Source organism: Streptococcus sp. HMSC065H07 (genome assembly GCF_001837325.1).
In the GTDB taxonomy this organism is placed as follows: domain Bacteria; phylum Bacillota; class Bacilli; order Lactobacillales; family Streptococcaceae; genus Streptococcus; species Streptococcus salivarius_H.
The window spans coordinates 11,898-66,194 of sequence record NZ_KV832029.1; the positions used below are offsets into that span (position 1 = coordinate 11,898).

The following is a 54,297-nucleotide window of genomic DNA, read 5'->3' on the forward strand; positions in this document are numbered from 1 at the left end:
CCTTTTTCTATATACTCATCTAGCAACTCAGTCATAACATACAAAAGACTTGGACAAGAAATCCAAGTCTTTTTGTGTTAGTCATATAAAAATTTTATTCTTCAACCAAAGCAAGACCTGACTGTGCGTCTTCTTCGTTTGCCAATTTATAGCGATTCTTTTGACCTAAGTAGATACTCGCTGAATCCAATGAACTTTCTAAAGTAGGGTAATTCACATCCTCATTCGCTGTTTGGGAAGGTACAGGTCCTGAGATTAATAGTTCATCATCATTCTTGACATAAATCTGATATTCTCCAACCTCGCTAGTTTGAGCTAAAATCTCATTCAACAAGTCTGGGTCAAGCGTTTGAGCTACTCCATCAACCACTTGATTAGAGTCCTGCTTATGCTCCGACGAATCCACTACCTCGGTGATAACGATGTAGTCAGGAGTTTCCTCATCTGTAGTCTTAGATTCTTCAGTTTCTGGCTGTTTTTGTCCAGGTGTTTCTTGCTTCTTCGTATCCTGAGCTTGTCCATCATGATTCTTCAAGTCCTCATCACTAACGGTTTGAACCTTAGTCATATTGGCATCTAAATCAAGTTTAGGAGTTTCTTTGACGTCAGCCGAGGCCCCACTGGTACCCATAAACAGAGCCAGAGTCCCCAAAGTAGCAATCAAGCTGATTATTGCTTTGCCGATAAAACCATTATCTTTGTTCTTAATCATAAATCCCTCACTATTTATTTGGTTAGCTCTAACTGGCTAACAAGGCGTCCTATTTACTGCTGTAGGAGCAAAAGGTTGGTTGGCTGTTTGACCAACCTTTCACCCAGATAACAATCTTAGCATGCAACCCCCTTGATTTCAAGTGTTTCTTTAATTTTTAAGCATTTTAAATAAATGACAACTTCATGTCTTAAAATTGATGCTAATCTATTATCAGATTAGCTTTTTTACGTTATGCAAATGGTAATTTCTTTAAGTAGTACTTAGGGAAATAATAGTTGTTTTTTAGAAGGATTCTTCAGAAAGCACTTTTGCTGACTTATCTCCAAAAAAATTTTATCGGATAAGAAAATTTTGTCAAAACACTTTAAATGTAACTATAAAAAAGAATTCTTGAGACAGGAAGTCGAATTCTAAACATCCTAAAATAAGATTAGGAACTAGAATTCCTCTATTAGTCAAAAGAATGCCACAGCAAAAGGGTTTAAGGGTAATTTTATGGAATACCCCATAATAAATAACTAATCCTAAAGATGTACATCTCTCATTTAGATATCTATTTTTAAGGTGTTTACAACTTCTTTAAAAATAACTAACACACAAAAAATCATTACGAAAAGCCCTCTATTTCCCCATAAATAACTTTCCCCATATAGAAAATCTATCCTCCAAATTAAAAAAAATGTCCGTATTCTGGATACGTCATTGCTAGAAACTATGAAAAAACTCTTTATCTATCATCAACTTTGACGGAAAACTAGATCCCCTTTGGCACCCCTATGATGAAGTATTTACCGACCTAAACTCTCCGATAATTATGGAAATTGAAAAAAATAGTATATCCACTCCGTAAAAGACTAAAAATAACCTAACTTTATAACTATTTCACCAAATCTTCACCTTACTCAAAGCTCATTTGAAATAGTATTTTCTCATATGTAAGCGCTTCGTCCACATTTCTGTCACATGTAAGAAGAACTTCTCCACTTTTAAACCTTTTTTCCCTCAAAACCTAGATATTCCAAGGAAAATCCGTTACAATAGAGTACGGAAAGATAGGTAATTGTCAGCATCATTATTTTCGTATGAAAGGGAAATTCATGGCTTATATTCAAATGAAGCATAGCTATAAACGCTATAAAACCGGTGATCTGGAAATTATCGCAAACAACGACGTAAGCTTTGATATCGAAAAAGGGGAGCTTGTCGTTATTCTTGGTGCCTCTGGCGCTGGGAAATCAACTGTTCTTAACATCTTGGGTGGTATGGACACCAATGACGAAGGCCGCGTCATTATTGATGGTAAGGATATCTCTGAATACACAGCCAAAGAACTTACAACCTATCGTCGTGAGGACGTTGGCTTTGTGTTCCAATTTTACAACTTAGTTTCTAACCTTACGGCCAGGGAAAACGTCGAACTAGCATCTGAAATCGTTCCAAACGCTAAAGATGCTACTCAAACACTGGTCGAAGTCGGTTTGGGAGACCGCTTAGACAACTTCCCATCACAACTATCTGGTGGGGAGCAACAACGTGTCGCTATTGCACGCGCCGTTGCCAAAAATCCAAAGATTCTTCTTTGTGATGAACCAACAGGGGCTCTGGATTATCAAACAGGGAAACAAATCCTGACCCTCCTTCAAGAAATGGCTCGCAAACAGGGAACAACTGTTATTATCGTGACCCATAATGCTTCTCTAGCTCCAATTGCCGATCGTGTCATTCGAATGCACGATGCCAAGATTAAGAGTGTGGAACTTAATCTTAATCCACAAAAAATCGAGGACTTGGAATACTAGAAAGGAGCAACGTCATGAAAAAAACAACTTATTGGAAAGATGTTTGGCGAACCTTTATAGCTTCTAAAGGGCGTATGCTCTCTATTGCCTTACTTATGGCACTGGGATCCTTTGCCTTGATTGGTCTTAAAGTAACTTCTCCTAATATGAAGAAAACTGGGGAACACTTCTTCAAGACGCATCAAACAGCTGACTTGAGCTTAATCAGTACTTACAATATCAACCAAACCGATCAGGACCTTCTCAATACAATAAAAAAGAAGAATGTAGACATTGAGTATGGTTATTTCAAAGATGCTGTCGTCAAGGGAACGAATACGGCATTTCGTATCTTCTCTAAACCTAAGAAAATCTCCACTTACGACCTTATTGAAGGGAAACTTCCTACTAAGGACGGGGAAATCGCTCTTTCCTCAACTTATAAAGAAGAATATAGCGTCGGAGATAAGATTAACTTTTCTGAGCCAGTAGATAGCTCTGGGCAAAAACAGTTAAAGGAACAAACATATACCATTACGGGTTTTGTTAATTCCTCTGAACTTCTCTCTAGGAACCGTCTTGGTAATGCCAGTGCTGGTACGGGGAAACTAGATGGCTACGCCATTGTTCCAGAGACGGACTTCACCTCTAACGATTACATGATTGCCCGCATCCGCTACAAGGATTTGGAAAATGTTAGTCCTTTTAGTGAGGAATACGCAAATAAGATTTCTGAACGAAAGGCTGAACTTAAGAAACTCTTTAAAGATGAACCTGAGAAACGCCTAACTGAGATCAAGTCTCAGTCTCAAGCTCAAATTACTCAAGTTAAACAAGAACTTGAAACAGCCCTCGCACAGACCCAGCAAATGGCTACAAGCAACGCTGCTGAAGCTGCTAGTGTCAAAGAAGCTACTACCAAGATTGAAGCCAAGCAAAAAGAACTCGAAGAAAGTCAAGCAATGGTTGATAATTTACCAGCGCCTAGCTATCAATTCTACTCACGTCGAGAGATTCCGGGTTCCGAGGGATATGTTGCTTATGAAAGTAATATTAACATCATTCACGATGTGAGTAACATCTTCCCTGTCGCTCTCTACTTTATGGCAGCTTTGGTTACCTTTGTAACCATGGGACGCTTTGTTGAAGAAGAGCGTGGTAAGGCTGGGATTTTCAACGCCCTAGGCTACAGTAATTCGCGAATTATCCATAAATTCGTCATTTATGGTTTGATAACGAGTATTACTGGTACAACCGCAGGTGTTATTACCGGTCATACACTACTTCCGATTCTAATTCACAACACTTATAAGAGCGATTTGCAGCTTCCTGCTTTTGAATTGCACTTCTACTTAGGACTTACCCTTGTGGCCTTCCTCTTAGGTCTCTTATCTGCTGTGCTACCTGCCTTTGTGGTTGCCAAGAAAGAGCTCTGGGAAAAACCTTCCCAACTCCTCCTTCCAAAACCACCTCGAGCAGGAGCTAAGATTGTCCTAGAGCGCATCACACCGCTTTGGAAACGTCTCAGCTTTACGGAAAAAGTTACCATGCGTAATATTTTCCACTATAAGCAACGGATGTTTATGACCCTCTTTGGTGTCGCAGGTTCTATTGCACTTCTCTTCGCAGGTTTAGGAATTCGATCTTCTGTATCTAACCTTAACCAGCAACAGTTTGAAGACATCATTCACTATGATATGATTGTTGCCAAGCAACCAAATGCGTCAAGTGCTCTGGATGAGGAACTCACTAAACTCCTCGATAGCAAAGACGTCAAAGAATACTTGAGTGTCCATTTTGAAACCTTGCAAAAAATTGCCGGTACCAATAAGGACACCCAAGAAATCTCAACTCTTGTCTTTAACGACCGTGACGAAAAACTCATTGACAGTTACGTTAGCTTACATGACCGAGACCGTAATAAAACTCTCAGGCTATCTAATGACGGAGCAATTATCTCTGAAAAAATGGCAAAACTTCTAAACCTCAAGGTCGGAGATACCATTACTGTGCAAAACAGTCAGGATGAATCTGTCAAGATTAAGATAGCTGGTATCACTGAAATGTACATGGGGCATTTCCTCTTTATGAATGCTAGCTACTACCAAAAAGCTTTTGGTACACCTTCAGTGAACAATGCCAACCTTGTTACTCTCGCTGAACCAACTAAGCAAAATGTTGAAAATATGGCAGCCAAATTCATCAACTTGCCAAATGTTTACGGTGTTGTTCAAAACAACAACCTTAAACTGCAAATCAGCACTATGGTCAATTCATTGACACAGGTTATTGGTATTTTGATTACGGTTTCCATTCTCCTTGCTGTGGTTGTTCTCTATAACCTAACTAACATCAACGTTTCAGAACGTATCCACGAACTTTCAACCGTTAAGGTTCTTGGTTTCTACAATAATGAAGTATCCCTCTACATCTATCGTGAAACTATTTACCTGTCTATCATCGGTATCTTCGTAGGGTTTGGTCTTGGACAAGCACTCCACCAATATATGGTAAGCATCATTCCGCCAGATCGTATCATGTTTGATCCATCTATCGGTTTGGCTACCTACCTTCTACCAGCTGTTCTTATCGGCTTCATTCTTATTATCCTTGGCTTCGTTGTTAATAACCGCTTAGCCAAGCTTAATATGCTCGAAGCTCTAAGTTCAGTTGAATAAGCTAAAAACGCCTGAGAAGTAATTCTCAAGCGTTTTTTATATTCGATAAATTTATTTCGTTTTAGTCTTAGCCAACTCCAGACAGTAGGTCTTCACATGACAATGAGGACAAGTCAGTTTACGAGTCCTAGGAGTATGCCCTGCAAGAGCAAACTCTTTAAAACTAGGGTCAAAAGCCTTATGACAATTAGGACAGAGGTATTCGAACTGCTTTCTATAGTGAAACACCACTAAATTTGTGGCTATGATAAATGTGGGGCAGACAATAAACAAACCTCTCGGATCCTTAAAATAATAAATAACTATCAGTAGACCTATCAGATAAAGAAGGGAGATTAGAACGACACTCCCATACATTCTCAACTGCAAATTTCGCCATGATTTTTGATTTTCCATAAGACGTGAAATGTCTGACAAATCTTCTAGTGAAAGTTGACGCCACTTAGCAGTTTCTTTTTACAAGTGACGGGCACGTTTTAGTTTGACCTCTATTTCCTTCGAAGACTTTTCCAAGCTCTCGATTTGATCTGTCAACAAAAGCTCTAAAACCTGTTCCCTATTCTCCTCTTGCAAGAGTTTCTTGATTTGATTAATTGAGAAATCCAAATCTCTTAAGAAACAAATGACTTGCAGGCGTTCCAAGTCTGAGTCGTGATAGATTCTCCGACCACCTTCTGTGACTTCAGATGGCGTCAAAATACCACGTTGATCATAGTACTGGATAGTCCTAACAGACACCTCTGCTGCTTTAGCCAACTCTCCTGTTGAAAACTGCGACATCTCAGTCACCTCCTTTTAAGATTTTCTATCAAAGGAGGACCTTGGCCACCCTTGATACCTAGATTCTACCTTATAACGCTAGGTAATATGCAAGCCCTAACCCTAGAGGATTTTCTTTTCTTACAGAAAAAGTTAGCTATCACTCTTTACAACCTTTACAGCTTCTGTAAATCCCTAGTCGAAAAGGCCACCCAAACCTAAGGCAGCAAAAGGATTGTTACTGACTTCTTCCTGTTGCTCCAAAAGTTTAGCATTCTCATCTAATTCGAGAAACTTCTCGTAAATCTGTGCGGTCATACGAGCATCCTCCAAGCTGTTATGACCGTGTCCCTTGATTCCAAAGAAATCTGCCACACTTGTCAACTTGAGGTTAACAATACCGTTCAAATCAGAAGCACGACGGTCAAAGGCCTCATCGAAAACATCTAAAGCATATTGCTCTTCCAAGTCTAAACCATTTTCAGCTAGAATAGGCAAATCTGATTTAAGAGCATTGTAGCCAATAAGTGGAGTGTCACCAACAAATGATTTAAAATCCGCTAAAACAGACTCTAGCTTTGGTGCCTTGGCAATCTTATCCGCTGTAATTCCAGTCAAACCATTGATAAAGGATTGCAAAGGAACATCCGAATAGACGAAAGAATCAAACTGGTCCACTTCCTCATGCTGGTTCAGCTTAACAGCCGATACTTGGATAATATGGCTAACACCATCCACTGTGTTAAACTCCAAATCAAAGGCAATATAAGTTTCTAAATTTTCCATTTTAATCTCCTACAATAGTTAAAGCTGAGACTGAGTCCCAGCTTCTTTTTTATTTTCCAAATAGACGTCCAAAGAAACCTTTTTTAGAAGCTTCTTCTTGTTTGGTCTGGATTTCTTCCACTTGGGCCTTGGCTTCATCAACCTCAACCTTAGCCTCATCAAGTTCCAGCTTAAGCTCTTCCTTGTCCTTCATAGCAGTCAAGGTCAATTGCTGCTGTTGATCAATTTGCTTGTCCTTTTCGGCGATTTGAACGTCTTTGACACGCAATTGATCATCCATATTAGACAACTGCTCGTCCTTAGCCTTCAACTGAGCATAGAGACGGGCAATCTCAGAGTTTTTCTCGTCTACAAGAATCTCCAACAACTCACGTTGTTTTGTTTCTTCATCGATTGGCTCATCGTCAAAGATGGTTTTCTTGTAAATTTCCTCCAACTTAATTAAGCCACTGCGTTTAACGACAGTAACCCCTTTAGCATTTTTTTCTAGATCTTCTTCTGGAAGTTGTTTGACACGATTATTGACTGCTTGACGACTAACACCAAGGATTTCAGCAATCTCGCTGACTGTCTTTTCAATACTCATAATAGCCTCATTTTCTCTTGAAATGTCTTACTATGAGAATATCACAATCACTCCTTTCTGTCAATTTGACTAGTTATTCTGGATATCTGAAGGACTTTTTTCCTTTCACTCTTCAAACAATTTACTTGATAGGAAGCTAAGCTTTTGGTAAACTAGGTGTGGGTATAAATGTATATAGAGGGAAAGTCCTTGACTTAAACAATCGGTACTTCCAAATTGGGTTTGGTCGGTATCAGATCTGTTGTATCTAGGAATGGTGGGAACAATTCCACAAGGTTTGGGATTTTCATTCTTGCTCCAATTTTTGATGGTATTCGAGCAACCTTGGTTGCAAAACGACTTGATATTGAAGCATAAATCACATTATCTTCAACGGTTTGACTGTTGGAGTTTTTTTATTGTTACTTTACTCGCTTACTAAAGCCTCATATTGCCATCCGAGATTGAAAAAAGCCTTAAATTATGCCATAATAAACAAAAGCAAAATAGAAAGAATGAGTCCTATGAAAAACTTCCGTGATGATATTAAGGTCAATGATTTGGCCCAGCCCTTCTTAGAGCCAATCGTCGAACAAATGACCACTGTATTCGATTCTGAGATTGAGCTAGACATTTACAACCTTGGTTTGATTTATGAAATCACTGTCGATGAAAATGGCCACTGCTACTTCCTTATGACCTTTACTGATACTGGTTGTGGCTGTGAAGAGACTATGCCTTATGAAATCGCTGAAAAGCTAAAATCCATTGACGGTATTAACTCTGTCAAGGTGGAAACCACTTATTCACCGGTCTGGAAGATGACACGCATCAGTCGTTATGGACGTATCGCTCTTGGTATCTCACCTCGAGGCGGAAAATAAAAGGAAAACCGGTTGGACATTTCCAACCGGTTTTTTACTAGAGTAACAACAGACAAACCATTACTTGTCATCACACTGCCAACAACTGTCTTAGAAATTAATATCAAAAAATCACATCGAACAAATGTCCGGTGTGATTTTGTTTTATATCATATCATTAGGCTTTACCTGATTTATCCATGTTCCAGAAGTCGGTAACGGCACCACGTGACGCTGAAGAAACGATGTGAGCATATTTACCGAGGACACCACGGCTATAAAGTGGTGGCAACTCAGTTTCCGCTTTACGTTTCGCCAACTCTTCGTCTGAAACGTGCATCGTAATTTCTTTGGTATCTTGGTCAACTGTAACCATATCACCTGTACGGAGGTAGGCAATAGGTCCACCAACCTGAGCTTCAGGAGCAATGTGACCAACAACGAGTCCGTAAGTACCACCTGAGAAACGTCCATCTGTCAAGAGGGCAACCTTGTCCCCTTGACCTTTACCAACAATCATTGAAGACAATGACAACATTTCTGGCATACCAGGACCACCCTTAGGACCTACAAAACGTACAACAACTACGTCGCCATCAACGATTTCATCAGAAAGAACTGCTTCGATGGCATCTTCTTCTGAGTCAAATACTTTAGCGGGACCAGTGATGTTACGAACTTTAACCCCTGATACTTTGGCAACCGCACCTTCTGGAGCCAAGTTACCTTTCAAGATAATCAATGGACCATCAGCACGTTTAGGATTTTCAAGCGGCATGATGACTTTTTGACCTGGTGTCAAATCATCGAAGGCCTCCAAGTTTTCTGCAACAGTCTTACCAGTACATGTGATACGATCACCGTGAAGGAAACCATTCTTAAGAAGGTACTTCATAACGGCTGGTACACCACCAACATTGTAAAGATCTTGGAAGACATATTGACCTGAAGGTTTCAAGTCAGCCAAGTGAGGCACACGCTCTTGGAAATCGTTGAAATCTTCAAGTGTCAAATCAACGTTAGCTGCATGAGCAATAGCGAGCAAGTGAAGTGTCGCATTTGTTGAACCACCAAGTGCCATTGTGACAGTGATGGCATCTTCAAAGGCTTCACGTGTCAAGATATCTGATGGCTTAAGACCTAGTTCAAGCATCTTAACAACTGCACGACCTGCTTCTTCGATATCTGCTTTCTTCTCAGCTGATTCTGCAGGGTGAGATGATGATCCTGGAAGGCTCATCCCCATTACTTCAATCGCTGTCGCCATTGTGTTGGCAGTATACATACCACCACAACCACCAGGGCCAGGGCAGGCATTACATTCAAGATCTTTAACCTCTTCTGCGGTCATATCACCGTGGTTCCATTTACCGATACCTTCGAAAACAGAAACCAAGTCGATATCCTTACCGTTAAGGTTACCTGGTGCAATGGTACCACCATAAGCAAAAATCGCTGGAATATCCATGTTAGCAATGGCAATCATAGAACCAGGCATGTTCTTATCACAACCACCAATAGCAACAAAGGCATCGACGTTGTGACCACCCATAGCTGCTTCGATTGAGTCGGCAATGATATCACGAGATGTCAATGAGAAACGCATCCCTGGTGTCCCCATGGCAATACCATCTGCAACAGTAATCGTACCAAATTGAACTGGCCAAGCACCCGCGTCTTTAACACCTTCTTTGGCAATTTGACCAAAACCGTGCAAGTGGATATTACATGGTGTGTTCTCAGCCCAAGTTGAGATAACGCCAACAATAGGCTTTTCAAAACTATCATCCGTCATCCCAGTCGCACGAAGCATGGCACGGTTAGGCGATTTAACCATGCTATCGTAGACAGATGAACGGTGTTTCATGTTATTTTCAGACACGATATTTTCCTCCATAGTTAATAACTATTCTAATTTAAACTTCTACTCCTATTCTAACATAAATTGTCTAAAAAAACTGACCATTTACCAACTATTCTCCCTTTTTAAATTATGCTAAAATAAGGTCATGAAACATTTTGATACTATCGTTATTGGTGGGGGGCCTGCTGGCATGATGGCGACCATTGCCTCAGCCTTCTATGGCCAACAAACCCTCCTAATTGAAAAAAATAAACGTCTCGGAAAGAAGCTGGCTGGTACTGGCGGTGGACGTTGTAATGTTACTAACAACGGGACTTTAGACGATCTTCTAGCAGGCATTCCTGGTAATGGACGTTTCCTCTATAGCGTCTTTTCACAATTTGATAACCACGATATCATTGCTTTTTTCGAGGACAATGGTGTCAAACTCAAGGTTGAGGATCACGGGCGTGTCTTCCCTAAGACAGATAAATCACGGACCATCATCCAAGCTCTGGAAAATAAAATTCAGGAACTGGGTGCTAGTATCCTTACCAATACAGAAGTTGTCTCCGTCAAAAAAGTTGATGAGCAATTCCAAGTTAAGTCTTCAGACCAGACTTTTACCAGTGATAAACTCATCGTCACAACTGGAGGAAAATCCTACCCATCGACTGGTTCAACTGGTTTTGGACATGATATTGCCCGCCATTTTAAGCTCCATGTCACTGAACTTGAAGCTGCGGAAAGTCCACTCCTAACCGACTTTCCTCACAAGGCTTTGCAGGGAATTTCTCTTGACGATGTCACTCTGTCCTATGGAAAACACAAGATTACCCATGACCTTCTTTTCACCCATTTTGGCCTATCTGGACCAGCTGCTCTACGTCTTTCCAGCTTTGTCAAGGGTGGTGAAATCGCTCACCTGGACTTTCTTCCCAACCAAAGCCAAGAAAATCTCAAGACTTACTTTGAGAAAAACCGTGAGAAATCTGTCAAAAACACCCTCAAAGCGCTTGTGCCTGAGCGTGTCGCTGAATTCCTAGCAGAAGATAAGGCTGACAGCAAGGTTAAACAACTGCACCCCAAAGACTTGGAAAGCATTATTAGTCAGCTTAAGGATATGGAAATCCCAATCACAGGTAAAATGTCACTTGCCAAATCCTTTGTGACTAAAGGTGGCGTTGACCTTAAGGAAATTAATCCCAAGACCCTAGAAAGTAAAAAAATCCCTCACCTACACTTTGCAGGAGAGGTCCTTAATATCAATGCCCATACCGGTGGTTTTAACATCACTAGCGCCCTCTGTACTGGTTGGGTAGCAGGTATTCAAAGCCCTTGGGACTAAGGAGATTTTTCGAATAACTATACCTAAAAAGTGTCCCTTCTACAACAGAAGGGACACTTTGTCTATTTCTCAAAGGAGAGGAGGGGATTCGAACCCCCGAGCCCCGTTAAGGACTACACGCTTTCCAAGCGTGCGCACTCGGCCTCTATGCGACCTCTCCACAACAAACGATTAGCCTATTAATGGCTAATCGTTATTTTTAATCAAGTTTTCAAGAGTTAATCTTTAAACTGAGCCTCTACTCGATAGATGACCTGACCTTTTTCTGAGAACTTACGCTCGTATTCAGTCATGACGTTGCCTTCATAATCACTGGCATGAAGGTCCAACCAAACTTTGTTGAGAACCATTCCATACTGTGAAAAGCTCGCCAAACTGTATTCAAAAAGTCCACGATTGTCTGTCTTAAAGTGAATCTCTCCATTTTCAGGCAAAATTTGCTTATAAGTATCTAGGAAAGTCTTGTATGTCAAACGACGTTTCTCGTGGCGACTCTTAGGCCATGGATCTGAGAAATTCAGATACATCATATCCACTTCGCCATTTTCAAAATAATTGGTCAAGGCTGAACCATCCACGCGCAAGAGTTTGACATTTTCAGCACCCGAAGCCAAAACCTTATCCAAGGCATAGCTCAATACAGACAGCTGAATATCAATACCAATGTAGTTGATGTCAGGGTTTTGTTGGGCCATACCAGTAATGAAGGCCCCTTTACCAGATCCTACCTCGATATGGATAGGATTGTCATTACCAAAAAGCTCATGCCACTTACCTTTAGCAGCCTCCGGCTCAAGGATAACGTACTGAGGATGGTTAGCTAGGTGTTCCTCTGCACCTTTACGTTTTCTAACTCGCATGTCTACTTTCTAATATCTGTGCAAGGTCTCTCTGAATTTACGAAGTTCATAAATTTCTCGGTTGGCATGTTCCATATCACGACTATCAAAGAATTTTGAAATCTGTGTCAAATATGAAAACTGCCCATACCAATAAATCTTGTCCATCACAAGGTCGTTGTTCTTATAGCCATAGTATGACAACCACTGTGGCCAATGTGCCAATGGAATGTAATGGCTGAGGATCTGCGCCACATCATACATACGATCTGTTAGACGTACAGAATCCCAATCAACCAAATAAATCAATCCTGAGGTTGTGATGACAAAGTTACTATGACGAGCATCTCCGTGAACAATTGTTGCAATTTCCGCACGAAACTCTGGAAGATGACGTTTCAAATCTCTAACAACGTCTTGAAGGAAGCCATTTTCACGCAATTGGTAAGCGGCATTTTCCTCCCACTCGTGTAGAAGATCGAAAGGATTTTCAATATGATAATCCAACTGCAAGAGTTGATTAACCAAGTGTTTAGAGCGGTGCAAATTACCAAGAATTTGGATAATCTGTTTACTGTTCATGTCATGTTTGGTCAAAATACGACCATCAAGCCACTCCTGTGCACTCATCATGTCACCATTTCCCAGACGCTTAGCCCACAAGAGCTGTGGTGCAATCTGTTCCTTGGCAAGAGCTGCCAAGATTGGTGTTGTATTCATCTTCACAAAGACGCGATCTCCGTTTGGGTAAGTTCCCATATAGGCCTTACCACTATTTCCTTTGAGAGGAGTCAGGCTCAAATCTTTATCTGTTGATGTCACCTAGGCATCTCCTTTTTCTTTAGTCATTCGTTTCTATTTTAACTTATTTAATAGGTGTTAGTCAATCATCTTCTTAAGCTTGGCTGGTAGGTAAACAAGGCTCAGAACTAGCATCATTCCAACCAAAATCAGGCTAAACTTAAGGTCGAAGAGACAAATAGCCTGGACCAGAGTCAGCACAAGTACAATCTGAGTAATCAAGCGCTTAAGATTGCTCACCTGCATGTCTTTTCCAACTGGCATAAGGTTAGCCATTCTCTGATAAGCAAAGTGCGATTTAAGCGCCGTGAGCTGGAAGAGCAAAAGGTAGTCAAAAACAACCACAAGAACCATAGCCAGCCATTTTTCAGGAACCAAAAAGATAACTAAAAGCGTTAGGGCAAAAAGGCGTAGGCTAAGGGCAAAGTAATCTCCAGAACGCAAGAAGGCTCTTAGGTAAAGATTATACCAGGTATTTTCCTTGTCTTTCTTTGTACGTTTGAGAACACCATCCAAATAGGCACGACGTTTAACACTCGACGTAATCCCTTTAACATTGGTAAAGAGTGAAAAGAACTTCAAGATCGATTGTTGACGCTTATTTTCTCCTGCAATAGCTTCAGTCCAATTCAGTCCAGACTGCTTATAAAAAGGTTGAGCCTTTTTCTGGAAAATAACATACTTAAGAATAGCCATAGCCACAGCTACAAGGATAACTCCCCAAACTGGAAGTCTCAAGGCTAAAAAGAGAGGAATAACCAAAATAAAAATCAGGGTTTGTACTATTACCCAAAATCTAAAAGCACGTCCTGTTGCCTTCTTAACATGGTCTAGCACCTCTTCTTCCTTAACCAAAAGGTAGTGCTTGTCCGCAGGTTCTAGATAAGTCGCAATATTCCCCCAGAAAGGTAATAACAGACAAAGCATAAGCAAGCCAAGAATAATTGCCCACGGATTCTTTGGAAAATGTCGAAGCAACTGGCTATACTGAACCAAGACAAAACCTAGCAGAAAGAGAAGAACCAAGATAAAATGATCATTAAACACGTAGCGACTATACTTAGCACAGCGGGCATTGAATCGCTTGCTACGCTCCTTAAATAGCTTAGCTATCATGACAATTCTCCCTTAGTTAACTGCATGTAAATATCGTTAAGACTGGCACTATCGTCGCCAAAAGTCTGACGGAGCTCCTCGAGAGTTCCCTGTGCCAAGACCTGTCCATGATGCAAAATCACGAAGCGGTCACACATCTTCTCAGCTGAATCCAAAACGTGTGTAGACATGAGAATTGCCTTACCCTTAGCTTTTTCTTCAGCCAAAAGCTCAATTAAGTCTGAGATTGCCAAGGGGTCCAAGCCCAAGAAGGGTTCATCAACAATGAATAGACTTGGGTTCACAATAAAGGCACAGATAATCATGACCTTCTGCTTCATTCCCTTTGAAAACTGAGTCGGGAACCAATCTAATTTTTCATCTAAACGAAAGAGCTTGAGGTACTTGTCTGCACGTGCCATCCCCTCAGTCACATCAAGACCATAGGCCATCAACACCGTTTCCAAATGTTCACGAAGCGTCAACTCTTCATAGAGGCTTGGCGTTTCAGGGATGTAACCAATCCTCTGACGATAGCTGGCTGAATCTTGCTGAATGGTTAACCCATCGATGGCAATCTGTCCCCCATAGGGTGTTAAGAGACCAATAATCTCGTTAATTGTTGTTGATTTTCCAGCACCATTAAGACCGATGAGACCAACCAATTCACCATCAGCCACCTCAAAGGTCACATCTTTTAGGACGGGAATATTAGCGTAACCACCCGTCACCTTTTCTAATTTAAGCATTATCTTTTCTCTCTTTGGTATGATATAATCTATTATAACAAAAACTCATGGAAAGGTCGTTATTATGGATAATTGTATTTTCTGTAAAATTATATCTGGGGAAATCCCATCATCAAAAGTCTACGAGGACGACAAGGTCTTAGCCTTCCTCGATATCTCACAAGCTACAAAAGGACATACCTTGGTCATTCCTAAAGAACACGTTCGCAACATTTTGGAAATGTCTGCTGAGACTGCTGAGACTGTCTTTAGCCGTGTTCCAAAAATTGCCCGTGCCGTGCAAAAAGCGACTGGAGCTATCGGCATGAATATCCTTAATAACAACGAAGAAGTTGCTGGACAAACCGTCTTCCACGCCCACATCCACCTCGTTCCTCGTTACGGTGCAGATGACGGTATCCACATGAGCTTTGATGAACATGAACCTGACTTTGCTGCCCTTGCCAACCTTGCTGACAGCATTGCTAAAGAGGTAACAGAATGAAAATCGGACGCTATCTAGCTCTTGGAGCCCTCGCCTATGGTGCCTACTACGCTTACACACGACGTGAAGACATCAAGGAAGAACTCCTAGACCTTAACCAATCTCGAGAAAATATCTCTCACGATCTGGACAATATCAAACGCAACCTTGACATCATCAAGGAACAAAACCTTGTTCTCGCTGACATCAAACAAGACCTCAACTATAAAAAACGCGTCTTCAAAAAAGACCTCGAACCCCGACTCAACATCATCCAAGAACGCTTGAAAAAATATCAGGGTGAGGATAAAGAATAAAGGTAAGTAGCATAAGCTACTTACCTTTTTTGCTGATTAAAAATCGACAACTACTTGTACTCTGTAAAAATTAATTTAGCATCGTCAGCCTTTGTTGACTCGTCAACTCCACTATAATTAATACTTAGGACTTGATTTTTCTTTAATTTAACAACAACATCTGTATTGCCTGGATTATATTCTTGGCTTTTTGAAGTATTTGAATCTAAATCTTCAATAGTGATACTCCAACCAAGATTACTAAATTCTGGATTAAGATTAACGTTAGTACTTAATTTGTAGGTTCCTTCCTTAATATCTCTACCTACAATAAATTCTCCCTGACCAAGTTCATTACTCGGCTCAACTTCCTCAGGTACTGCATTAAATTTTACTTTAGAAATATTTTGTAATTGAAGAGTGTCTCCATCAAATAAAATAAGTCTAATCTTTGAAGCATCATTTGTAATATTCCCAACTGCACCTGCAACAAAGTTTATAAAAAGACCATCTTCAGACTTTCTTGTTCCTAAAATATTCCCTGAACCACCCGTAACTTCAATATCATAGATTCCCGGCTCAACATCACCTTTTTTGCCTACAGTAATATCATCAGTAACATAAATTTCATCTGTAGATTTAGAGCTATCAATAAGTTTTTGGAAAGGATCTGATTTAGCAGTATGAACCTTTGATTGTTTTACTTTTGGATTTCCCTCTGACTTTTTACTATCATTTTGGCATCCCACTAATCCGATACCAACGAACATCAAAAGAACAAATGTGATTAACTTTTTCATAATATTTTCTCCTAAAATTTATTTTTTACTTTGAACTGTTACTGTTGCTTCAGAATCGATTGATTTGATCAGCGAAGTATAATATTTTTCTGCTGACTCCTCTATTATACTTCTGTGCTCGTTTAAATAAGATTCCTGTTCCTTATTAGAAAATCCTTCTGCTACTGCCTTACCAGTATCAATATTAGGGGTTGAAGCACTCAATATACCCCCACTAGTGTCATATAATTGATATGGATTATCTTTATCTAGTCCTACACCAATGGATTCAAACTTAGACAAAGTCACGAGATAATGGTGTTCACCTTCTTTACTAATAGAAACACCTTTTTTGATACCGAATTTTGCAGTATAGTTGAGAATAATAATCGCTCTCTTTTCAGAACCAGGAATTACAAATTTTGTACCAAATAACTTTGTATTATCTTTAATTGTCTTAACTTTCTGTATACCAACATTTAACAAAACCACTTCTTGAACTTTTTCAATTTTTTTTATTGTCGAGTATGTATTTGTAGTTTGGTTCGATTCACTATTGGCTTTAGAAAAACTAATATATAATCCTAAAACTAAACCCAGTAAAGCAATAAGTCCAATACCGACTACTTTCCAAAGTAAAATCTTTGTTTTAAAAAACTTTTTAACTAATTTCATTCACATTCTCCTACTTCTTCAAAAACAACTGGACCAACAGTGCTAAAATTACAATCCCAGCTGCAATTAGGGGGTTCAACATTGCTACTCCTACAAGAAGTAGAATAGCCAAAATCCATAAAACTACTTTTAACATTATTTCTCCTTATCAAATAACAAAAGATTGTAATATTAAACCCAAGAAATCACTAACTAAAATTTAATTTTACACAAAAATTATATAGCGATATGAATGCGTTGTCAACGCTTTCTTGAAAATAGAATATATTTTTAACTATTTATCATATTATCATAATTTAAACAATTTTATCTCATTTTATATTTAAGAATAAATATAAAAGTCACAACTATACACAAAGCAAGACTTTCCCCTGTGCTAAAACAATATTGCTTCTATCACTCGGAAGATTTGAGACTCAGGCTCAAATCTTAGGAATGGAATTCCGCTAGGAAGTCGCTTCCGTCCGTAGCACCCAAGGAAAGTCTAAAAAATTTATAAAAAAGAAAAGCAGAGATATCTAATATCTCTGCTTCATAAATAGGATTAGGAGGTTTTATGCTTCTTATTCAGCATCTTTTTCTTTGATAACCAAGACACCGTCTTCCATATCAGCTTCTAGGTGTTTAGCATCAAGGTTATCCAAGTGGAAGTCTGTGACTTTGTCACGGATTTGTTGTTCAACCACACGACGGAGTGGACGAACACCCATGACTTCATCGTAGCCTTCTTCAGTCATGTATTCTTTAGCAGCTTCGCTAACTGCCAAGTCAATCATTAAACATAAACTGTTAGCATACTATATCAATATAAATCAATATAAACTCACTACAATAAATCTACTCTCCTATTTACAGATGATAATACTACAAAATTTAAAATTCTAGCAACCCAATTTAAAAACATAGGGTTCAACTTTTCGAACAACTCATCAAAAGTACAATTATTAAAATTCATAGAATCACTATGGTTTATCTTATAATGACAAGTTTTATTTCTCAACTCAACAAATAAATCATGAACATCTAATACATTAATTTTTAAAATATCTTCTTTACTCGAAATATTATAGGATTTATCTACGGTTTTAGATAGTAAATTCTCAATAAGTTTCTGATTTTTCTTCTTTTGATTATTAACAAATTTATTCCAAAAAATAGAAAATTCTTTATCTAAATCTTCCCCTAATTGAATCTCATAACAATAAGCTTCTAAATCTTCTAGCCCGTCACAACTTAAACTCTGATCTCTCTTTAAATAAACCTTCGATATAAACGACTTAAAGAAGCTCAATTCCGCACCAACGTTATCATCAAAAATAGCTTTCAATTGTTTATAAGTTTCAGAATAATCATCAGAATAATGTGTAAATACTAAAGGTAGAATAAATGATATGAATTCGTACATCCTATACAAAAATACAAAGGCCGCAAAATGTGACTCCCGGTAGGACTGGTAGTAATAATTAACCAAATTAATAAGCATGTTTGAATAAAAAACTTTATTCGTATCGTATTCAGCCCCTAACAAATCCTGATTATTTTTATAAAATTCCTCAACAAAGTCAGATAAATCCTCGTATATTTTTTCTAAATCTTCTTCGGTATTTTCTAACTCATATTCATAATGTACAGAATTATCGACTAAAAATAGCTTTGATAATGAATTGGAAGTTTTGATTATTATCTCATCTTCTGGGTTCCTTATATATTTTATACTTAAATTTCCACTCAAAATCCTCATAATAACTAGTAGCAAATTATTAGCTTTATCATTAACCGGATAATCTTCATCATAAGTAAAGAAGAATTTATTTCGAATTTCTTCTTTAGAAAACTCTTCTTTCAAGAAATCAAGATTTTCTATCTTATGATATAAACTGGGATTTTCAATAAAATAAAACATATTCGTCTTCTCTAATTTTTTAAATCTTCAATTAAATAGTCATTAATTTGGTCTTCCGCTTCTTTCGAATATATTTCAAAATCCTTAGAAAAATCTGAAACTATACTTCGACGAAATTTTCCTAACTTAATTTTTGAGATATTCAAATACGAAATAGCTGTCTCAATATTATCCCTTAACCTGAGAAATTCTTCAATTCCCATGTCAATAATTGCATTATTCTTTGAAACCCCAACAAATAAACCTATCAAATTATTTTCATTATTAAACCATTTAACTAACTTCTCTTTTTCAACATCCGTGGGAGCCTTTTCTAACATACCGATTAACCACTTTAACAGTTTCTCAAAATCAACATTAGAATCTTTTAAATTTGAAGAAACTACTTTCCTAGAAATAATTTCATTCAATTTATCTTCTATTATTTTTTGATTATCGATTTCAATAGAAGAAGAAGAATATGCTAATAAAGCTTTAGAAAGCACATCTTGCTTGATTTTTCTAATTCCATCATTCCTAACAGATGCTTTTTCAGTAAATATATAATCCTTATAGTCATCGTCTAACTTTAACTTTCCAACAGTATTATTTAGTAAAATCTCAATCTGATGACGAACTGACATTGGTTTTTGACCATTATTCAAAATAATCATACGATATAACAATTTATTCATAGAATCAGATAAGATTATTGAAGCATACAATACACCCTCTTCATCGAATTTCTGGTCAGAAGATGCATCTTTCAGTGTGTTCAATCTCTGTATACCATCTAAAATAAAACCATTTGCTATTTTTTCTGACAAAAGTTCAACAATTTTCTCCTTATTATCCTTACAATCATTGTAATTGTCTAAAATCGAGATGTCATCAAATGCGATGGTTATAGGCGGCATCACACAACCAACAATGATATCATCTCTTAATCTCTCGTATTGAGTCTTTTTCAATGTATTTCGTTGAAACTCTAGTCTATCAATTAATGGAAATAAATGATCCAAAGCCTCTTTGTATGTTGTTTTTATTGTTATATAAGGACTATCAATAACCTTATCAATGCTTGTATCTAAGTATTCAAACTTCATCTTGATACCTCCATGTTATTAATATAATATTTTTATATTGATTGTCAAGACTTTTCCAATACCTTCAATAATTTTCTAACAGTTTCTTTAAGATAAAACATTTGTTTAAAAAATAGTTATTTTTTGATAATTCAATTAACATAAAAAAAGCAGAGACGTCTAACATCTCTGCTTCATAAATAGGATTAGGAGGTTTTATGCTTCTTATTCAGCATCTTTTTCTTTGATAACCAAGACACCGTCTTCCATATCAGCTTCTAGGTGTTTAGCATCAAGGTTATCCAAGTGGAAGTCTGTGACTTTGTCACGGATTTGTTGTTCAACCACACGACGGAGTGGACGAACACCCATGACTTCATCGTAGCCTTCTTCAGTCATGTATTCTTTAGCAGCTTCGCTAACTGCCAAGTCAATGTCTTTCTTAGAAAGAGTCTTGTTAACTTCAACCAACATAAGGTCTACAATCTTAGAAAGATCTTCTTTGCTCAAGTGTGAGAATTCGATGACAGCATTGAAACGGTTAAGGAATTCTGGACGGAAGTAAGGTTTCAAACGATCCATAAGTTCTGGTTTATCAGCATCTTCTGTCAAGTTAGCTTCATAGCCAAAGCCAGCGTTTGAAGTTGCGATAATCACAGTATTCTTGAAGTTTACAGTGTTACCTTGACCATCTGTCAAACGACCATCATCCAAAACTTGGAGAAGGAGAGTGATAACTTGAGGGTCAGCCTTTTCAATTTCGTCAAGAAGGACGATTGAGTAAGGGTTACGGCGAACACGTTCTGTCAAAGTATTGCTATTGTCATCATAACCAACATAACCAGCTGTTGTACCAATCAATTTAGAAACGGCTGTGCGGTCGCTGTATTCTGACATGTCCAAACGGATGATAGCATCTTTAGTTCCGAACATATCAAGAGCCAATTGTTTAGCCAACTCAGTTTTACCAACACCAGTAGGTCCTACAAAGAGGAAGCTACCGATTGGACGGTTACCTTCGTCAAATCCTGCACGGTTACGACGGATGGCACGTGCCACTGCTTCAACGGCTTTATCTTGACCGATAACCTTAGTTTGCAAACGGTGACCCATATCTTTCAAACGTTCGATATCAGTTGCACCCATTTGTGACACTGGAATACCAGTCATACGTTCTACAGATTCAGCCACATCGTTAACAGTTGCTGTGACTTTAAGGTCTTCTGTATGGTTAGCAATTTTCTTTTCAAGTTCTTCAATACGAACTTTAGCGTTTAGAGCTGCTTCGTAGTCTTCTTTGGCAGCTGCAGCTTCTTGTTTAGCTTTTTCTTCTTCGATTTCATGTTCAACAGCATTCACATCAGTCACTGGGTGTTGAGCAGCCAAGTGAGCAGCTGTTACATCGACAAGGTCGATAGCCTTATCTGGCAAGCTACGTTGTGGAATGTATTGGACAGAGAAATCTACTGCTGCTTTCAAGACATCATCTGGCAAGATAACATTATGGTGTTTTTCATAAAGATCACGGATACCTTGGAGAATCTTGAAGGTATCTTCAGCAGATGGAGCATTAACCTTAACTTCGTTGAAACGACGCGCAAGAGCAGCGTTCTTCAAGATAGTGTTACGGTATTCATCCTGAGTTGTTGCACCAATCACTGTCAATTCACCACGTGAAAGAGCAGGTTTCAAGATATCAGCAAGACCTTTAGATCCTTGACCATCGCCAGTGCTTCCGGCACCAAGAATTTGGTGGATTTCATCGAAGAAGAGAATGATATTTCCAGCTTCTTTGACTTCATTTACCAAGTTTTGAATGTTTTCTTCAAAGCTACCACGGTATTGAGTACCAGCTTCAAGTCCAGAAATATCAATTGAGATGATTTCTTTGTTCTTGATAGCAGCTGGGACATCACCATTAACGATAGCTTGAGCCAAACCTTCAACTACAGCTGTTTTACCAACACCAGCGTCCCCGACAAGGACTGGGTTATTCTTGGTACGACGAGCCAAGATTTCGCAAGCTTCTTGGATTTCTTTGTTACGTCCGATAACAGGATCCAATTTACCTTCGCGAGCTTCTTCAGTCAAGTTACGACCAAGTTTAGCAAGAATACCATCTTGTTTAGGTCCTTTACCTTGATGTTGAGTTGGGTTCACTGCTTCACCTTCATTACTAGGCAATTGACCTGTTTGACGGTAGATAGCAAATTCTTCAGGTGTCACTTCACGACCGTTAATCATGTAGCGACGGTTTTCTGAACGGTAACCACCCATGTTCCCCATCAATTGATTGAAAAGATCGTCCATATTGTTAAAGTTGTTGTTCATATAATTACCTCGTTTTGTGTTTTCTTGTGAAATTTTTTAAATGTTATTTTTTATGTTAATGTGTAAGTTTTGACTTTTACTGACCAAAACCCTAAAAATTTTTAGTAGCTTCAACTACTCTTCTAATAATTTCAGGTTTTGCTCTTGGTAGGAGACTGAGAACTTTCTCAGTCTTAAACAAATTGTCATTTAGCATAAGAGCCACCTTCTTTCTGTGAATCTCTCAATATAGCTAACTTCCAAGCCCCTTTCGAAACTATAAATAGTTTTTTCAGAAAGAAACTTGAATATCAAGGAATCCTTTTTCCTTATAGTTTTATCATATACCTTTCATTTGATCAGGTCAAGAATTTGGTTTTGACTTTTACTGACCTTTCAGATGAAAATTTTTGCAGACTAGCTGCAAGACTTTTTTATTGGTATATGGGCTATTTACACAGCCTTCATAAGGATTTCATTTCCTTATGTTTATATTGTACAACATTGGTCAGTAATAGTCAATAGTTTTTTTGACTTTTTTTGACCTTTGTTATCATTTTTTTGTAGCCAAGCTATAATTACCTTTTTACAAGGAACTAACCCACGCCACAAGATTTATAAGGAAGATAAATCCTTATGTAACTATCATACACTATTAGTCAGTAAAGGTCAATAGTTTTATTTGATCTTTTTTGACCTTTTTAAGAATATTTTCCGAAAAGTAAAAAAGCCTACTAGAGGTAGACCTAATAATGATCTTTAAAAGATAGAAAAGCGACGCTCTTACCATCAATCATATAAATCAAACGATTTTCAGCATCAATTCGTCGAGACCAAGCTCCTTGAAAGTCATACTTTAAGGGTTCTGGCTTCCCAATACCTGAAAAAGGATCCCGTTGAATGTCTTTAATTAATTTATTGATTCGCTTGAGGGTCTTCCTATCTTGATTTTGCCAATAACAATAATCTGTCCATGCATCTTCAGTAAAAGTGAGTAACATTTCCTACTCCTTTATTGCATGTTCTTGAGTCTCTCCAGCACGTACCTGAGCCATTCCTCTTAAAACCTTGTCTGATAGTTCTTTATTTTGAACAATACGCAATGTTTCTTGAATGCTATCCCATTCACTCTTTGAGACCACTACAATATCTTCATCAGGATTTTTATTGACTACAGCTAGAGGTTCAAACTCATCATTAACCTTCTTCATATAATCCTTTAAATGATTTCGAAACGTTGAATAGACGACTGCTTCCATCAGCATACCTCATTTTCCTCTTTTCTTTTATTATATACCAAAAGGATAAAATTGTCAGGAACTTGTACAAGTTTATCCTTTCTATTACATTTATTCGAAAAAGAAGCAAAAAAGCCTACCAGAGGTAGACCTTCTATAAAGCTATTTTACTCTATGCGGTATGCGTCCGAAGTTTTGTTCGGAAAGCTCGGGATTACCTAATTGATAAACATTATCCGCTTGTTGTGTAAGAATATCCCAAGGCTCCCTTCCAATCCGAGCCACTATATCCACAGACTTTTTCACAGATTTGAGATGAGCCTGCCCTTTTTGAGAAAATCCAAGAACATGAACAGCCTGGGGTAAAGGATTATCTACAGCTCCAACCAGAATATAGGTCAAAATACGACGTACCCGTGCCTTTGTATATCGTTTGGTCGCCACCTTATCCACGAGTTCCTCCACAGAAGAAACCTCACGGATAGCAGCCTTTAGACGACTAGCAATCTCTTCATTCACCTGGAAAACACTAGTCAAATCAGGATTTGTAAAAATCTGATAAATCAGCAATTGGAAATAATTATCCCAAGAGACCTGTGGAGAAGTCTGAAAAAGTTTGCTGTTGGGCATGAACTTATCCACAAAATCACTATCTTGCTTGTGGAGACGTAGACTGGTCGCTGAGGCGAAAGATACTTCCTTGTCTGAGGAATGATAGCCAGCTCCTTGTCTCTGGATAGGAGTCAACTTAATACCCTTACCAACACAAGCTTTGGCATAGGCTAATCCTAGAATATGGTTGGGGGTATTGCCAGTAAAGTCCACACCAGCAAACTTTTCCCACATTTTTTGCGTCTTCTGTGGATAAGACAAATCACTAGGCAAACTTTCCACAAAGTCTTCCATTTCCTCTGACTTTTCAGCATAGACATCTGCTATCGCCTGGTAGTCTAGGACTTCTTCCGTGCCAAAAGTAAGGCTATCAATTCCCAGTCGGGACAAGATTTCGACGGCTCCAGCAGCAAAATAATCAGCAGACTGAACTGACGTAAAGAAAGGCAACTCAACCACGAGGTCTGCCCCATTTTCCAAAGCCATCTGAGCCCTAGTCCACTTATCCACAATAGCTGGCTCACCTCGCTGAACAAAGTTCCCAGACATAGCAACAATTTTTACACCTTCAGCCTGATCCAAGAGATACTTGTGACCGTTATGAAAAGGATTGAACTCAGCAATAATACCTGTAACTCTCATAGGTTCTTACTTTTGCGCCACAAAGAACCAACGTGCACTAGTTTCAGTCGGCTCCTTATCCTCGAAATCAGCGTAAAGTTTGAAAGATTTGAAGCCAGCTTGCTCCAACAAGATATCATAAGTCAAGACCTCATAGGTACGCTCCTCATGGACCTCATCATGTCGGCTAAAGCTTCCATCTTCCTCTTGGACAAAGAAGGTCAATTCATGGACAATAGAATGTGGTGCCGCATCCTCATAGGTATCCCAAAGCATAGCAAAGTCTTCTGCATTTTCATGGTAGGAATAGCCAGGGAAAACCTCATCCGTCTGATAGGTTGAGTGCACATCAAAGATGAAGACGCCATCCTCATTGAGGGCATTGTAAACCTCTTTGAAGACGTCTCCGACTTCTACTTCGTCCTGCATATAGCAGATTGAATCTGAGTAGCAGGTCACAAAGTCATACTTGCCCGCTTGCGATAAATCCAACATGTTGCCTTCAATAAAGTCAATTTTCTGTTTGGCAGAAGCTGCTCGCTTCTCAGCAATCTTCAACATATCAGCACTCAAATCGAGTCCAGTTACATCGAAACCAGCTTGAGAAAAGCGTACAGACTGAATTCCAGTTCCACAAGCCAATTCAAGCAATTTCTTTTTATCCTTAGTCTTTGGCAAATGACGGAGTGAAAAATCCGTCCACAAATCGTAAAGACTATCATCCATAACAGCGTCGTATACCGCCGCAAAAGTTTCATAAGTAGCCATAAATCAAGATACAAAGAGCGTCAAAAGCACAGAGAAAATAGGAAACTTTCTGCCGTATCACCTGACACAAAGAAAGTTTATCTTTTTCTCACTGCCTTTAGCTCGTGTTCAGTTAACAAACCAACTAAACACAAGGCTCTATCCTTCCTATTAAATCTTTAGTTTAAGCAACAAAACCCAGTTGTCGCCAACTGAGTTCAATTTTTATGCCAAATAAGCTGACACATCCACCATTGGTGCTTCATGCCAGAGTTTTTCAAGGTTATAGTGAGCACGTTCATCTTCTGTAAAGATGTGGACAACGACGTCGTTAAGATCCAAAAGAATCCAACCACCCTTGTTGTCACCTTCCATGTGGCTAGCATCAAGGCCAGCTTCTTTCACTTTTTCACGAATGTTGTCAGCAATAGCTTCCAACTGACGGCTATTCATTGCACTCAAAATAACAAAGTAATCTGTTAGGCTTGTAAGGCCGTACAAATCAAGGGCAACAATGTCTTCAGCTCGCTTTTCATCAGCAGCTTTGACAACCAATTCAAGTAATTCTTCTTTAGTCAATGATATTCTCCAGTAATTTGTTATTAATCTTTCAAGTATTTCACAAAAGCATTATAGGTTTCCAGGGTTTGTGGGAAAATCGGCAAGGCCTGATGAGCCAAGTGTTCTACCGTATGGACTGTCTCAAAAGCAACGGCCTTATCTAAGGATTGCTCTGCTACTTGTCTAGCTTCCTCTACCAAAGGGAAATTACGGTTATGCTCAATATAATCAGCCACATAGACTATCTTATCTAGGGTTGACATTTCATGGCTTCCGACGGTATGGATTTCAATACTGCGTAGAATTTCGGAATCAGTCAATCCCAAATCTTCTTGGATTTTATAAATCCCAACCATGCCATGCCAGACATTGTTTCCCCATTGTTTCAATTCAGGATCAAGCTTATATTTATCAATAAGCCCCAAGAATTCCTGATCTGGGAGTTCCTTGGCATAATCATGAAGCAAACCAGCCAATCCGGCTTTCTCAGTATCATATCCGTACTTTTCAGCAAGAGCAATAGCAGCTCGCTCAACACCCAGGACATGATTAAAGCGTTTAGGGCTCATGACCGCTCGAATCTTTTCAAGAAGTTCTTCACGAGAATAGTCTAGATATTTTTCATAGGTCATTTATAGAGCCCCGCTTTCTTGATGTAGGCAAGTACAGACTGTGGCACCATAAAGTTAGGTGTGCGATCCTTCTTAATGTAAGCTCTGACTGCACTTGAACTAATATCCATAAGGGGAACATCCACCCAAATAACTGGGTAAGAGGTTCCAGCCTTATACTTAGGACGCTGAACACCAACAAATTGGACCATCTCGATAAGTTCATCAATACGATGCCACTTAGGTAGGTATTCGACCATATCCGCTCCAATAATAAAGTAATAATCCGTATCAGGATTAGCCTCTGTCAAGAGCTTCATGGTGTCATATGTATAGCTGATTCCCTTACGTTCCAACTCAATGGTTTCGATGTCCAATCCTTCGATACCGTTAATAGCCAACATAAGCATATTAAGGCGGTGTTTTTCATCAATGGTCTCTTTTTTATCGACATGAGGTGGCTCATATTCAGGCATGAGAAGAACTTCATCGAGACCTAACTGCTGACGTACCTGATCAGCAACAACCAAGTGGGCATTATGAACAGGATTGAAATTTCCACCTAATATTCCCACTTGCTTACGGCCTGTATCTTTGATTTCTTCCTCTAGTTGAACCTTTGTAAATGGGGTTACGAGATCTAGTGCCATGTACGCCTCCTCTTTCTCAAGCATTATACAACTGACTTAAGGCTAGCTTTAATGCTTCAAAAGTGTTCCTATACCTTAGTTTGTCCTTCACCAAGCAAAGTCGGCAACTATTTTTGGATTGCTTTGACCTTTGGTGACAACTTACGATTTTCTTTTTTAGCTGATTCTTTATAGAGAATCAAGATACGTCCAATCTTAAGGACTGTATCACAACCAATTTCTTCTTCCAAGATTTCAGCAACTTCATGGATATCTTCCATAGTATTTTGGAGTAGGGTTACTTTAATCAATTCACGGGCATCAAGAGCGTTACGAACGCTAGTTTTGATGTGGTCGTTAAGACCGTTTTTCCCGATTTGTACAATAGGTTTAAGTGTGTGTGCTTCCGATTTGAGGAAGGCACGTTGTTTTGATGTTAATGACATGTTTATTCCTTTTATTTTTTTTGCTGTTTTTCTAGGGTGATGCGGACGCTAGCAAACCTTCGGTTTTATAGCTAATTTTTGAGCCTAAGGTCTCAAAAATTCCGAATCCAAGTAACATAAAATGTAACTCGGATTACTATCATAGCGAAAAACACATCGTTTGCTCATGACGTAAATCTAGGCAAACTTCATGTTCATTGAAAAGACGCTTTTATGCTTTTAACTACTTTATTAAGTTTAAATAATCGCTTTTCGTACGACGACGCCAACGCCTTCTGGCGCCCAGGCAGCAACGATGGTTGGTTGTTCAGCTTTTCCTTGGACACGAATCCAACCTAATCCCGAGAAGACAATGTCTGTCTTATCTTTGACAGTAAATTCGTGACGAACAAGTTTTGGAAAATCAGCCAGATCCTTTGGTCCAGGAGGCACGAGAAGACTTCCAACATGCTTATCATAGAAGGCATCTGCGCCTTCAAGTTTGGTACGATGAAGCTTCAAGTTATTATCAAAGAAGGCTGTAAAACCTTGCTTATTCCCATCAATAAAGTCAAATCGTCCAAGACCACCTAGGAATAGGGTTTGACCTGCATTTAACTGGTAAGTTTTTGGCTTAATTTCCTTCTTCGGACTAACGTACTTGAGGTCCTTCGCTGACAGATAGTGTGCCATCTGGTGGCGGTGGATGATTCCTGGTGTATCAAAAATGTAAGTACCATCATCCAAAGGAATTTCAATCTTATCAAGGGTCGTTCCTGGGAAACGAGATGTCGTGATAATATCTTTATCACCTGTAATTTCCTTGATAATCGCATTAATTAAGGTTGATTTACCAACATTCGTCACACCGACAACATAGACATCACGACCCTTACGGAGTTTTTCAATACGCTGAATCAACTCTTTAATGGCGTGATGATTTTGGGCAGACGTCAACATGACATCCACGGGACGCATGCCTTCTTCATGGGCACGTTCTGTCAACCATTGAGTTACCTTACCATCTTTAACAGATTTAGGTAGGATATCCTTTTTATTTCCGACCAAGAGCACATCATTACCAGAAACAAAGCGTGACAAGCCTGGAATGATTGATCCATTAAAATCGAAAATATCAACAACATTGACAACGAGGGCATCACTGTCTCCAACTTCATGAAGCAATTTTAAAAATTCATCATCTGTGATGTGGACATCCACAATTTCATTGTAATGACGAAGGCGGAAACAACGTTGACAGTACAACTCACCTGTTTCTTCAGCTTTTTTTATAGAGCTAGCGGGTGTGTAACCAGCCTTTTCTTTATCTTCTGTTTGAATTTGGGCTCCACAGCCAATACAAAATAATTCTTCCATTAAATTCCTTTGTTAAAGGTCATTGGACCATATGCTTTTTCAATCTTTTTCCACATGCGACGCTCACGCCAACGATTAAACTTGGTTACCCAAGCATCTGATTGTACCAAGGGCTTAACCAAAATCGAGCGAATGCCAGCTCGGTGGCTAGCTCTGATGTCAGTCATGAGCTGATCTCCTACCATAACGACCTCGTCACGGTTAAAGTGGTAACGTTCAATCGCTTCATTAATCCCTTTCGTAAAAGGTTTCATGGCACGACTCACGAAATCCACATGGAAATTGGCAACCGCACGTTCAACACGTTCATGTTTATTGTTAGAGACCACAACCACTGGAATGTCAGCCTCTGTCATCTCATCTAACCAAGCACGTAGCTCTGGAGTCCCATCAGGGTTGTTCCAAGCAATCAAGGTATTATCCAAATCGACCAAGACAGCACGAATACCGTGTTCACGTAGCTGGTCAGGTTTCAAATCATAAACAGCCTCCACCATAAAATGGGGCCTGTAATCGTCTATACTCATTTTCTCTCCAAAATGTTAGTTTACCTCTTATTCTACCATATTTTTAAGGTTTATGTGTGGGACTTAAGTCCTATTTTTTAAGAACATCTTTGACACAACGGTATCGAAAAAGAGCCACAATCACTTGGGCTCTATCTTTATCTTTGAATTTTCTCTTGTTTTTTAAGGGCTACTAAATCCTTAAGCGAAATGAGGATAACGGCAAGAACAATTAAAATCATTCCAAGCACATCAATGGCAAAGAAGTGATCACCCATGATTAAGACCGTTAAAATGACCGATGCCACTGGTTCTACCGATGCTAAGAGACTTCCTTTTACAGCACCAACCATGGTCGTACCCTTGAGGAAAACTGTATAAGCAAAGACTGTCCCGATGAAGACCAACCCAAAGAGTGCTAAAAGATTTCCACCAGTCAAGGGTAACTCATACTTCCAGGCTTGGATAGCAATTGGAAAGACTAGACCACCGAGTAACATTCCTAGACCGATGACAATCAGACTGCCCCACTTTTCAATAGCCTTAGCAGGCAGTAGGATATAGAGTGCATAGGTGACCGCCGAAAAGAGGCCCCAGAACAAACCAATAGGTGTGATGGCTAGCTCTGTCACCTGACCATGCGTGGCGATGATAAAAGTTCCCGCAATAGCCATGATAATCGCCACAAGCTCTGAAACCGTTGGAAATCTGCGGTTCTTAGCACACACAAAAGCCAGAATAAGGACTGGTGTGACATACTGTAAGACTGTCGCAGTTCCAGCGTTGGTGTACTGAATAGCACTAAGATAGGCATATTGATTCAAGACCAGACCAAAGAGAGCAAATAAAACGATACTTACTAAGGTTTTCTTATCTTTAATCGCTTGCACTAATTTGTCTCGCTGCCTAAAAAAGACCGAAGCCGTTAGTAAAGTACCAGCCAGAATTAAACGTAAACTCGTCAAAAGATTGACATTAACCCCATGAGCCATCAAGTATTGACCAGAAACCCCTGAGACTCCCCAGGCAATCCCAGCAGTTATGACCATCAGACTACCTTTTAATTGTTTAGACATGTGTTTTCCTCGATTATGATAATGCCTATTTATTATAACATAGGGAGTTGTATGTCAGACGATTACTTCAGAAAAATTAAACTGTTTTTCTTGAGGAATGCTCTATCCACCAACCGACAATCCAGCCAAGAACTAAAAGATAATTCTCAAAAGCTCCAACAGCATTAACAGAGTGATGGTATTGAAGATAGCTAAGGAAATGATTGGTTCCAATACCTAGGCCTCCCAGAATCAAAGCAATCAGAACTGCTCTCAGATAAAACCAATCGTACTTTAGGTTAACGGCAAGGAGGATGACCAGAACCGCCACATTCCAAATACCAATCTCCCTCTGCCATCCAACTGAAATACCGTAACCCGAATGACTTCCCATATAGGTGGGAAAGAATAGCTGAAAAATAATGGCACCAGTCATGGCAAGGATTACTAGGATAAATAAGACTCTTAAGAATTTGTTCATTGCTTGCTCCTGAAATCTTCTATAAAAATATTCCCAACTAGTCTAACACAAATAATGCAAAGAAAAAACCAACCTTTCGGCTGGTTCTTTATCTATTACTCTTCTTTCAACTTAGCCAATTCTTGGGCAAGTAACTTGAGGGCTACTTGTGGGTTGGCTTGGCCTTTGGTTGCTTTCATGAGGAAGCCGGTGAAGGCCTTGTCAGCGTTACGTTTACCTGACTTGAAGTCGGCTACGGCCGCTTCGTTGTCTGCAAAGACTTGGTGAATGATTGGGATCAAGACTTCAGGGTCCGAAATCTGTACCAAACCAGCTTTTTCGACGTATTCACGCGCACCGCCACCGTTTTTCGCCAAGTGAACGAAGACTTTCTTGGCAATCTTAGATGAAATGGTTCCATCTTCGATGATGGCAATCATTTCGACCAAGTTTTCTGGTGTCAATTGGATTTCTTCCAGCGTTTTGCCTTCTGCGTTCAAGAATTGCGCGACTTCACCTTGGAGCCAGTTAGACACTTGTTTGGCATCGCCACCAAGGGCTACGGCTGCTTCAAAGAAGTCTGAAGTAACTTTCGTAGCTGTCAATTGGTTGGCATCATAGTCAGACAAACCAAGCTCTGCCACGTAGCGAGCACGACGGTCTTTTGGAAACTCTGGCAACTCAGTACGCATTTCCTCAATCCACTCATCTGAGATTTCAAACAATGGAAGGTCTGGTTCTGGGAAGTAACGGTAATCCGCTGCTCCTTCTTTGACACGCATAAGGATAGTACTCTTATTAGCTTCATCATAACGGCGTGTTTCTTGACGAATGACACCACCTGAACGCAAGATTTTCGCTTGGCGTTGCACTTCGTATTCAAGACCTTTACGGACGTTTGAGAAGGAATTCAAGTTTTTCAACTCTGTCTTGGTACCAAATTCCTCTTGACCGTATGGGCGAAGGGAAATGTTGGCATCTACACGCATAGACCCTTCTTCCATCTTGACGTCTGAAATACCTGTGTACTGGATGACTTCTTTCAAAGCTGTCAAATAAGCGTAGGCTTCTTCTGGAGAACGCATATCTGCTTCAGATACGATTTCAATCAATGGTACCCCTTGACGGTTAAGGTCTACGTAAGAGAATCCATCTGTTCCGTGGGTGTTTTTACCGGCATCTTCTTCCAAGTGGGCACGTTCAATCCCAATTTTCTTAGTTGAGCCGTCTTCCAATTGCACTTCAATCCAACCGTTATATCCGATTGGCTCATCAAATTGCGAAATTTGGTAGGCCTTTGGATTATCAGGGTAGAAATAGTTCTTACGGTCAAAGTGCATATGCTGATGGATATCCATATTCAAGGCCAAGGCAGCCTTGATACCAGCATCCACAACACCCTTGTTCAAGACAGGAAGCACACCTGGGAAAGACCAGTCAATCACATTGGTATTGGCATTTTGCTCGTTCCCAAAGTGAGCAGAGGTTGGTGAGAAAATTTTTGAGTTTGTATTCAATTCAACGTGGACTTCAAGTCCGATGACTGTTTCAAAGTTCATTAATTGTCACCTCCGAAAATAAGGGGTTGTTGCTTGTGGTAATCCGTCGTTGCTTCAAAGGCAGCTGCAGCTTGGTAGATGGTTTCTTCAGAATACTTAGGACCGATCAACTGCAAACCAACTGGAAGACCTTGCGCAAAACCTGCAGGAATCGAAATCCCTGGAAGACCTGCCAAGTTAACTGGAATGGTCAAGAGGTCAGCCAAGTACATGGCAACCGGATCATGGTTGAGCGAATCCAAATCAAAGGCTACACTTGGAGCTGTTGGACCAAGGATAAGGTCATAATCCGCAAAAACTTTTTCGAAGTCTTGGATAATGAGAGTACGAACTTGACCAGCTTTCTTGTAGTAAGCATCGTAGTAACCAGATGACAAACTAAAGGTACCAAGCATGATACGGCGTTTAACCTCATCACCAAAGCCTTGGCTACGAGTGTTCACGTAGATATCATCCAAGTTTTTAGCATCTTCCGCACGGAAACCATAGCGAATACCGTCGAAACGTTGCAAGTTTGAAGAAGCTTCAGATGAAGCGATGATGTAGTAAACGGCAACCCCGTATTTAGAGTGTGGAAGGCTAACTTCTTCGACAGTTGCTCCCAATTTTTCAAAGTGTTTAGCCGCATTGAGGATGGTTTCTTTGACTTCTGGGTCAATCCCTTCACCGAGGTATTCCTTAGGAAGGGCAATCTTCATGCCTTTAATGTCTTGACCAATCTTAGAAGTAAAGTCTGCTACACGAACAGGTGCAGAAGTTGAATCCTTGGCATCTTCGCTGGCAATGACATTAAGCAATTGAGCATTTTCCTTAACCGTTGGTGAGAAAGTACCAATTTGGTCAAGTGAGCTACCAAAGGCAATGAGACCAAAACGTGAAACTGTTCCATAAGTAGGTTTGAGACCAACAATCCCGTTAAAAGCAGCTGGTTGACGGATAGAACCACCGGTATCTGAACCAAGGGACAAACGGACTTGCCCTGAAGCTACAGAAGCTGCTGAACCACTAGAAGATCCACCAGGCACCTTGCTATGGTCCCAAGCGTTTTTAGTCGCGCCATAGTAAGATGTTTCACCAGATCCACCCATGGCAAACTCATCCATGTTGGTCTTCCCGATGACAATCATATCTTTGGCTTTGGCATTGGCAACAGCTGTCGCATCAAAGATTGGCTCGTAGTTATAGAGCATTTTTGAAGCCGCAGTGGTCAAGATGCCATCTGTTGAGATATTGTCTTTGACAGCGAGTGGAATACCTGACAAGAGGTTGTCTGCATCGATTCCTTTTTCATCAATGGCCTTAGCTTGAGCGAGGGCAGCTTCTTCGGCCACCGTTACAAAGGCATTGACTGCTTCTTCACGCGCCTTGATATCGTCAAGCGTCGCTTGTGTCAATTCCGTTGCTGAAATTTCCTTAGAGACAAGGAGGTCGTGCAACTCTTCAATGGTTTTATTGTTGAATGACATTAGGCATCTCCTCCATCTTCTAGGATAGCTGGTACCTTGATGTAGTAGTTATCTTTTTCAGGTACATTTTTAAACAAGCGGTCACGGTCAGTCCCTTTTTCAGCAACATCCGGACGCAATACGGTCTTGCGGTCAGCCATGGTCGTTGTTGGGGCAACACCTGTTGTGTCCACTTCTTCCAACAATTCCACCATGTCGACAATTTTAGACAAGGTTGTCGCAAACTCAGCTGTCTCTTCTGGAGAGAATTTCAATTTTGAAAGATTGGCAACGTGGGTTACCTCTTCTTGCGTAATTTTCATCTTGCTTCCTTTCGTGAAATGATGATTTTTCAATACCTTCTATTTTACCATAATTTAGCCTATTTTGCTTGGAGGATAAAAAAACTGTAGTAACTTTTTTGTCACTACAGTTTACAGGGATAGACCTTTTTTAAAACACTTATCGTATGGCTATCAAGAGCTTTCTCCAAGCTTCTAGAATTTCAGGTTCCAAATACTGTTTTGCCAGGTCGTATGAGACTCGATGCATAGACTCAAGATCACTCTCTAAGGCAAATACAATTTTGTCCGCCATCTGAGAAACAAGCAGGTCCTCATCCATAGTCTCGCTATAAGGAACCAGATAGCCATTCTCACCATCTTTGATGAAGGTTGGATTGCCATAACGGGCATCAAAACCAACTAAGGCTAGACCTGCTCCCACCGCTTCCATCAGAGTCAAGCCAAAGGTCTCCCACTGAGAGGTGGTGACATAAAGTTCATACTGTGGGTAAACTTCATGCAAATCCGCATGACCCCGAAGTTGGATGAAGTCACCTGCCCCAAGAGTATCAATCAGATCTTGTAGATTCTCTTGCTCGCCACCTTTGCCGTAGATGTCAAAGTGAAGATTTGGCTCTTTTTCATGAGCAAGGGCGACTGCTCTTATAGCTAAATCCAAGCGTTTACGTGGGTCCAATCGCGAAGCCGTCATCAAACTAAGAGGCTTCCTCTGCTCCTCTGGAAAACTAAGGTTATCCAAATGTCCCACTGCTAGGTCATGAATACTAGCATCTGTTACACCTTGCTTTTTCAGGGTATTCTCTAAAACAGCCTTTTGTGCCTCCGTAGCTGTAATGAAGAAATCAAAACGTTGGGCGTACTTAAAGATGAAATAATACTCATAGTAGAGGTCGCCATTTTCAAACTCATGCTCTGAATGAAAAACGAAGCCTAACTTTGCAGGTGTATCCAATTCATAAATCGGTCGCATAAACTCCATCAAGGAGGCCCTATCCAGCAACAAGGTATCCGCAGTTGTCAGCGGAAGTCTTGCTAGAAAACGACGTATGACCTCTGTTTTTGTTACTAAAATCTCAGTTCCCAACCTATATAACCAGCTGGTCCCTTGCTTGAGTTCTTCAAAGGCGATGCGACCAGCTTTATTGTGATAACTTCTCCTGATGATAATGCCTTTTTCAAAGTATTCTGTGACTAATTTACTTGTTCCATACCACTCACGCTTTAAAAGCATACCATTGACGTGGTAATCCACATAGCGCACGCAGCCTTTTTGGTAAGGATCCATCTTAAAGACTAAAGAAGTGCCATCAGAACAGACATAAACAGAGTCTGTTTCGCTTTGACTCTTCAAGTCTAGACGTGTCAACTTAAATTTTTGTTGCAAGGCCCCCACTGTCAAGGATGGGATATGACTGTCTTGATCTGTAAAGATAAGATAGGCATGGAGGAGTTCCTCGTAGCGATGCCCTAAAGAAAGATAATAGTCAAATTTATAGGGTTGTGGCCAGGTCGTAAAGACAAACTTAGCAGGCTCATTTAATTCACGTAGCATCAAAGCCCTCGACGCCTGGGCCACGTCCACACCATTAGGCTCAAAGCCCACCAATAGGTTAAAGGTGTAAATTGTCATCTTCTTCCCCCTCCAATCTAGTAAAGAAAGCTAAGATTTCTTCTCTCTCGACGAGTTTCAAAACTTCTTTCTGACTTTCAAGAGCCTTAGGGTAAAACTCTGATTGTTGTAAGAGTTGTCGGAACCCCTGCCCTAGTTCCTCTAAGGATGTATAGACCGTTGGTAAGCCCTTATAGTAGGGACGATGAACCGTTGATTCTAAGCCATAAAGTAACTGCCCATTTTCAATCGCATCCAATGTTGCATCAGACACTTCATTTCCATAATTCAAGTCTAAATAAATGAAACATTTCCTTAGTAGCTCTTGGTATTTCTCCTGACGAATCCCTGGGTAAAGATGGACATTTCCCTTATCTTCGAGACAAGTCAATTTAGGTCCCATACTAGTCTGGGCTCCGATGTGAAAGTCAATATCCGGAAAAGCATCAACCAAGTCAGCTAGTCCCTCAATATTTTCAGAAGCAGTCATCACCATAGCCTGAGGCACAAAAGTCTGAGAACCTTCTTGTTTAGCACCAGCTAAATAAATCATGCCTGACCTACGTTCCTCTTGTGGATAATAATTAGTAATCAAAACATGATTCACTTGACTTTGAATAAACTCAAGACCATCATGACTGTCGGAGCAATAGACCAGACGATCAGCATTCAAGGTCTGCAAAATCGGGATTAGATTGGAATCCATACAGATGATAGGCTCATCTGACTTGAGGATTTGAGTCAGAACAGCCTTGGTCAACTCTTCCTTACCTGAGAAAATCCTATCTCTTCCTTCAAATCCCTGATCAATCAAGTACCCATCTTGAATATAGTGAAGCAAGGCCTCTTCTTGATTACGATTAAAGTAAATATCCATAATGCCTTGTCCCTGATCATCCAGAAGACGCTGTTTGGTACGCCAGCCATAGCGATTATAATCGTCTATCGCAAGAACTTTTTCCCCTTGTCCAAACCATTGGACTTGTTTGACCGTACGTTCCTTTATATTGTCACGAAAAATGACACTAGCACGACGGTCTTGACCATCAAAAATATAGGTCGTAATCCCCAAAGTCCACAATTCCCAATATAGAGGAACTGACAAATTGTTAAAAAAGAGTGGTTTCCCTTGATAATCTTCCTCAGAGGAGTAAATAAATGATGATGCTAAACTAATAGTGTCCTTATCAATATCCGTTTCGAAATTCGTGTAAAACACACGCGACTGAATACCAAAGGAGTCTAGTAATCTTCTCAGTTTTTCCGTTGCCTGACTGGGTTCTTGTGCAATAATGAGCATAGTTATCCTTTCTGACTAATCCAAGCTATAAATAGCTTAACCCTCGACCTTTATTGTTCCAAAAATCTCAAGTTAACCTGCGCCGTCTTATAGGTCTCAGTATCTTGAAGATTAGCTTCTTCCATTTTTTCAATTGCCCGCTTCAGACGTGTCTTATAAATATAACGGTGCCAGGTCAAATCATAGCCCAACATACCTAGTAAAGCTAGTTTTTCATTCTTGGCTTCCATCTCATCTAAGACACGTTTCTCAGTCCAGACCTGCGACAGCGTATCCTTACGACCCACTCGGTACCAGTAGATACATTTTTCAGTATGAACAACACGATTGGCCTTTAACAAGAGTTTGTACATAAGGAAATTATCTTCGACATTCTTCCCGATAGGAAAACGAAGGTCCTCAAATAAGGAGATTTTGTAGAGTTTCATCATAGCACATGCCCAGGCCATATCTCTTGTCTCTTGGATGGCATCCTGATCTATAATGTCTCTCCCCTCATAAAGGGTTTCAGAATAATCATTCTCCGTTACCTTAATCAAAAACTTACTGGTACTCTCGTTGAACAAGTTATAGTTGGCAATAGAAACATCTGCCTCATACTTCTTAAGCTGAGTGTACAAGGTCTCCACATAATCCTCTGTTACCCAATCATCTGGGTCTACAAAAGTGATGTAATCACCTGTGGCTAGGTCAATCCCTGTATTTCGGGCTGCAGATAGGCCACCATTAACTTGTCGCACATAGCGAATACGCGAATCTCGCTTGAAAAATTCCTTGCAAATCTCCTCTGACTTATCAGGCGAACCATCATTGACAAGAATGATTTCAAGATTTGGATAAGTCTGATTCACTATCGTTTCCAAACACTGCTTTAAATAAGCTTCCACATTATAAATGGGAATAACAATACTAACTACTTCTTTATTTTCCATGGTCTATCTCTCAATCGTATCTATATAATCTCGAACAGCCTTTACCATTTGATCTACTTGGTCATTCTTGAACACTTGATTTTGCCCAGTTTGGTCGTGATTTGTTCCTTCAAAAGAGAAAATCGGAAGCCCCAACTGATGAATCGTTTCTGTGATATGATCAACCTCGTCAAATGGGTTGATATCCAAATAGAAATCTATTTTTTCTAAGACCTTTCGACTAGTCAAGGGATCAAAGGATGGATAAAGAATAAGGTTTGGATACTGCTCCAACTTCACCAAATTAAACCCGAAATGAGAATGAGCCAAAACATGAAAAGCTACATCTGGAAGAGCCTGCAGCAAATGTTCCAATTCAAAGATGTCTGCAGTATTAGTATAAATCGCCGTATGGTAAGGAAAATCACCTACCATATCACTAAAGCTAAGCTTTAAGGATGGCTTTCTCAATAAGATTTCTTCCCAAGATAGGGCATAATAAAACCACCAAATATCCCTAAAACGATTGAAGCGTTTGGACGTCCAAGGCTTATTGTGGGAAGTATAATGAATAACCGCTGGTACCCCTTTAAAAGCATCATACCATTCCAAATCCCCATAACCATACTGGTCCTTATCAGAACCCACTTGGAGATTATAGGTCCATGGGAGTTGATACCAAGCATCCTTGAAATAAAGATTCAAGATTCCTTGATCCCCATAAACATTTTGATGATGCTCTTTAGTCAAGTCAAAAAGAGACTCTGTCACCTCGTGTTGTCGCCACCAATCGGTATCAATAACCATCAAACCAGCGTTAAAACCATCTGTTGTCGTCGGACGGTCCACCACCGCTCCAATACCAAATCCGCCAAGATCCACTTCAAAAAGTGGTGACAAATCCTGCGTAAAAATCATATCGCAATCCAAATAGAGAACACAATTTTCTTGAACAAACTCAGGTATTGCATAACGGAAAAAAGTCGCATAATGAATATGCGTACTTGGAAGCGAAAATTGTTTAAAGCTTTCGGCAGACACACGACAATTGAGAATTTCAGAATCAATAGCCTCTAGACGACGATTCATCAGCGTAAACCATTCTGTTGGTAAATTCTCATTTAGCACATAAATTTTCCACTGCCCTTTATGTGTACACAAAGATTTAAGAGCCACCTCTAACTTTTCCATATAGGATAGCTCTGCTACAAATACAACTGATTTTTTACCCATGTTTTCTTCCTCTCAAACTCTAATAAGAATATCATTTTTTAGAAAACATTACAATTTCTATCCCTTACAAAAAAAGCCAACCCTAAGGCTGACTTTAATTGGAGATCAATTTTCTTTTAGTGCTCGTTAAATGCGTAAAATAGAATTCAAACTAGCACATGGCTTAAAACAGCGAACACCTCTAAACTCATAGACTATTCTACAGAGGCACCGTTACTTGCGATAACTTCTTTGTACCAGTTAAATGATTTCTTCTTAGAGCGTTTAAGGCTACCATTACCATCGTTGTCACGGTCCACATAGATGAAGCCATAACGTTTCTTCATTTCACCAGTTCCAGCAGAAACAAGGTCGATACAGCCCCATGTTGTGTAGCCCCAAAGCTCTACACCATCTTCAATGATAGCATCACGCATGGCCTTGATGTGGGCTACCAAGTAGTCGATACGATAATCATCTTCGACATAACCATTTTCATCTGGTGTATCCACAGCACCGAGACCATTTTCAACAATAAACATCGGTTTTTGGTAACGATCCCAAATGGCGTTAAGGGTAATACGAAGACCTAGTGGGTCAATTTGCCAGCCCCACTCTGAAGCTTCCAAATATGGATTTTTAATAGAGGCAAAGATATTTCCTGCTGTCTTTTCATTAACTTCTGGATCACCTGAAGCCACACGACTTGCATAGTAAGAGAAGGAGATAAAATCTACAGTATGCTCTTTAAGAAGGGCCAAATCTTCTTCAGTCATCTCAATCTCAATGCCATCACGTTCCCACTGCTTCTTAGCATAATTTGGATACTCTCCACGAGCCTGAACATCAATAAAGAAATAGCTACTACGATCTTCTTGCATGGCTGCCCAGTAATCACGTGGGTGGGCTGTATTTGGATAATATTGACCTGCTGCCAACATACAACCGACCTTATTTTCAGGGTCAATCTCATGGGCCAACTTCGTCGCCATAGCTGAAGCTACCAACTCATGGTGAGCTGCTTGGTATTTAACCTGTTCCTCATTCTCACCCTCTTCAAAGCAGAGTCCTGCTCCCATAAATGGTGCATGGAGAATCATATTGATTTCATTGAATGTGAGCCAGTACTTAACCAAACCTTTATAACGTGTGAAAAGGGTACGGCAAAAATTTTCATAGAAGCCAAGCATCTTACGGTTACGCCAGCCGCCATACTCGGTAATCAAGTGCATGGGACAATCAAAGTGTGTAATCGTTACCAAAGGTTCAATACCATACTTGTGACATTCTTTGAAGAGATCCTCGTAAAAGGCAAGCCCAGCTTCATTTGGCTCAGCCTCATCCCCCTTAGGAAAAATACGTGACCAAGCAATAGAGAGACGATAGGTCTTAAAGCCCATTTCACCAAAGAGAGCAATATCTTCCTTGTAACGATGGTACATATCGATACTTTCCTTGGCTGGATAAAAATAGCCATCCTCAAAATCAAACATCTTACGACGTCCGGTGATAATTGAAAGGCGATCCTCACCAATTGGTACCACGTCAACATTGGCTAAACCACGCCCATCAGCATCATAGGCACCCTCACATTGATTGGCTGCTGTCGCCCCACCCCACAAAAATCCATCAGGAAAAGTCATTTTTTTGGTCATTGTTCTACCTCTTATGATTCAAGATTATTTCAGTAATAGTATATACTAACATGGAATCGTTTTCTTATAGTAAACTACGAAAAACTGATACTATCCTATGATTGTAGACAAAAAACGAGAGTAGGACAGATTCCCACTCTCGATTATAATTCTTATTACTCCACAATTGTTGCCCCAAGAACATTTTTAAAATGTCCAATAGCAAAGTCATGAGCTTCAGGCGTCAAGGAGGCTGTTGCACTCTCTACCACCTCGATATCATAGCCCAAATTATAAGCATCAATGGCCGTATGTAACACACAAATATCTGTTAAAACTCCCGTCAAAACAACTGTCGTCACACGACGCTCACGTAAACGAATATCTAAATCCGTTCCGGAAAAGGCTGAATAGTGTCGCTTGTCCATCCAAAAGACACGATGGTCGTCCTTGATGTTATCATATACACCAGATAACTTACCATAAAGTTCTCGCCCAGATGTCCCTGCAATATTGTGAGGTGGAAATAGTTTAGTCTCAGGATGGAAGGTATCTCCTTCATCATGTCGATCCATGGCAACAAAGATATAATCCCCATTGTCATAGGCTTCTTGAGTTACCTGAGCAATACGATCTTCAATGGCTTGGGCAGGCTTACCAGCCGTCAACTTCCCATCATCTGCCACAAAATCATAAGAGTAATCAATTGATATCAATGCCTTTGTCATGCTAATTTCTCCTTTTAAAAAAGTGGGGCAGGTCCTCCTACCTCACTCTCTTTAAGTATTCTTCTTATTCGTATTCTTTCAATTTGTCGTAGATACCTTCGTTAAGGACTTTAAGATAAGTCCCTTTCATACCGAGTGAACGGCTCTCAATAATACCAGCTGATTCCAACTTACGAAGGGCATTAACGATAACAGAACGAGTGATTCCGATACGGTCCGCGATAACAGAGGCTGTCAAACGACCTTCTAAACCGTCCAACTCATTCAAGATAGCTGAAACCGCCTTGATTTCTGAGTAAGACAAGGTATTAATAGCCATATTAATAGCTGTTTGTTTACGAATGGTTTCTTCCAAGTTTTCTGTTTGAAGGTTCAACAACTGCAACCCAACTACCGTAGAGGCTATCTCAACCAAGATAAGATCTTCATCCACAAAATCATGATCGTTACGCCAAATGATGAAAGAACCAAGACGCATACCACCACCATAGATAGGGGCAATTGTAGTCAAACCATCTGGGAAGTCATCTTTTGATTCCACAGGGAAAATGGTCAAGTCACTGTCAATACCAATATTTTCTTGAGTGTCATAAACACGGCTGATACCACGTGTGTACTCTTCTGGAAGTTGTTTGGCTTCAAAAAACTCTTCCACACGATCATTGTTGGTTTTGTACTTCATGGCAAAACCAAGGAGAGCACCACCACCATTAACGATAGCAGCGTTACAATCAATGATATCCGCCAATTGAGCAGCCATGTTGTTGTATGGAAGATCTCCTTCCAAGCTATCTACTGAGCGTTGCAAGATAGATGTAATTTTACGTGTTTTAGCCAGCAAATTTGCCATATTTATTGTCTTCACTTTCTATTGTAATCATAATAATATCAAGCCTTGTACTAATCTTCTGCGTCAAGACCTACTAGCCCTATCATTATAGCACACTTAACCCAGAAATTGCAAACAATTGTCTGAAAATTATTTATTATTCTACTATTCATTATATTAAGTATATTATGGCATTTTTAGGAAAAATGTTCGGATCTTGCTCAAATACATCCCCTTTTTAGAGACAATAAAAACTGGACAAGCCTTTTTGTCCAGTTTTTTAAGAAATTAACGCTTGTAATATGACAAGACTCGTTCGATTTTGTTACCGAGATCAGCCAACTCTTCCACACGAGGAAGGTAGACAATACGGAAGTGATCTGGTTCATTCCAGTTAAAGCCTTTACCTGGAACTAGGAGAACCTTCTCCTTCTTCAAGAGACGAAGACAGAATTCTTCATCATCTTCAATATCATACATGTTACGGTCAATCTTAGGGAAGATATAAAGACCTGCATCTGGCTTAACAGCTGAAAGCCCTGGAATAGCGTTTACGGTATTCGTGATAAACTCACGTTGTTCATAGATACGCCCACCAGGGATCAAGAGTTCATCCACGGATTGGTAGCCACCAAGTGAAGTCTGAATAACGTGCTGAGAGAGCACATTAGCACAAAGACGCATGTTGGCCAACATATTAAGCCCTTCAATATAGCCTTTGACATTCTTTTTAGGTCCAGAGAGAACCATCCAACCTACACGGAAACCACAGATACGGTGAGACTTAGAAAGACCATTCATAGACACACAGAAAACATCTGGTGCAAGACTCGCAATCGCAGTATGCTTTTTACCATCCATAACCAAGCGGTCATAAATCTCATCCGCAAAGATAATCAAATCATTTTGTCGAGCAATATCTACAATCTGTTCAAGGACATCCTTAGGATAGAGTGAACCTGTAGGATTATTAGGATTGATGACTACAATTGCCTTAGTATTTGACGTAATTTTTGATTTGATATCATCAATATCTGGATACCAGTTAGATTTTTCATCACAAACATAGTGTACGGCATTACCGCCTGCTAGACTGACACAAGCTGTCCAAAGAGGATAGTCTGGCATTGGGACCAAGACCTCATCTCCATCATCAAGCAAGGCCTGCATAGACATGGAAATCATTTCTGAGACACCATTACCAATATAAATATCATCAATATCTACATTTGGGAATCCCTTTAGCTGGCAATACTGCATAATCGCCTTACGAGCTGAGAAAATCCCCTTACTATCCGAATAACCTTCACTGTTACGAACATTCATAATTAAATCACGAATGACTTCATCCGGTGCTGTAAAGCCAAATTCCGCAGGATTTCCTGTATTAAGACGAAGAATCTTTTCACCATTGGCAATCATACGGTTGGCTTCATCCAAAACTGGTCCACGAATATCATAGGCAACGTGATCCAACTTTGATGATTTATCAAATGTTTTCATAAGTTAATCCTTTCAAAAGATACTAAAAGCAGATACATCTAGCAGAAAATAAGAAAATTCAACACCTGATGGGGATTTCCACTTTTATTGACACCAACTTTAGGCTTGGCCACTTGGTATCATTTCTGAAGACTTGTCTTCCTCTTTTTTAATTATCATGTTTCTTACGAAGCTAATAACAGATTGTATTATACCTCTTTTTCAAGCAATCTTCAATTTTTAGATAATACTGAAATCTTCACATTACTAAGAGCGTCCTAAAGTAAGCAGTCAAAAAAAGATTTCAGAAAATCTATAACAACGCTTTCATTTTTTAGATTAAAGGAGTATAATAAAGCTAAAGATAGGAGGTAGAGCTTATGTCTCAACAATATGAACGTATTATGGTAGCTATCGACGGTTCTTACGAATCAGAACTGGCCTTTATTAAAGGTGTGCACGTTGCAAAACGTAATAATGCTCAGTTACTATTGGTACACGTTATCGATACACGCGCCCTTCAAAGCGTTGCGACTTTCGACTCTTACATCTATGAAAAACTAGAAGACGAAGCTAAAGCTGTTTTGGCTGACTTTGAACGCCAAGCCAGAGAAGCTGGTTTAACCAAGATTCGCAAAGTTATTGAGTTCGGTAATCCTAAGAGCCTCTTGGCTGTTGATATCCCTGATAAGGAAAATGTTGACCTTATTATGGTTGGTGCCACAGGTCTCAATACTTTTGAACGCTTGCTTATTGGTTCATCTTCTGAATACATTCTCCGTCACGCAAAAGTTGACTTGCTCATTGTTCGTGACTCTGAAAAAACACTTTAGTCACCTCTCACAATGATATGATACCTCTTAAGTAGACAAGGTAAATACCTAAAATCTACTTAAGAGGTATTTTTATGTCTAGAAGAGAAAGATTAACCCCATACGAGAAAGAACAAGCTTGTCTCGATTATATTAATGGTAATCGTTCCAGATCTGAAATATGTAACTGTCTCCATATTTCCACAAGGACGATTCAAGATTGGGCTGCTATCTATAAAAAATATGGGATTTTAGGATTCACAAAGAAAACAAAAAATCGTTCCTATTCAAAAGAGTTTAAAATAGAACTTGTAGAAAAATGTATTAGTGGTGAGGCTTCATCTATTGATTTAGGCCAGCAGTATGATATTTCTTCAGGACTTTTAAGAAAGTGGATTAGGATGTATAATGCCAATATAGAACTTAAGGATTACAATCCACAACGGGAGGTCTATATGGCAAAAGCAAGACGTAAAACCACTATTGATGAACGCAAAGAGATTGTTGACTATTGTATTGAACACAATCGTAATTATAAGGAAACGGCGGTGCTTTATGATGTTTCTTATAGCCAAGTATACTCGTGGGTAAAGAAGTATGATAGTGGTGGCGAAAAAGGTTTAATTGACAAAAGGGGGCATCACAAAATAGATGATGAGCTTGATGAATTAGAGCGTTTACGAAGAGAAAATGTGCGCTTAAAACGTCAGTTAGAAGAAAAGGATATGGCTGTTGAACTCTTAAAAAAAGTGAAAGAATTCGGAAGGATGTGAGGCTAGGCAAACAGCGCCACGAATCAAAATACTTAGCGATTGAAGACTTCAACACAAATAAAGGGTGGAGCATTAGCTGGATGTGTCATCAGCTCGGCATTACGAGGTCTGCATTTTATAAATGGAAACATAGAATAGTCCCAGAACAAGAACAATTAAACAGCGAAATTGCGGAATTAATTAAAGAATATGACGAACGTTTTTCACATATCTTGGGATACCGAAGAATGACCGATTGGATCAATCATTTCAATCATACGAATTACTCAAGAAAGAGAATTCACCGAATTATGAAGATACTCGATATTCACGCCCTTATCCGTAAGAAAAGGAAAAAATACAAGACTGCCAAGCCTGAAGAAACTGCAGAAAATAAGTTAGCAAGAAACTTCTATACAACTGCTCCGAACAAAAAATGGGTAACAGATGTTACAGAGTTTAAGATTCCTAACTCTCATAAGAAACTCTATCTTAGTGCCATACTTGATTTATATGACCGCTATCCTATTGCTTTTGTCATAAGTCGTCGAAATGACAATCGGCTGGTTTTCAAAACATTTGACAAAGCCATTGAAAAAAATCCCGCAGCGAAGCCTATATTTCACAGCGATAGAGGGTTTCAATATACCAATAAGAACTTTCAAAAAAAGCTGAAAGATACTGATATGATTCAATCCATGTCAAGAGTAGGCCATTGTATTGATAACGGACCAATAGAAGGTTTTTGGGGAATTATAAAATCGGAAATGTATCAGATGTATGAGATTTCAGATGAGGCCTCCCTCCGATATGCCATCAAAGACTATATCCGATTTTACTGTCAAGAGCGTCCACAAAGTAGGTATGACTGTAAAACACCTTTGGCAGTAAGAAACGCTGCCTTAACATCAGAACATCCTTTGTCATACCCAATCGCTAAGAATAACAAAATTGAAAAGTACAAGTCTAAGTGGTCTGCATAAAAAAACAGCCGTACATTTATTTTGTACGACTGACTTTCAAAAACAGACACTTTTTTAGATATTTAACCTGTCTACTTGACAGGGGGCATATCACAAGCACCTCTGGTGCTTTTCTCATATGAAAAAGAACCGAGATTTTAACTCTCAGTTCTTTTTTCTGTTCTATTCTTCAGACTTTGCTGATTCAGACATCACTTCTGACTCTGAAGTTGACTGGCTTTCTTCGGCCAAGTCTTCACTAGCAGATTGACTTGAGGCACCTGCTTGCTCCAAAGCAAGACTAGTTGAAAGGCTCTCACGCTCTGCTTCCTGACTAAGGCTAGCTTCAACAATCATGAGTTCCTTTTGACGTTCTGTTTCACGAAGATATTCACGTTCTTCAAGTTCTTCCTGACGACGTCTTTCCTGCTCACGTCTTTGGGCTTTTTGACGCTCACGCTTAGCATGACGTTTTTGCGTCTCATCAATCAAGACCTTAGTATTGTCTTTAATATGCATCCACTTAATAAGACGAACCAAGAGTCTCCATAGGAAAACAATAATTGACTCTGCAAAGAGAAGAATCTCAACCAGAATAACTCCCAACAAGCTCCAAGCCATGAAGAGTGTAATCAATAACTGTGTGAAAATCTTCTTCAAGTCACCCAAATGATTATTGTGAATATTAAGGGTCTCAAGGAAAAGATCTAAAATCCCCTGCAAGAGGTGTGATTTAACAGATTTGTCTCCCTCTAGGCTCAAGTCCGTTTGGACTTCTGCCGGAGTAACAACTGTCAAGTCCCCATCCTGATAGACATCTATACGGTCTCCTAATTTTATATCAAAATCAAAAAGCGTGCGATCTATTTTCTTAAGTCGCCCGTCAGGATGACTGAGATAAACAAAGTCATCATCAAATTTTAAAATACGAAACATAATTTACCTACTCTTTATTGCTCCCTAAATAATAGCAAAGTTAAAAAGCTCTTGTCAAGAGCTTCTTTTTCAATCCAAGGTTTTAACACCGATACGATTTTTATACTCTTGATACGTTTCAGTGTGCATGAGAGCTTTGGCATTTTTAACCCGATCTGCCGTTGGTGGTTTGACCCCTTCCAAAGGATATGGAATACCGAGCTCACGCCATTTGAACTCACCCATTGTATGATAGGGAAGAATTTCAAATTTATCGACATTTTTCAAGGTTTTTACAAACTCACCAAGCTTAACCAAGTGTTCGTCAAAGTCTGTCAAACCAGGTACCAAGACATGGCGAATCCAGACTGGAACTTGTTTATCAGACAGATATTGAGCAAATTCCAAAATATTCTTATTAGGTTGACGGGTCACAAACTTGTGTTGTTCGGGATCAATCTCTTTGATGTCAAGTAGGACCAAGTCAGTAACAGCCAAAAGTTTGTCAACAACTTCATGATACTCAGGAGTATTGCGGTAAGCAAACCCACAAGTATCAAGCGTACAATGAATCCCTAGCTTTTTAGCCTCTGTAAAGAGGGCAGTGACAAAATCAATCTGAAGCATGGCCTCACCACCTGATACAGTGATACCACCATGCTCACCCCAGAAATGACGGAAACGAAGAGCCTCATCTAAGACATCTTCAACTGTACGTTCAACAGCCTTATTTGACTCCATAGCCCAAGTATCTGGGTTATGACAATATTGGCAACGCATCTTACAGCCTTGCATGAAAACAATAAAACGGATACCAGGACCATCTACGGATCCAAAACTTTCGGTTGAATGAACAAGTCCAGTCACCTGACTGTAATCAATTTCTGCCATGGCAGCCTCCTTGAAAACGCTTTTTACATGTTTTTATTATACCTCTTTTATCAGAAACATGCTCCATATCTGCCTGAATTCAGGCAAAGGTTATACTATAATACATCTGAAATTAAGGAATATCTATACTATACCAGAAGAAAAACAAAAAAACTGGAAAAATCCAGTCTTTTATCATCTATATTACTAGGCACGTTTCTTAAGCCCCAAAAAGGCTGCAGCAGCAAGGAAGAATGTTCCTACCATTGTCAAGATTACTGTTGATGCTTCACCAGTCTTAGGAAGTGTAACTTCCTTACCTTTAGCATCTTTACCAGTCAATGTACCGTCAGCGTTCACTTTGAATCCTACTGTTTCAGGAGCAACAACACTTGTTGTACCATCAGTGTTAGCGATAACAATTTGGCTATTTTGTGTAGACACAATTGTTTGGCCAGCTGCAGTGATAACTGGAGCTGTCGGTGTTACAGTAACAACAGGTTGTCCATTAACATTCACTGCTGGAGTTTCAGGGTTTTGAGGTGCTTCGCTTGTCCCTTTATCAGTTGCTGAAGCTGGGTCTTCCGGCTTATCGGCTGGTTTCTCAGTTGGTTTATCAGCTGGTTTTGTAGATGAATCAGCTGTTGGAGCCGGTGTCGCAGGTGTTTCTGGAGTTGCTGGTGTTGTTGGTTCAGCTGGTACTTCAGGAACTGTAGGTGTTGGTGTTGTTGGCGTTGCCGCACCTGTGTTTGAATCATTGCTACGAGCCAAGTCTCCATCACTTGGGGCTGTTGAAGGACCAGTTACTGCACGATCTGTCGTTGGTTGTGTAAGAACAGCATCATTTGTCGCAATACCATCGTCCGCAAAAGAAGTTACTGGCACAAAAGCTCCTAGGGTAAGGGTGAGTAAAAGCAAGCTACTATAAATAGATTTTTTAGAAGCCATTAAGATTCTCCTTTTTTTCATTTATCAGTTAATTTATATTCTACCATAAAAAAGTAATAAAAGACTGTTTTAATTAAAATCTTATTTATTTTTATTCTAAATCTATCAATACGCTAAAATATGTTAGAGTACCTCCAAGATTATAGTTCTTTTTCTGACAAAGTCTAGCAGTTTGGGCAGGTAAAAAAGGCTTTATAACGTACTTTATAGACATTTTCTAATCTTATTATTTTGATAAGCGGATATTCCAAGATAGATAAGAAAAAGCACTTTCACTCATAATGAGAGAAAGTGCCTAATTAGTAGATAGTCGCTTTTGAGTTCCAACATTTTCTAATAAAAACTTGAAAAAAACTATTCTTCTGCTTCTTCTGGAGCTGCCGTGATGATTACCTTAAGTTTGGTTACGCGACCATCCTTAACCTTATCATTAATAAATTCGAGGTGTTTGTCCTTGTTGATAACTGAATAGTGTTCCTTGACTTCTTGAGTGGGAATTGCTCCTACACCAGTCAAATAATAGCCTGCGATAGTATCAACATCATCACTTTCAAGCTCTGTGTCAAAGTGTTCATTGAAGTCATTAAGAGTCATAGCCCCCTCAACAATATAGGTATTCTCTCCTATTTCACGAACTTCCACACTGGCTTTATCTGTTTCGTCATCAATTTCACCGACGATTTCTTCCAAAAGATCCTCGAAGGTCACCAGACCAGCCACACCACCATATTCATCAAGCAAGATAGCCATTTGATTGTTGGTGTTACGAAAGGCTGTCAAGAGGTCATCTACGAAGATAGTCTCTGGAACAAAGAGAGGTTCGTTCATGATTCGACGAAGTTTGATATTTTCAAAACCAAGTTCAAAACCTGCTTTTAGAAGGTTTTTAGTATGAATGACACCGATAATCTTATCCTTGTCATCCTCGTAAACAGGGATACGAGAGAAACTTTCCTTGAGAATAGCTTGGATATTTTCTTGAGTATTGTCTTCGATATCAATCATGAAAGCATCGGTACGAGGGACCATAACCTCACGTGCCATCAATTCATCAAGAGAGAAAATCCCCTGGAGCATTTCAATTTCTTCAGCCTCAAGTGTATCTTCACTCTTGGCCAACATGTACTCAATCTCATCCCGAGTCATCTGCTCATCCGCATCATCAAAGGTCATAGGCGTCAAATGAGACACAAGATTTGTCGATGCTGAAAGAATCCAAACAAAGGGACTAACAATCTTACCAGTAACAATAATAACTGGTGCTGAGTAGATGGCTAGATTTTCCTTGAGGTTCATAGCAATACGTTTAGGATAAAGTTCCCCAAAAACAATCGAGATATAGGTCAAGACAACCAATGAAATCATGCTACCTGCTGTCTTAGCCCAGGCTGCATGACCAAACCAAGTCGCTATCACTGCACCTAGTGAAGCGGAGAGACTAGCCCCTTGTAAGAGACTGATAAAGGTAATACCAACTTGAATGGTTGATAAGAAGTTATTTGGATTTTCAAGAACCTTGAGCAGGCGAATAAATTTCTTGTCGCCTTCTTCAGCCTTTTGTTCCACACGTGAACGGTTTAGTGATACTAAAGCCATCTCTGATGCTGAGAAAAAGGCCGTAAGCAAGGTTAATATTAGTAATAAAATAGATTGAAATAATAAGGACTGACCACTGGAGTCTTCCATTTTTTCTTCTCCTCTAAAAAAATTCTGACTTCCATTATATCACAATTTCCCAATATAGGTTCCTATTTTATGCTATAATTAGAGTAATTTATCATCGAAGGAGAGACTTATGTCACTTATACGCTTAGAAAATGTCAGCTTGGCTCGACAAGGAAAAACACTCTTGTCTAATCTTGACTGGACAGTTGAAAAAGGACAAACCTGGGCTATCCTGGGACTTAACGGTGCTGGAAAATCAACCCTTCTACGTTTGTTGACAGCTGAATTCTTCCCTTCTGAGGGAAAGGCTGAGATACTAGGCTACACCTTTGGGAATGGAGACATCACAGGTCTTCGTCAACATATCGGTATCGTCAGCTCCTTCATCACTGAGCGTTTGCCTAAGCATATGACTGCTGAAAAAATCGTCCTTACTGGTAAATACAAGAGCTCAATCCTCTACAAGGCATATGGGGATAAGGAGTTACAAGAAGCCAAGGACATGCTTACCTCACTTGGTGCTGGAGATTTGATAGGTCGTAAATACCATGGCCTGTCTCAAGGAGAAAAACAAATTTGTTTGATTGCTCGCAGTCTCATGGAAGATCCTGACATCATTATCCTTGACGAAGCGACTGTTGGCTTGGACCTATTTGCCCGCGAAAAACTCTTACGTCAGATTGACCGTATCACCTCGCTTCCACATGCTCCACTGGTTCTTTACGTCACCCACCACGCTGAAGAGATTACTGAAAAAATGGACCACATTCTCCTACTCCGTCAGGGAAGAATCGTGGCACAAGGACCAAAAAACGATATTATCACACCGGAAGTTCTAGCTGACTTCTACCAAAATCCTGTTCAAATTATCCCAATTGACGACCATCGTTTTTACATTAACCCTCTTCTATAAAAATCGCTCAAAGAAACAAGTCCCCCAGATAATGTCTAGGGGACTTGTTCTTTTATCACTACTCCTCTTTTATTTTCGATACGCCATACAAAATTAAGGCTGGAACGATAAGCTGTTCTATAGAACCATATGAAACAATGAATAGCCCAGCAACTACATATAGACGGTTTTTGTTAGCGGTGCTTATAGCTCTTGGAAGCATCATAGTAGGAATAATAATTAATGGAGTCATCATAATGAAGTACATAAACCAACCAATACCTGCTAAGGGATTAGATTCGTCTATAGGATAGTAAATGACAGAACTTAAATTAACAACTAAATCCCTAAGCGCTAAAATAAAAGCGGTCCAAAGCCAAGGAGAATGAAGAATTTGAGGATTGAGTTGTCTTTGGCTCTCCGCATAATCATAAATCTTACGCTTTTCAATGACTGGCTTAGTCTTTTTCTCCACCAACAGATCATCTTCTCTAACCTCAAAGCCATACTTCTGCTGCCATTTTTCAACTAATGTTGAAGTGTTTCCGTTTGTGCGGTAGACAAGATAAGATGAAACTACCAGGAGAAAAAGAGAGACGTCAGTAATGATATGGTCAACCAAGAAACCATAAAACAGCTCAAGCAAACTAATGACTATGAGAAGGATTGAAGAGATTCTTAATTTCTTTTGGTTTTCTTCAGTCATCAATATAAGGAGTAGGAAGATACTTGCACACTCTAATATTGGATACAGTATGTAAGTAAGACTACTTAAATCATCTAAATCAATATTTATATAGTGTGTGCTCCATACCACAGCAACCATCCCTAATCCAAGAGGTGGAACAGAGGACTGCCAAGCTAATGGGCTTTTAAAGGAAACTAAGAGAGTTGGAAGCTCTGCCTTCATAATCATAATAACAAGCCAAGCTAAACAAATTACAGTTAAAACTGGTGAAACCAACCAGGGCTTAAAAATGGAAGCCGGTATGATGAAATAGGTAACTAGCTGACAAATATGGAAGGCAAGCACAGCTAAGACGCCCTCAGCTTTACGCTTGTCCTTCAAAAGCCTAAAAACAAACCATACTAAAACGACTTGCTGTGGAAATTGAGAACTTAGTACAGATACAGAATTGAGCGTTTCATACTCAAAATGCAAACCATAAGACCTAAGCATAGAAAGAGCTAACAATACTTCAAAAAAGATAAGTATATAATACCAAGTTTTTCTGAACATACAACCACCCCGCCTTTCATTTAATCATAGAGAAAACATCTTCCAATATCATTATACTCCTTTTTATGTAAGCGTTTTACCTTTGCAGTAAAATATTTTCACTTTTCTTTACTTGATAACAAAACAATCCTTTTTGACCGAATAGATTCTAGAATGAACCATATAGACAAATGATATTGTCCGTAAGTTAACCTTTTGATAACTTAGTAGGTGTTAAAGCAAAATATCTTTCAGATATAGAAAACGAGGTAAAAACATGACTAAAGTAATAGGTATTGGATTAATCGGTACAGCAGTAACAGTTATCACTTACAGTATTCTCGGCTTCCCAAAAATGGAGGTGTCCCTTTGGCCACTCTTTCCAGTCGCTCTTTTTGCTTTCTTTGCAATAGAAAATCTTATCAAAAAAGATTATAAATCTAGTCTCATGAGTACTTTGATTGGTTTAATGATTGCTAATGCAATCTATGACTTGCTCCCTATCTCAAACAGTATCCTGATTGTTGCAGGAATCCTAACATGCCTAGGACTGGGCTTTCTTTTTCCAAACCACGATAATGAGAAAGGAACAAATTAAAAAAACGAGGAATCCGTTTATGTAAAAACAGATTTCTCGTTATTTTTTCCACTTATAGTCTTACTATTAGCACTTATCTATTTTGAACGTCTGTGACGCCCTTTATAAACGAAGCTTGTCAAACCAAGTCCTACAAAAATCATACCTAGCATACCAACTTTAGAGTTTGTATCTCCTGTTTTTGGTAAATCGTGACTTGTCAATTTTCCATCGGCTTCCGATTTAATCCCTGCATTACGTGTTTGTGTAGAGGAATAAGTGACAGAATTCATGGAATGAATGTCTTTTGAAGGCACTAGACTAGTAGCAGGTGTTGTACTAACTGCAGGTGCTTCACTTGTTGCTGGCGTTGTGCTAACAGCTGGAGCTTCACTAGTAGCTGGCGCTGTGCTGACCGCAGGTGCTTCACTTGTTGCTGGCGTTGTGCTGACCGCAGGTGCTTCACTTGTTGCTGACGTTGTGCTGACCGCAGGTGCTTCACTAGTAGCAGGCGTTGTGC

54 protein-coding genes, 1 tRNA gene and 2 pseudogenes are annotated in these 54,297 nt (G+C 39.6%); 11 read left to right on the plus strand and 46 right to left on the minus strand.

What is annotated here, in order from left to right; all coding sequences use genetic code 11:
• Nucleotides 1-94: 94 nt before the first annotated feature.
• Entirely contained in the window at nucleotides 95-712 is a 618-nt protein-coding gene (locus HMPREF2637_RS03865) for a hypothetical protein (protein WP_037599168.1), read from the minus strand.
• 1,100 nt (nucleotides 713-1,812) lie between these two features.
• Here HMPREF2637_RS03865 and HMPREF2637_RS03870 point away from each other — a divergent pair.
• Together HMPREF2637_RS03870 and HMPREF2637_RS03875 are read left to right on the plus strand one after the other, a co-directional pair.
• Nucleotides 1,813-2,514, plus strand: a complete 702-nt coding sequence (locus tag HMPREF2637_RS03870; protein ID WP_070839132.1) for an ABC transporter ATP-binding protein — start codon at nucleotides 1,813-1,815, stop codon at nucleotides 2,512-2,514.
• 14 nt (nucleotides 2,515-2,528) lie between these two features.
• Nucleotides 2,529-5,171 (plus strand): FtsX-like permease family protein, encoded by a 2,643-nt coding sequence (locus HMPREF2637_RS03875; protein WP_070839135.1) that lies wholly within the window; start codon nucleotides 2,529-2,531, stop codon nucleotides 5,169-5,171.
• Between the two features lie 51 nt (nucleotides 5,172-5,222).
• On the opposite strand, the pseudogene HMPREF2637_RS03880 reads toward HMPREF2637_RS03875, so the two are convergent.
• The 3 genes and pseudogenes from HMPREF2637_RS03880 to HMPREF2637_RS03890 all read right to left on the minus strand — a co-directional run bounded on the left by HMPREF2637_RS03880 (nucleotide 5,223) and on the right by HMPREF2637_RS03890 (nucleotide 7,302).
• Nucleotides 5,223-5,951: pseudogene (locus HMPREF2637_RS03880) on the minus strand (MerR family transcriptional regulator).
• A 174-nt stretch (nucleotides 5,952-6,125) separates the two neighbouring features.
• On the minus strand, nucleotides 6,126-6,716 hold the full coding sequence (locus tag HMPREF2637_RS03885) for a 3'-5' exonuclease (protein WP_002891650.1): 591 nt from the start codon (nucleotides 6,714-6,716) through the stop codon (nucleotides 6,126-6,128).
• Nucleotides 6,717-6,765: 49 nt separating this feature from the next.
• Nucleotides 6,766-7,302, minus strand: a complete 537-nt coding sequence (locus HMPREF2637_RS03890; protein ID WP_002884601.1) for a DUF536 domain-containing protein — start codon at nucleotides 7,300-7,302, stop codon at nucleotides 6,766-6,768.
• A gap of 503 nt (nucleotides 7,303-7,805) precedes the next feature.
• Between HMPREF2637_RS03890 and HMPREF2637_RS03895 the strand changes: the two genes are divergently transcribed.
• The gene (locus HMPREF2637_RS03895) at nucleotides 7,806-8,165 is read left to right on the plus strand and encodes a metal-sulfur cluster assembly factor (protein ID WP_070839138.1); all 360 of its coding nucleotides are present in this window, start codon (nucleotides 7,806-7,808) and stop codon (nucleotides 8,163-8,165) included.
• A 157-nt stretch (nucleotides 8,166-8,322) separates the two neighbouring features.
• Here HMPREF2637_RS03895 and ilvD read toward each other — a convergent pair whose 3' ends face one another.
• Nucleotides 8,323-10,041, minus strand: a complete 1,719-nt coding sequence (gene ilvD / locus HMPREF2637_RS03900) for a dihydroxy-acid dehydratase (protein WP_002891655.1) — start codon at nucleotides 10,039-10,041, stop codon at nucleotides 8,323-8,325.
• Between the two features lie 112 nt (nucleotides 10,042-10,153).
• Here ilvD and HMPREF2637_RS03905 point away from each other — a divergent pair, with 112 nt between their 5' ends.
• Nucleotides 10,154-11,335: an aminoacetone oxidase gene (locus HMPREF2637_RS03905; protein WP_070839141.1), complete on the plus strand. Its 1,182-nt coding sequence runs from the start codon at nucleotides 10,154-10,156 to the stop codon at nucleotides 11,333-11,335.
• Nucleotides 11,336-11,408: 73 nt separating this feature from the next.
• On the opposite strand, the gene HMPREF2637_RS03910 is transcribed toward HMPREF2637_RS03905, so the two are convergent.
• From HMPREF2637_RS03910 to HMPREF2637_RS03930, 5 genes are all read right to left on the minus strand, one after another.
• A tRNA-Ser gene (locus tag HMPREF2637_RS03910) sits at nucleotides 11,409-11,495 on the minus strand.
• Between the two features lie 58 nt (nucleotides 11,496-11,553).
• Nucleotides 11,554-12,195, minus strand: coding sequence for a tRNA (guanosine(46)-N7)-methyltransferase TrmB (trmB, locus tag HMPREF2637_RS03915; RefSeq protein ID WP_070839144.1), 642 nt, complete (start codon nucleotides 12,193-12,195; stop codon nucleotides 11,554-11,556).
• A gap of 9 nt (nucleotides 12,196-12,204) precedes the next feature.
• Nucleotides 12,205-12,996 carry a cell cycle regulator CcrZ gene (gene ccrZ, locus HMPREF2637_RS03920; RefSeq protein WP_002884270.1) on the minus strand — a complete coding sequence of 264 codons (792 nt, stop codon included), beginning with the start codon at nucleotides 12,994-12,996 and terminating at the stop codon, nucleotides 12,205-12,207.
• A 57-nt stretch (nucleotides 12,997-13,053) separates the two neighbouring features.
• Nucleotides 13,054-14,091 carry an ABC transporter permease gene (locus tag HMPREF2637_RS03925; RefSeq protein WP_070839147.1) on the minus strand — a complete coding sequence of 346 codons (1,038 nt, stop codon included), beginning with the start codon at nucleotides 14,089-14,091 and terminating at the stop codon, nucleotides 13,054-13,056.
• The gene (locus tag HMPREF2637_RS03930) at nucleotides 14,088-14,819 is read right to left on the minus strand and encodes an ABC transporter ATP-binding protein (RefSeq protein WP_064524284.1); all 732 of its coding nucleotides are present in this window, start codon (nucleotides 14,817-14,819) and stop codon (nucleotides 14,088-14,090) included. The genes HMPREF2637_RS03925 and HMPREF2637_RS03930 overlap by 4 nt, the downstream gene beginning before the upstream one ends.
• A gap of 64 nt (nucleotides 14,820-14,883) precedes the next feature.
• Between HMPREF2637_RS03930 and HMPREF2637_RS03935 the strand changes: the two genes are divergently transcribed.
• Both HMPREF2637_RS03935 and HMPREF2637_RS03940 read left to right on the plus strand, forming a co-directional pair.
• Complete coding sequence (locus HMPREF2637_RS03935; RefSeq protein ID WP_064524286.1) at nucleotides 14,884-15,303, plus strand: HIT family protein; 420 nt, start codon at nucleotides 14,884-14,886, stop codon at nucleotides 15,301-15,303.
• Nucleotides 15,300-15,599, plus strand: coding sequence for a hypothetical protein (locus HMPREF2637_RS03940; RefSeq protein ID WP_064524288.1), 300 nt, complete (start codon nucleotides 15,300-15,302; stop codon nucleotides 15,597-15,599). Before HMPREF2637_RS03935 ends, HMPREF2637_RS03940 begins: the two co-directional genes overlap by 4 nt.
• A 50-nt stretch (nucleotides 15,600-15,649) precedes the next feature.
• On the opposite strand, the gene HMPREF2637_RS03945 is transcribed toward HMPREF2637_RS03940, so the two are convergent.
• The 30 genes and pseudogenes from HMPREF2637_RS03945 to HMPREF2637_RS04085 form a co-directional block, all read right to left on the minus strand.
• Entirely contained in the window at nucleotides 15,650-16,378 is a 729-nt protein-coding gene (locus tag HMPREF2637_RS03945; RefSeq protein ID WP_064524289.1) for a hypothetical protein, read from the minus strand.
• 18 nt (nucleotides 16,379-16,396) lie between these two features.
• Nucleotides 16,397-17,032: a DUF4230 domain-containing protein gene (locus tag HMPREF2637_RS03950; protein WP_064524291.1), complete on the minus strand. Its 636-nt coding sequence runs from the start codon at nucleotides 17,030-17,032 to the stop codon at nucleotides 16,397-16,399.
• 10 nt (nucleotides 17,033-17,042) lie between these two features.
• The gene (locus HMPREF2637_RS11510; RefSeq protein ID WP_256315819.1) at nucleotides 17,043-17,168 is read right to left on the minus strand and encodes a hypothetical protein; all 126 of its coding nucleotides are present in this window, start codon (nucleotides 17,166-17,168) and stop codon (nucleotides 17,043-17,045) included.
• Between the two features lie 427 nt (nucleotides 17,169-17,595).
• Nucleotides 17,596-17,805, minus strand: a pseudogene (locus HMPREF2637_RS03955) (hypothetical protein); the annotation flags it as partial.
• Nucleotides 17,806-17,858: 53 nt separating this feature from the next.
• Entirely contained in the window at nucleotides 17,859-18,935 is a 1,077-nt protein-coding gene (locus HMPREF2637_RS03960) for a hypothetical protein (protein WP_064523862.1), read from the minus strand.
• 11 nt (nucleotides 18,936-18,946) lie between these two features.
• On the minus strand, nucleotides 18,947-20,020 hold the full coding sequence (locus tag HMPREF2637_RS03965) for a hypothetical protein (RefSeq protein ID WP_064523865.1): 1,074 nt from the start codon (nucleotides 20,018-20,020) through the stop codon (nucleotides 18,947-18,949).
• Between the two features lie 204 nt (nucleotides 20,021-20,224).
• A complete protein-coding gene (locus HMPREF2637_RS03970) occupies nucleotides 20,225-22,330 on the minus strand; it encodes an AAA family ATPase (protein ID WP_070839153.1) in 2,106 nt (701 codons plus the stop codon).
• Nucleotides 22,331-23,055: 725 nt separating this feature from the next.
• Nucleotides 23,056-23,310, minus strand: a complete 255-nt coding sequence (locus HMPREF2637_RS03975) for a Txe/YoeB family addiction module toxin (protein WP_014634942.1) — start codon at nucleotides 23,308-23,310, stop codon at nucleotides 23,056-23,058.
• 3 nt (nucleotides 23,311-23,313) lie between these two features.
• The gene (locus HMPREF2637_RS03980) at nucleotides 23,314-23,568 is read right to left on the minus strand and encodes a type II toxin-antitoxin system Phd/YefM family antitoxin (protein ID WP_013991075.1); all 255 of its coding nucleotides are present in this window, start codon (nucleotides 23,566-23,568) and stop codon (nucleotides 23,314-23,316) included.
• Nucleotides 23,569-23,709: 141 nt separating this feature from the next.
• Nucleotides 23,710-24,801 carry a nucleotidyltransferase gene (locus tag HMPREF2637_RS03985; protein WP_014634944.1) on the minus strand — a complete coding sequence of 364 codons (1,092 nt, stop codon included), beginning with the start codon at nucleotides 24,799-24,801 and terminating at the stop codon, nucleotides 23,710-23,712.
• Between the two features lie 6 nt (nucleotides 24,802-24,807).
• The gene (locus HMPREF2637_RS03990) at nucleotides 24,808-25,548 is read right to left on the minus strand and encodes a class I SAM-dependent DNA methyltransferase (RefSeq protein ID WP_014634945.1); all 741 of its coding nucleotides are present in this window, start codon (nucleotides 25,546-25,548) and stop codon (nucleotides 24,808-24,810) included.
• A 204-nt stretch (nucleotides 25,549-25,752) separates the two neighbouring features.
• The gene (gene rsfS / locus HMPREF2637_RS03995) at nucleotides 25,753-26,106 is read right to left on the minus strand and encodes a ribosome silencing factor (RefSeq protein WP_014632696.1); all 354 of its coding nucleotides are present in this window, start codon (nucleotides 26,104-26,106) and stop codon (nucleotides 25,753-25,755) included.
• A 23-nt stretch (nucleotides 26,107-26,129) separates the two neighbouring features.
• Nucleotides 26,130-26,720, minus strand: a complete 591-nt coding sequence (yqeK, locus tag HMPREF2637_RS04000) for a bis(5'-nucleosyl)-tetraphosphatase (symmetrical) YqeK (RefSeq protein ID WP_014634946.1) — start codon at nucleotides 26,718-26,720, stop codon at nucleotides 26,130-26,132.
• Nucleotides 26,717-27,349 carry a nicotinate-nucleotide adenylyltransferase gene (locus tag HMPREF2637_RS04005; RefSeq protein ID WP_002884372.1) on the minus strand — a complete coding sequence of 211 codons (633 nt, stop codon included), beginning with the start codon at nucleotides 27,347-27,349 and terminating at the stop codon, nucleotides 26,717-26,719. The genes yqeK and HMPREF2637_RS04005 overlap by 4 nt, the downstream gene beginning before the upstream one ends.
• Nucleotides 27,350-27,456: 107 nt before the next feature.
• Entirely contained in the window at nucleotides 27,457-27,774 is a 318-nt protein-coding gene (gene yhbY, locus HMPREF2637_RS04010; RefSeq protein WP_002884193.1) for a ribosome assembly RNA-binding protein YhbY, read from the minus strand.
• 237 nt (nucleotides 27,775-28,011) lie between these two features.
• Nucleotides 28,012-29,130: a ribosome biogenesis GTPase YqeH gene (yqeH, locus tag HMPREF2637_RS04015; RefSeq protein ID WP_014634947.1), complete on the minus strand. Its 1,119-nt coding sequence runs from the start codon at nucleotides 29,128-29,130 to the stop codon at nucleotides 28,012-28,014.
• Nucleotides 29,130-29,657: a YqeG family HAD IIIA-type phosphatase gene (locus HMPREF2637_RS04020; protein ID WP_002884676.1), complete on the minus strand. Its 528-nt coding sequence runs from the start codon at nucleotides 29,655-29,657 to the stop codon at nucleotides 29,130-29,132. The genes yqeH and HMPREF2637_RS04020 overlap by 1 nt, the downstream gene beginning before the upstream one ends.
• A 137-nt stretch (nucleotides 29,658-29,794) precedes the next feature.
• Entirely contained in the window at nucleotides 29,795-30,712 is a 918-nt protein-coding gene (locus HMPREF2637_RS04025; protein ID WP_064523866.1) for a DMT family transporter, read from the minus strand.
• A gap of 76 nt (nucleotides 30,713-30,788) precedes the next feature.
• Nucleotides 30,789-31,172, minus strand: coding sequence for a hypothetical protein (locus tag HMPREF2637_RS04030; protein ID WP_064523868.1), 384 nt, complete (start codon nucleotides 31,170-31,172; stop codon nucleotides 30,789-30,791).
• A 95-nt stretch (nucleotides 31,173-31,267) separates the two neighbouring features.
• The gene (gene gatB / locus HMPREF2637_RS04035; protein WP_014713787.1) at nucleotides 31,268-32,710 is read right to left on the minus strand and encodes an Asp-tRNA(Asn)/Glu-tRNA(Gln) amidotransferase subunit GatB; all 1,443 of its coding nucleotides are present in this window, start codon (nucleotides 32,708-32,710) and stop codon (nucleotides 31,268-31,270) included.
• Complete coding sequence (gene gatA / locus HMPREF2637_RS04040; RefSeq protein WP_064523870.1) at nucleotides 32,710-34,176, minus strand: Asp-tRNA(Asn)/Glu-tRNA(Gln) amidotransferase subunit GatA; 1,467 nt, start codon at nucleotides 34,174-34,176, stop codon at nucleotides 32,710-32,712. Before gatA ends, gatB begins: the two co-directional genes overlap by 1 nt.
• Nucleotides 34,176-34,478: an Asp-tRNA(Asn)/Glu-tRNA(Gln) amidotransferase subunit GatC gene (gatC, locus tag HMPREF2637_RS04045; RefSeq protein WP_002884769.1), complete on the minus strand. Its 303-nt coding sequence runs from the start codon at nucleotides 34,476-34,478 to the stop codon at nucleotides 34,176-34,178. Before gatC ends, gatA begins: the two co-directional genes overlap by 1 nt.
• A gap of 139 nt (nucleotides 34,479-34,617) precedes the next feature.
• Nucleotides 34,618-36,090: a glycosyltransferase gene (locus tag HMPREF2637_RS04050; RefSeq protein WP_064523872.1), complete on the minus strand. Its 1,473-nt coding sequence runs from the start codon at nucleotides 36,088-36,090 to the stop codon at nucleotides 34,618-34,620.
• Nucleotides 36,071-37,369, minus strand: a complete 1,299-nt coding sequence (locus HMPREF2637_RS04055; RefSeq protein WP_064523873.1) for a glycosyltransferase family protein — start codon at nucleotides 37,367-37,369, stop codon at nucleotides 36,071-36,073. Before HMPREF2637_RS04055 ends, HMPREF2637_RS04050 begins: the two co-directional genes overlap by 20 nt.
• A 50-nt stretch (nucleotides 37,370-37,419) precedes the next feature.
• Complete coding sequence (locus HMPREF2637_RS04060) at nucleotides 37,420-38,301, minus strand: glycosyltransferase family 2 protein (RefSeq protein ID WP_064523875.1); 882 nt, start codon at nucleotides 38,299-38,301, stop codon at nucleotides 37,420-37,422.
• A gap of 3 nt (nucleotides 38,302-38,304) precedes the next feature.
• A complete protein-coding gene (locus tag HMPREF2637_RS04065; protein WP_064523878.1) occupies nucleotides 38,305-39,513 on the minus strand; it encodes a glycosyltransferase in 1,209 nt (402 codons plus the stop codon).
• Between the two features lie 194 nt (nucleotides 39,514-39,707).
• Nucleotides 39,708-41,147, minus strand: a complete 1,440-nt coding sequence (locus HMPREF2637_RS04070) for a 6-phospho-beta-glucosidase (RefSeq protein ID WP_064523884.1) — start codon at nucleotides 41,145-41,147, stop codon at nucleotides 39,708-39,710.
• A gap of 155 nt (nucleotides 41,148-41,302) precedes the next feature.
• Nucleotides 41,303-41,854 carry a cysteine hydrolase family protein gene (locus HMPREF2637_RS04075; protein WP_064523886.1) on the minus strand — a complete coding sequence of 184 codons (552 nt, stop codon included), beginning with the start codon at nucleotides 41,852-41,854 and terminating at the stop codon, nucleotides 41,303-41,305.
• Between the two features lie 64 nt (nucleotides 41,855-41,918).
• Nucleotides 41,919-42,704: a GTP-sensing pleiotropic transcriptional regulator CodY gene (gene codY / locus HMPREF2637_RS04080; RefSeq protein WP_002884784.1), complete on the minus strand. Its 786-nt coding sequence runs from the start codon at nucleotides 42,702-42,704 to the stop codon at nucleotides 41,919-41,921.
• A gap of 267 nt (nucleotides 42,705-42,971) precedes the next feature.
• Entirely contained in the window at nucleotides 42,972-44,186 is a 1,215-nt protein-coding gene (locus HMPREF2637_RS04085; protein WP_002884715.1) for a pyridoxal phosphate-dependent aminotransferase, read from the minus strand.
• Nucleotides 44,187-44,545: 359 nt separating this feature from the next.
• On the opposite strand from HMPREF2637_RS04085, the gene HMPREF2637_RS04090 reads away from it, so the two are divergent.
• The 3 genes from HMPREF2637_RS04090 to HMPREF2637_RS11265 all read left to right on the plus strand — a co-directional run bounded on the left by HMPREF2637_RS04090 (nucleotide 44,546) and on the right by HMPREF2637_RS11265 (nucleotide 46,712).
• Entirely contained in the window at nucleotides 44,546-44,998 is a 453-nt protein-coding gene (locus tag HMPREF2637_RS04090) for a universal stress protein (RefSeq protein ID WP_002891687.1), read from the plus strand.
• 74 nt (nucleotides 44,999-45,072) lie between these two features.
• Complete coding sequence (locus HMPREF2637_RS04095) at nucleotides 45,073-45,750, plus strand: helix-turn-helix domain-containing protein (RefSeq protein ID WP_064523888.1); 678 nt, start codon at nucleotides 45,073-45,075, stop codon at nucleotides 45,748-45,750.
• Nucleotides 45,747-46,712, plus strand: coding sequence for an IS3 family transposase (locus HMPREF2637_RS11265; protein ID WP_064523890.1), 966 nt, complete (start codon nucleotides 45,747-45,749; stop codon nucleotides 46,710-46,712). The genes HMPREF2637_RS04095 and HMPREF2637_RS11265 overlap by 4 nt, the downstream gene beginning before the upstream one ends.
• Before the next feature lie 162 nt (nucleotides 46,713-46,874).
• Here HMPREF2637_RS11265 and HMPREF2637_RS04105 read toward each other — a convergent pair whose 3' ends face one another.
• From HMPREF2637_RS04105 to HMPREF2637_RS04120, 4 genes are all read right to left on the minus strand, one after another.
• Nucleotides 46,875-47,627, minus strand: coding sequence for a hypothetical protein (locus tag HMPREF2637_RS04105; RefSeq protein ID WP_070839156.1), 753 nt, complete (start codon nucleotides 47,625-47,627; stop codon nucleotides 46,875-46,877).
• A 69-nt stretch (nucleotides 47,628-47,696) separates the two neighbouring features.
• The gene (pflA, locus tag HMPREF2637_RS04110; protein WP_021143691.1) at nucleotides 47,697-48,497 is read right to left on the minus strand and encodes a pyruvate formate-lyase-activating protein; all 801 of its coding nucleotides are present in this window, start codon (nucleotides 48,495-48,497) and stop codon (nucleotides 47,697-47,699) included.
• Nucleotides 48,498-48,683: 186 nt separating this feature from the next.
• Nucleotides 48,684-49,424: an LPXTG cell wall anchor domain-containing protein gene (locus HMPREF2637_RS04115; RefSeq protein WP_037602472.1), complete on the minus strand. Its 741-nt coding sequence runs from the start codon at nucleotides 49,422-49,424 to the stop codon at nucleotides 48,684-48,686.
• Between the two features lie 354 nt (nucleotides 49,425-49,778).
• Nucleotides 49,779-51,110 carry a hemolysin family protein gene (locus HMPREF2637_RS04120; RefSeq protein WP_070839159.1) on the minus strand — a complete coding sequence of 444 codons (1,332 nt, stop codon included), beginning with the start codon at nucleotides 51,108-51,110 and terminating at the stop codon, nucleotides 49,779-49,781.
• A 109-nt stretch (nucleotides 51,111-51,219) separates the two neighbouring features.
• Here HMPREF2637_RS04120 and HMPREF2637_RS04125 point away from each other — a divergent pair, with 109 nt between their 5' ends.
• Nucleotides 51,220-52,002 (plus strand): ABC transporter ATP-binding protein, encoded by a 783-nt coding sequence (locus HMPREF2637_RS04125; protein ID WP_070839162.1) that lies wholly within the window; start codon nucleotides 51,220-51,222, stop codon nucleotides 52,000-52,002.
• A gap of 58 nt (nucleotides 52,003-52,060) precedes the next feature.
• On the opposite strand, the gene HMPREF2637_RS04130 is transcribed toward HMPREF2637_RS04125, so the two are convergent.
• Entirely contained in the window at nucleotides 52,061-53,221 is a 1,161-nt protein-coding gene (locus HMPREF2637_RS04130) for a hypothetical protein (RefSeq protein WP_070839165.1), read from the minus strand.
• 256 nt (nucleotides 53,222-53,477) lie between these two features.
• Between HMPREF2637_RS04130 and HMPREF2637_RS04135 the strand changes: the two genes are divergently transcribed.
• Nucleotides 53,478-53,798: a hypothetical protein gene (locus HMPREF2637_RS04135; protein ID WP_070839168.1), complete on the plus strand. Its 321-nt coding sequence runs from the start codon at nucleotides 53,478-53,480 to the stop codon at nucleotides 53,796-53,798.
• 77 nt (nucleotides 53,799-53,875) lie between these two features.
• On the opposite strand, the gene HMPREF2637_RS11270 is transcribed toward HMPREF2637_RS04135, so the two are convergent.
• Nucleotides 53,876-54,297 (minus strand): LPXTG cell wall anchor domain-containing protein (locus HMPREF2637_RS11270; RefSeq protein ID WP_176745611.1); only part of this gene is annotated, 422 nt, incomplete at its 5' end.

Excerpts from the sequence above, each read along its gene's own strand:
- HMPREF2637_RS03935 (WP_064524286.1), top strand. The coding sequence starts at position 14,884 with ATGGATAATTGTATTTTCTGTAAAATTATATCTGGGGAAATCCCATCA.
- yqeH (WP_014634947.1), bottom strand. The coding sequence starts at position 29,130 with ATGGAAGAATTATTTTGTATTGGCTGTGGAGCCCAAATTCAAACAGAA.
- HMPREF2637_RS03965 (WP_064523865.1), bottom strand. The coding sequence starts at position 20,020 with ATGAAGTTTGAATACTTAGATACAAGCATTGATAAGGTTATTGATAGT.
- HMPREF2637_RS04020 (WP_002884676.1), bottom strand. The coding sequence starts at position 29,657 with ATGAGTATAGACGATTACAGGCCCCATTTTATGGTGGAGGCTGTTTAT.
- HMPREF2637_RS04095 (WP_064523888.1), top strand. The coding sequence starts at position 45,073 with ATGTCTAGAAGAGAAAGATTAACCCCATACGAGAAAGAACAAGCTTGT.
- HMPREF2637_RS04030 (WP_064523868.1), bottom strand. The coding sequence starts at position 31,172 with ATGAACAAATTCTTAAGAGTCTTATTTATCCTAGTAATCCTTGCCATG.
- HMPREF2637_RS04005 (WP_002884372.1), bottom strand. The coding sequence starts at position 27,349 with ATGGCACTAGATCTCGTAACCCCATTTACAAAGGTTCAACTAGAGGAA.
- HMPREF2637_RS03925 (WP_070839147.1), bottom strand. The coding sequence starts at position 14,091 with ATGATAGCTAAGCTATTTAAGGAGCGTAGCAAGCGATTCAATGCCCGC.
- HMPREF2637_RS03875 (WP_070839135.1), top strand. The coding sequence starts at position 2,529 with ATGAAAAAAACAACTTATTGGAAAGATGTTTGGCGAACCTTTATAGCT.
- HMPREF2637_RS03890 (WP_002884601.1), bottom strand. The coding sequence starts at position 7,302 with ATGAGTATTGAAAAGACAGTCAGCGAGATTGCTGAAATCCTTGGTGTT.
- HMPREF2637_RS04025 (WP_064523866.1), bottom strand. The coding sequence starts at position 30,712 with ATGTCTAAACAATTAAAAGGTAGTCTGATGGTCATAACTGCTGGGATT.
- HMPREF2637_RS04135 (WP_070839168.1), top strand. The coding sequence starts at position 53,478 with ATGACTAAAGTAATAGGTATTGGATTAATCGGTACAGCAGTAACAGTT.
- HMPREF2637_RS04070 (WP_064523884.1), bottom strand. The coding sequence starts at position 41,147 with ATGACCAAAAAAATGACTTTTCCTGATGGATTTTTGTGGGGTGGGGCG.
- HMPREF2637_RS03945 (WP_064524289.1), bottom strand. The coding sequence starts at position 16,378 with ATGAAAAAGTTAATCACATTTGTTCTTTTGATGTTCGTTGGTATCGGA.
- HMPREF2637_RS04125 (WP_070839162.1), top strand. The coding sequence starts at position 51,220 with ATGTCACTTATACGCTTAGAAAATGTCAGCTTGGCTCGACAAGGAAAA.
- HMPREF2637_RS03950 (WP_064524291.1), bottom strand. The coding sequence starts at position 17,032 with ATGAAATTAGTTAAAAAGTTTTTTAAAACAAAGATTTTACTTTGGAAA.
- HMPREF2637_RS04055 (WP_064523873.1), bottom strand. The coding sequence starts at position 37,369 with ATGCTCATTATTGCACAAGAACCCAGTCAGGCAACGGAAAAACTGAGA.
- HMPREF2637_RS04090 (WP_002891687.1), top strand. The coding sequence starts at position 44,546 with ATGTCTCAACAATATGAACGTATTATGGTAGCTATCGACGGTTCTTAC.
- HMPREF2637_RS03895 (WP_070839138.1), top strand. The coding sequence starts at position 7,806 with ATGAAAAACTTCCGTGATGATATTAAGGTCAATGATTTGGCCCAGCCC.
- HMPREF2637_RS03985 (WP_014634944.1), bottom strand. The coding sequence starts at position 24,801 with ATGAGAGTTACAGGTATTATTGCTGAGTTCAATCCTTTTCATAACGGT.
- codY (WP_002884784.1), bottom strand. The coding sequence starts at position 42,704 with ATGGCAAATTTGCTGGCTAAAACACGTAAAATTACATCTATCTTGCAA.
- HMPREF2637_RS04115 (WP_037602472.1), bottom strand. The coding sequence starts at position 49,424 with ATGGCTTCTAAAAAATCTATTTATAGTAGCTTGCTTTTACTCACCCTT.
- HMPREF2637_RS03980 (WP_013991075.1), bottom strand. The coding sequence starts at position 23,568 with ATGGAAGCAGTCGTCTATTCAACGTTTCGAAATCATTTAAAGGATTAT.
- HMPREF2637_RS04060 (WP_064523875.1), bottom strand. The coding sequence starts at position 38,301 with ATGGAAAATAAAGAAGTAGTTAGTATTGTTATTCCCATTTATAATGTG.
- HMPREF2637_RS03865 (WP_037599168.1), bottom strand. The coding sequence starts at position 712 with ATGATTAAGAACAAAGATAATGGTTTTATCGGCAAAGCAATAATCAGC.
- gatB (WP_014713787.1), bottom strand. The coding sequence starts at position 32,710 with ATGAACTTTGAAACAGTCATCGGACTTGAAGTCCACGTTGAATTGAAT.
- HMPREF2637_RS04065 (WP_064523878.1), bottom strand. The coding sequence starts at position 39,513 with ATGGGTAAAAAATCAGTTGTATTTGTAGCAGAGCTATCCTATATGGAA.
- HMPREF2637_RS03990 (WP_014634945.1), bottom strand. The coding sequence starts at position 25,548 with ATGGCTACTTATGAAACTTTTGCGGCGGTATACGACGCTGTTATGGAT.
- HMPREF2637_RS04050 (WP_064523872.1), bottom strand. The coding sequence starts at position 36,090 with ATGACAATTTACACCTTTAACCTATTGGTGGGCTTTGAGCCTAATGGT.
- HMPREF2637_RS04120 (WP_070839159.1), bottom strand. The coding sequence starts at position 51,110 with ATGGAAGACTCCAGTGGTCAGTCCTTATTATTTCAATCTATTTTATTA.
- HMPREF2637_RS03960 (WP_064523862.1), bottom strand. The coding sequence starts at position 18,935 with ATGTTTTATTTTATTGAAAATCCCAGTTTATATCATAAGATAGAAAAT.
- HMPREF2637_RS03970 (WP_070839153.1), bottom strand. The coding sequence starts at position 22,330 with ATGAACAACAACTTTAACAATATGGACGATCTTTTCAATCAATTGATG.
- HMPREF2637_RS03870 (WP_070839132.1), top strand. The coding sequence starts at position 1,813 with ATGGCTTATATTCAAATGAAGCATAGCTATAAACGCTATAAAACCGGT.
- HMPREF2637_RS11510 (WP_256315819.1), bottom strand. The coding sequence starts at position 17,168 with ATGTTAAAAGTAGTTTTATGGATTTTGGCTATTCTACTTCTTGTAGGA.
- HMPREF2637_RS03905 (WP_070839141.1), top strand. The coding sequence starts at position 10,154 with ATGAAACATTTTGATACTATCGTTATTGGTGGGGGGCCTGCTGGCATG.
- pflA (WP_021143691.1), bottom strand. The coding sequence starts at position 48,497 with ATGGCAGAAATTGATTACAGTCAGGTGACTGGACTTGTTCATTCAACC.
- ilvD (WP_002891655.1), bottom strand. The coding sequence starts at position 10,041 with ATGGAGGAAAATATCGTGTCTGAAAATAACATGAAACACCGTTCATCT.
- HMPREF2637_RS03940 (WP_064524288.1), top strand. The coding sequence starts at position 15,300 with ATGAAAATCGGACGCTATCTAGCTCTTGGAGCCCTCGCCTATGGTGCC.
- gatC (WP_002884769.1), bottom strand. The coding sequence starts at position 34,478 with ATGAAAATTACGCAAGAAGAGGTAACCCACGTTGCCAATCTTTCAAAA.
- HMPREF2637_RS03975 (WP_014634942.1), bottom strand. The coding sequence starts at position 23,310 with ATGTTACTCACTTTTACTGAAGATGCATGGACAGATTATTGTTATTGG.
- yqeK (WP_014634946.1), bottom strand. The coding sequence starts at position 26,720 with ATGACCTATGAAAAATATCTAGACTATTCTCGTGAAGAACTTCTTGAA.
- gatA (WP_064523870.1), bottom strand. The coding sequence starts at position 34,176 with ATGTCATTCAACAATAAAACCATTGAAGAGTTGCACGACCTCCTTGTC.
- HMPREF2637_RS04075 (WP_064523886.1), bottom strand. The coding sequence starts at position 41,854 with ATGACAAAGGCATTGATATCAATTGATTACTCTTATGATTTTGTGGCA.
- yhbY (WP_002884193.1), bottom strand. The coding sequence starts at position 27,774 with ATGTCATTAACATCAAAACAACGTGCCTTCCTCAAATCGGAAGCACAC.
- HMPREF2637_RS03885 (WP_002891650.1), bottom strand. The coding sequence starts at position 6,716 with ATGGAAAATTTAGAAACTTATATTGCCTTTGATTTGGAGTTTAACACA.
- HMPREF2637_RS04085 (WP_002884715.1), bottom strand. The coding sequence starts at position 44,186 with ATGAAAACATTTGATAAATCATCAAAGTTGGATCACGTTGCCTATGAT.
- HMPREF2637_RS04130 (WP_070839165.1), bottom strand. The coding sequence starts at position 53,221 with ATGTTCAGAAAAACTTGGTATTATATACTTATCTTTTTTGAAGTATTG.
- HMPREF2637_RS03930 (WP_064524284.1), bottom strand. The coding sequence starts at position 14,819 with ATGCTTAAATTAGAAAAGGTGACGGGTGGTTACGCTAATATTCCCGTC.
- HMPREF2637_RS04105 (WP_070839156.1), bottom strand. The coding sequence starts at position 47,627 with ATGTTTCGTATTTTAAAATTTGATGATGACTTTGTTTATCTCAGTCAT.
- trmB (WP_070839144.1), bottom strand. The coding sequence starts at position 12,195 with ATGCGAGTTAGAAAACGTAAAGGTGCAGAGGAACACCTAGCTAACCAT.